Source organism: Streptomyces sp. NPDC101490, from assembly GCF_044767145.1.
GTDB lineage: Bacteria > Actinomycetota > Actinomycetes > Streptomycetales > Streptomycetaceae > Streptomyces.
Genome location: NZ_JBIWNI010000011.1, coordinates 1 through 57671 on the forward strand (window position 1 = coordinate 1; position 57671 = coordinate 57671).

General features: G+C 72.4%; 42 protein-coding genes. 20 read left to right on the top strand and 22 right to left on the bottom strand.

Annotation, left to right across the window (positions count from 1 at the left end):
- Positions 1-2219 precede the first annotated feature (2219 nt).
- Positions 2220-3191: a hypothetical protein gene (locus tag ACIRQY_RS20695; RefSeq protein ID WP_403927731.1), complete on the bottom strand. Its 972-nt coding sequence runs from the start codon at positions 3189-3191 to the stop codon at positions 2220-2222.
- Between the two features lie 1286 nt (positions 3192-4477).
- Between ACIRQY_RS20695 and ACIRQY_RS20700 the strand changes: the two genes are divergently transcribed.
- Complete coding sequence (locus ACIRQY_RS20700; protein WP_403927734.1) at positions 4478-4765, top strand: hypothetical protein; 288 nt, start codon at positions 4478-4480, stop codon at positions 4763-4765.
- A gap of 99 nt (positions 4766-4864) precedes the next feature.
- On the opposite strand, the gene ACIRQY_RS20705 is transcribed toward ACIRQY_RS20700, so the two are convergent.
- The 3 genes from ACIRQY_RS20705 to ACIRQY_RS20715 form a co-directional block, all read right to left on the bottom strand.
- Positions 4865-5017: a hypothetical protein gene (locus ACIRQY_RS20705; RefSeq protein ID WP_403927736.1), complete on the bottom strand. Its 153-nt coding sequence runs from the start codon at positions 5015-5017 to the stop codon at positions 4865-4867.
- A gap of 439 nt (positions 5018-5456) precedes the next feature.
- Positions 5457-6710 (bottom strand): hypothetical protein, encoded by a 1254-nt coding sequence (locus tag ACIRQY_RS20710; protein WP_403927737.1) that lies wholly within the window; start codon positions 6708-6710, stop codon positions 5457-5459.
- Positions 6711-7044: 334 nt separating this feature from the next.
- Complete coding sequence (locus tag ACIRQY_RS20715; protein WP_351796422.1) at positions 7045-7170, bottom strand: hypothetical protein; 126 nt, start codon at positions 7168-7170, stop codon at positions 7045-7047.
- Positions 7171-7395: 225 nt separating this feature from the next.
- On the opposite strand from ACIRQY_RS20715, the gene ACIRQY_RS20720 reads away from it, so the two are divergent.
- Positions 7396-8871: a tetratricopeptide repeat protein gene (locus tag ACIRQY_RS20720; RefSeq protein ID WP_403927739.1), complete on the top strand. Its 1476-nt coding sequence runs from the start codon at positions 7396-7398 to the stop codon at positions 8869-8871.
- A gap of 217 nt (positions 8872-9088) precedes the next feature.
- On the opposite strand, the gene ACIRQY_RS20725 is transcribed toward ACIRQY_RS20720, so the two are convergent.
- The 8 genes from ACIRQY_RS20725 to ACIRQY_RS20760 form a co-directional block, all read right to left on the bottom strand.
- Complete coding sequence (locus ACIRQY_RS20725) at positions 9089-9250, bottom strand: hypothetical protein (RefSeq protein WP_403927742.1); 162 nt, start codon at positions 9248-9250, stop codon at positions 9089-9091.
- A 793-nt stretch (positions 9251-10043) separates the two neighbouring features.
- A complete protein-coding gene (locus ACIRQY_RS20730) occupies positions 10044-10628 on the bottom strand; it encodes a DUF6193 family natural product biosynthesis protein (RefSeq protein WP_403927744.1) in 585 nt (194 codons plus the stop codon).
- Between the two features lie 284 nt (positions 10629-10912).
- Positions 10913-11455, bottom strand: a complete 543-nt coding sequence (locus ACIRQY_RS20735; RefSeq protein WP_403927747.1) for a hypothetical protein — start codon at positions 11453-11455, stop codon at positions 10913-10915.
- A gap of 62 nt (positions 11456-11517) precedes the next feature.
- Positions 11518-13314: a helix-turn-helix domain-containing protein gene (locus ACIRQY_RS20740; RefSeq protein WP_403927750.1), complete on the bottom strand. Its 1797-nt coding sequence runs from the start codon at positions 13312-13314 to the stop codon at positions 11518-11520.
- 202 nt (positions 13315-13516) lie between these two features.
- Positions 13517-14617 (bottom strand): AAA family ATPase, encoded by a 1101-nt coding sequence (locus ACIRQY_RS20745; RefSeq protein WP_403927753.1) that lies wholly within the window; start codon positions 14615-14617, stop codon positions 13517-13519.
- 131 nt (positions 14618-14748) lie between these two features.
- Entirely contained in the window at positions 14749-15492 is a 744-nt protein-coding gene (locus tag ACIRQY_RS20750) for an AAA family ATPase (RefSeq protein WP_403927756.1), read from the bottom strand.
- Positions 15493-15854: 362 nt separating this feature from the next.
- Positions 15855-16169 carry a Mu transposase C-terminal domain-containing protein gene (locus ACIRQY_RS20755; protein ID WP_403927759.1) on the bottom strand — a complete coding sequence of 105 codons (315 nt, stop codon included), beginning with the start codon at positions 16167-16169 and terminating at the stop codon, positions 15855-15857.
- Positions 16166-16603: a hypothetical protein gene (locus ACIRQY_RS20760; RefSeq protein WP_403927762.1), complete on the bottom strand. Its 438-nt coding sequence runs from the start codon at positions 16601-16603 to the stop codon at positions 16166-16168. Before ACIRQY_RS20760 ends, ACIRQY_RS20755 begins: the two co-directional genes overlap by 4 nt.
- A gap of 944 nt (positions 16604-17547) precedes the next feature.
- Between ACIRQY_RS20760 and ACIRQY_RS20765 the strand changes: the two genes are divergently transcribed.
- Positions 17548-18273 carry a dienelactone hydrolase family protein gene (locus ACIRQY_RS20765; RefSeq protein ID WP_403927765.1) on the top strand — a complete coding sequence of 242 codons (726 nt, stop codon included), beginning with the start codon at positions 17548-17550 and terminating at the stop codon, positions 18271-18273.
- A gap of 440 nt (positions 18274-18713) precedes the next feature.
- On the opposite strand, the gene ACIRQY_RS20770 is transcribed toward ACIRQY_RS20765, so the two are convergent.
- On the bottom strand, positions 18714-18848 hold the full coding sequence (locus ACIRQY_RS20770; protein ID WP_403927768.1) for a hypothetical protein: 135 nt from the start codon (positions 18846-18848) through the stop codon (positions 18714-18716).
- Positions 18849-19567: 719 nt separating this feature from the next.
- Positions 19568-20563, bottom strand: coding sequence for a hypothetical protein (locus tag ACIRQY_RS20775; RefSeq protein WP_403927771.1), 996 nt, complete (start codon positions 20561-20563; stop codon positions 19568-19570).
- A gap of 562 nt (positions 20564-21125) precedes the next feature.
- Here ACIRQY_RS20775 and ACIRQY_RS20780 point away from each other — a divergent pair.
- A complete protein-coding gene (locus ACIRQY_RS20780; protein ID WP_403927773.1) occupies positions 21126-21830 on the top strand; it encodes an ABC transporter ATP-binding protein in 705 nt (234 codons plus the stop codon).
- A gap of 92 nt (positions 21831-21922) precedes the next feature.
- Positions 21923-24088 carry an ABC transporter permease gene (locus ACIRQY_RS20785; RefSeq protein ID WP_403927776.1) on the top strand — a complete coding sequence of 722 codons (2166 nt, stop codon included), beginning with the start codon at positions 21923-21925 and terminating at the stop codon, positions 24086-24088.
- A gap of 551 nt (positions 24089-24639) precedes the next feature.
- On the opposite strand, the gene ACIRQY_RS20790 is transcribed toward ACIRQY_RS20785, so the two are convergent.
- Positions 24640-24873, bottom strand: a complete 234-nt coding sequence (locus ACIRQY_RS20790; RefSeq protein ID WP_403927778.1) for a hypothetical protein — start codon at positions 24871-24873, stop codon at positions 24640-24642.
- 1235 nt (positions 24874-26108) lie between these two features.
- Here ACIRQY_RS20790 and ACIRQY_RS20795 point away from each other — a divergent pair.
- Positions 26109-27272: an IS701 family transposase gene (locus tag ACIRQY_RS20795; RefSeq protein WP_403927781.1), complete on the top strand. Its 1164-nt coding sequence runs from the start codon at positions 26109-26111 to the stop codon at positions 27270-27272.
- 31 nt (positions 27273-27303) lie between these two features.
- A complete protein-coding gene (locus ACIRQY_RS20800; protein ID WP_403927784.1) occupies positions 27304-28152 on the top strand; it encodes a BTAD domain-containing putative transcriptional regulator in 849 nt (282 codons plus the stop codon).
- A 14-nt stretch (positions 28153-28166) separates the two neighbouring features.
- Here ACIRQY_RS20800 and ACIRQY_RS20805 read toward each other — a convergent pair whose 3' ends face one another.
- Positions 28167-28844, bottom strand: coding sequence for a ScbR family autoregulator-binding transcription factor (locus ACIRQY_RS20805; RefSeq protein WP_403927787.1), 678 nt, complete (start codon positions 28842-28844; stop codon positions 28167-28169).
- A gap of 110 nt (positions 28845-28954) precedes the next feature.
- Here ACIRQY_RS20805 and ACIRQY_RS20810 point away from each other — a divergent pair, with 110 nt between their 5' ends.
- From ACIRQY_RS20810 to ACIRQY_RS20825, 4 genes are all read left to right on the top strand, one after another.
- Positions 28955-29863, top strand: coding sequence for a ScbA/BarX family gamma-butyrolactone biosynthesis protein (locus tag ACIRQY_RS20810; RefSeq protein ID WP_403927790.1), 909 nt, complete (start codon positions 28955-28957; stop codon positions 29861-29863).
- Between the two features lie 867 nt (positions 29864-30730).
- Positions 30731-32755, top strand: coding sequence for a M4 family metallopeptidase (locus tag ACIRQY_RS20815; protein ID WP_403927792.1), 2025 nt, complete (start codon positions 30731-30733; stop codon positions 32753-32755).
- 87 nt (positions 32756-32842) lie between these two features.
- The gene (locus ACIRQY_RS20820; protein WP_351782224.1) at positions 32843-33499 is read left to right on the top strand and encodes a response regulator transcription factor; all 657 of its coding nucleotides are present in this window, start codon (positions 32843-32845) and stop codon (positions 33497-33499) included.
- Positions 33492-35036: a sensor histidine kinase gene (locus tag ACIRQY_RS20825; protein WP_403927796.1), complete on the top strand. Its 1545-nt coding sequence runs from the start codon at positions 33492-33494 to the stop codon at positions 35034-35036. The genes ACIRQY_RS20820 and ACIRQY_RS20825 overlap by 8 nt, the downstream gene beginning before the upstream one ends.
- A gap of 36 nt (positions 35037-35072) precedes the next feature.
- Here ACIRQY_RS20825 and glgP read toward each other — a convergent pair whose 3' ends face one another.
- Complete coding sequence (glgP, locus tag ACIRQY_RS20830) at positions 35073-37628, bottom strand: alpha-glucan family phosphorylase (protein WP_351782219.1); 2556 nt, start codon at positions 37626-37628, stop codon at positions 35073-35075.
- An 802-nt stretch (positions 37629-38430) separates the two neighbouring features.
- On the opposite strand from glgP, the gene ACIRQY_RS20835 reads away from it, so the two are divergent.
- The 5 genes from ACIRQY_RS20835 to ACIRQY_RS20855 all read left to right on the top strand — a co-directional run bounded on the left by ACIRQY_RS20835 (position 38431) and on the right by ACIRQY_RS20855 (position 47496).
- Positions 38431-40416 carry an alpha-1,4-glucan--maltose-1-phosphate maltosyltransferase gene (locus ACIRQY_RS20835; RefSeq protein ID WP_403927799.1) on the top strand — a complete coding sequence of 662 codons (1986 nt, stop codon included), beginning with the start codon at positions 38431-38433 and terminating at the stop codon, positions 40414-40416.
- Positions 40413-42107, top strand: coding sequence for a maltose alpha-D-glucosyltransferase (treS, locus tag ACIRQY_RS20840; protein ID WP_351782213.1), 1695 nt, complete (start codon positions 40413-40415; stop codon positions 42105-42107). The genes ACIRQY_RS20835 and treS overlap by 4 nt, the downstream gene beginning before the upstream one ends.
- 232 nt (positions 42108-42339) lie before the next feature.
- Positions 42340-43689: a maltokinase N-terminal cap-like domain-containing protein gene (locus ACIRQY_RS20845; protein ID WP_351782210.1), complete on the top strand. Its 1350-nt coding sequence runs from the start codon at positions 42340-42342 to the stop codon at positions 43687-43689.
- A 365-nt stretch (positions 43690-44054) separates the two neighbouring features.
- On the top strand, positions 44055-46316 hold the full coding sequence (gene glgB, locus ACIRQY_RS20850) for a 1,4-alpha-glucan branching enzyme (protein ID WP_403927803.1): 2262 nt from the start codon (positions 44055-44057) through the stop codon (positions 46314-46316).
- Positions 46317-46590: 274 nt separating this feature from the next.
- A complete protein-coding gene (locus tag ACIRQY_RS20855; RefSeq protein WP_403927806.1) occupies positions 46591-47496 on the top strand; it encodes a ScbA/BarX family gamma-butyrolactone biosynthesis protein in 906 nt (301 codons plus the stop codon).
- On the opposite strand, the gene ACIRQY_RS20860 is transcribed toward ACIRQY_RS20855, so the two are convergent.
- The 4 genes from ACIRQY_RS20860 to ACIRQY_RS20875 form a co-directional block, all read right to left on the bottom strand.
- On the bottom strand, positions 47471-49714 hold the full coding sequence (locus ACIRQY_RS20860; protein WP_403927808.1) for a HelD family protein: 2244 nt from the start codon (positions 49712-49714) through the stop codon (positions 47471-47473). The two genes, ACIRQY_RS20855 and ACIRQY_RS20860, sit on opposite strands and share 26 nt — an antisense overlap.
- Before the next feature lie 207 nt (positions 49715-49921).
- Positions 49922-50269 (bottom strand): thioredoxin family protein, encoded by a 348-nt coding sequence (locus tag ACIRQY_RS20865; RefSeq protein WP_403927811.1) that lies wholly within the window; start codon positions 50267-50269, stop codon positions 49922-49924.
- Positions 50266-50703, bottom strand: coding sequence for a MerR family transcriptional regulator (locus tag ACIRQY_RS20870; RefSeq protein WP_403927814.1), 438 nt, complete (start codon positions 50701-50703; stop codon positions 50266-50268). Before ACIRQY_RS20870 ends, ACIRQY_RS20865 begins: the two co-directional genes overlap by 4 nt.
- A gap of 128 nt (positions 50704-50831) precedes the next feature.
- Positions 50832-51359 (bottom strand): Lrp/AsnC family transcriptional regulator, encoded by a 528-nt coding sequence (locus ACIRQY_RS20875; protein WP_403927817.1) that lies wholly within the window; start codon positions 51357-51359, stop codon positions 50832-50834.
- 67 nt (positions 51360-51426) lie between these two features.
- Between ACIRQY_RS20875 and ACIRQY_RS20880 the strand changes: the two genes are divergently transcribed.
- On the top strand, positions 51427-52326 hold the full coding sequence (locus ACIRQY_RS20880; RefSeq protein WP_403927820.1) for an NAD-dependent epimerase/dehydratase family protein: 900 nt from the start codon (positions 51427-51429) through the stop codon (positions 52324-52326).
- On the top strand, positions 52326-53207 hold the full coding sequence (locus ACIRQY_RS20885) for an aldo/keto reductase (RefSeq protein WP_403927823.1): 882 nt from the start codon (positions 52326-52328) through the stop codon (positions 53205-53207). The genes ACIRQY_RS20880 and ACIRQY_RS20885 overlap by 1 nt, the downstream gene beginning before the upstream one ends.
- Before the next feature lie 166 nt (positions 53208-53373).
- Here ACIRQY_RS20885 and ACIRQY_RS20890 read toward each other — a convergent pair whose 3' ends face one another.
- Positions 53374-54726, bottom strand: a complete 1353-nt coding sequence (locus ACIRQY_RS20890; RefSeq protein WP_351782184.1) for a cation:dicarboxylate symporter family transporter — start codon at positions 54724-54726, stop codon at positions 53374-53376.
- A gap of 301 nt (positions 54727-55027) precedes the next feature.
- Between ACIRQY_RS20890 and ACIRQY_RS20895 the strand changes: the two genes are divergently transcribed.
- Positions 55028-56863, top strand: a complete 1836-nt coding sequence (locus ACIRQY_RS20895; protein WP_403927827.1) for an ATP-binding protein — start codon at positions 55028-55030, stop codon at positions 56861-56863.
- Complete coding sequence (locus tag ACIRQY_RS20900; protein WP_366442261.1) at positions 56860-57555, top strand: response regulator; 696 nt, start codon at positions 56860-56862, stop codon at positions 57553-57555. The genes ACIRQY_RS20895 and ACIRQY_RS20900 overlap by 4 nt, the downstream gene beginning before the upstream one ends.
- Positions 57556-57671: the final 116 nt, after the last annotated feature.

Consider the following 57671-nt stretch of genomic DNA (forward strand, 5'->3'; position numbering starts at 1 on the left):
GCCGCGCCACTGCGTGGCGCCGGAGGGTCGGCCCGGAGGGCTGTCACCTTCGGTGACTGCGGGGCGGTGTGGGTTGGTCCGGGGGTGCGGGTGTCGAGTGGGGGCATGTGGGGTGCTCTCCTGGATCTTTGGGGGATGAATTTGCTGGTCAGAGCGGTGCTGGTGGGTTGGTGGTGAGGGTCGGGGGGGGTCCCCTGCGGGGACGGGGTGGAGGGCCGGCGGACGGTGTGATCACGTTGTGCGTTCAGTATGGGGGCCCCAAGGGTGGGCGTCCAGCCCCCGGCTCCCTCTTTTGGGTGATTACTCAGGGGGAGATATCGGCGTTCGCTGATCAGGGGAGAGGTCTAAACCACAAAGACACGGCAACGAGAGGAGGGGGCGGCTTTTTTCCTCGCCTGAAATTCCGTCAGCTGCTTCACGGGAAATCCGGTTCCCGCATAACCGGAAACACGGACGGAACGCATCACGTGATGCGCCTGTGTAACGTCTGGAATTCCCCTTCACCACCACAATTCTGACGGGGAAACAGGGAAGTCCCGGACCCCTGAAAAAGGCCCGGGACTTCCCTGTTTGCGAATACCGAATAACCAGCCCCACCACGCCTTCCGTACCCGCCGCCGGGCACCAGGAGGTGACGGCCGGTCAACCGGTACTGGCAGGGTCCTGGCTCCAGTCGAGCCCCGGGGGCGGGGCGGGGCGGTCAGCTGCGTCGACCAGGGCGAGGAGGACGGGCGGGGGCCGTCTCGCGTGTGCGGGCGTCTGGGCATGTGGGGGCCTGGGCGCCTGGGCGTTGGCAACCCCTCCCGGGCGGTCCCGAGCGGGCGGAGCCGCCTCGTGTGCACGAGGGTGCACGTGCACCTGTGCACACGTAACGCGAGGGCCGGAGGGCGGGCGGCCGAGTGCGCGGGCGTTGGGAGCCCCCTGGAACGCCCCGCAGCGCAGCCCCGGCATCGGGAGACCCCGGGGCGGCGGGAGACCCGCAGACAGGCACCTAGAGCCCCGGAACGTCCCGGCGGCGCCACGGACGGACGACCCCGCCGGGGCGGGCGGCAGGCGGAACCCGGACCGACGCCGGTCCGTCGTGCCCCGGGGCATTCACGGCGGGAAAACACCCGGAGCACCCGGAGCAGACCTTCCCCGGGGAATGCATCACGCGTCGGCCTGTGTACCGACTGGGAATCCAGGCCACCACCCCAGACGGCGGAGAACACCACACCAGAGCCTGCCTCAAAAACGGGGACTGGCCCCACCCTGGAATGGCGACCCGCCTGCCCTGCATCAAACTGATGCAGCATGTAGGAATGGCAGAACCGGGTGACACCCCCTGGGTCACGAGCCCTCCCAGCGGACGCACACACGTCGGGCCCCGGGGGGGGCCGGAGCCGGGGCGAGGACGGCACGGGCCCGGGGGCGCCACACGACAGACACGGAACGGCCCAGCAGCACAGCCGAACCCAACCCGAAACAGGGCCGGAACCCGGCATCACCCCAGCTCAGACACCACCAGAAGAAACCATGCCGCACCACCAGGAGAACCGGCACGGACACCCCGCAGCGCGCCACACAGCGCGGCGCAGCCCGGCCCGGAACACCACCGGACGACGACGGAACCAGCGCGCCAGAACACCACGACCGCAACACGAAAAAGACCCCGAGGCGCGACACACACCCCGGAACCACCCCCGCACGCGCGGGGAGCAGCAAGCCGGACGGTCCGATGTGGGGCATGGACGCGGTTCACCCCCGCTCGCGCGGGGAGCAGTCTTCCTGACCAGCAGTTATACCCCCCACCCGTCCCTCCTGGAACCACTTCCACCGAAACAGACCGGGGGCACCGGGGCGGGACGGCAGCAGCCGGGACCACCACACGGCCGGAGTTCACCGCCTCGCACGCGCACGACACACGCGCGCCTTGACCCCCGCCCCCGGCAGCGGCACGGCCGGTGAAGAAGAACTCCCGGGACCGCGCCCGGAGAACGGAGCCCCGGACGGCCAGGCGCCCCGGCGCGGCGCCGGACGACGGCGGCCGGAACCCGGGGCGCCTCGCACACGCACGCACGGCACGCGTCACTCGCGGCACGCACGGCACGCCTTGACCACCCCTCAGCAGACCGTCGCGGGTGAGCACGGCGAGGCGGTGGACGATCAGGGCGGAGACGAGGTCCGTACCGGCGCGGCGCCGGGCTACGCATGGCCTCGCGCCTGGGTGGTGATCCCGGTCAGTACTGGATGAGGACGGCGCCGTTCCCGCCGTCGGCGCCGGGGTTGCCGGCGCCGACGGCGGACTTCACCGCACCGCCCGCGCCACCGCCGCCGTACGCCTGACCGCCGACATCGACGGCCGCGCCGCCCGCACCGCCCGCGACGACGCCGCTCTCGGCCTCGGTGCCGTCCAGGCCGTTGGCGCCCTCCTCGTCCAGGAGGTCGACCGAGATCCCGGAGCCGATGGCGACGCAGTCGCCGGAGGAGGCGCCCAGCGCGCCGCTGCCCTGCCGGTCGGCCTGAGTGCCGCCGGTGCCTCCGTCGCTGATGCTGTCCCCGCCCAGTCCGCCCGTTCCTCCGAGCGGCACGGTGCCTCCCTGGCCCAGACCTCCTCCGCTGCCTGAGCCGCCGGGGGCGGTGATGACGACGAGGCCGCTGTTGGAGCCCACGGTGGTGGCGCCGCCGCCGCCTCCGCCGCCCGCGGCCGAGGTTTCGCCGCCGAGTCCAGGGGCGCCGTTGAGGAGGAGCCCGCCCGCTCCGCCCGCTCCGCCGGGGTTGATCTGGAGGTTCACGTTGGATGCCTTGGCGCCGCCCTTACCGCCCGCGGCGACGGTGTAGGGGAGGCTGATCGGGTCGGTATGGGCGGGAAGGGCGATGGTGCACGTGGTGACGCTCGCGCTGCTCCCGCCGCCGCCGCTGCCGGCGATGGGGGCGATCGCGTTGTAGCGCGAGCCGGACCCGCCGCCTCCGCCGCCCGCCCCCCACGCGGTGACGGTCACATGGGTGACGCCTCCGGGGATGGAGACGCTGCCCGCGCCGGGTGTCGTCGAGAGGTGGGTGGTGAGGCGGTGCGCCGGGCGGGGCGTCTCGGCGGTGGGGGCGGCCGCGGTCGCCGGGGGCGCGGCGAGGACGGCCGCTCCTCCCAGGGCGAGGGCGCCCGCCAGGGCGGGGAGGCGGTGGCGGGTGGGGGTGTGCTTCACGGGGGACACGTGGGTGCCTTTCGAACGACGGGAGCGGGGGTGCCGACATGGGGACAAATCGGCCACATGCGGTGACGTTACGGGAGCGGAGTGTCACCAGCCAGTCGTCGGTCGCGGGGCGCCCGGATCAGGACGTCGGCCCCGAAGATGCGGCTTCCGAAGGGCGAGGACGCTCCGGGGTTCGCGGCTGCGCCGTACGCGGTTGGGGACTGGGTCGCGTGGGACTCGGCGGACGGTACGCGGATCGTCGGTCAGGTCTGGTCGCTCGCCCCCGGTGACTCCTACTGGGTCACCACGGACCGCTCGGGCGTCACGGGTGAGGCCTTCCTCATGGACCGCTGCAAGGTCGCTGGCAGCGGTAACGGGCAAGGATGCCCGTTACCGCTACTCCGTCGCCGGATGCCCCGTGCGGAGCATGGGGCCTGCGGGTGCCGACGTCAGCATGGAGCGGCTGCCGGACGGGCTGGGTGTGGTGCCGGAGTCGCCCGTGTTGTTCGCGGCCTACGCGCCCCGGGCCCCGTTCCAGTTCTACGTGCCCGCGCCCGTGGTGGCTCCGGCGCCCGTGGTGGTGGATCCGCGTCCGGTGGAGGTGGGCTCCTGCCCCGTCTGCGAGCGGGTTGGAGTGCGGCTGTACGAGGTGCTGGGCCGGTCCGGTGTGGCGCTGTGCGCTGCGGACCCGGCCGAGTGCGCGGGTGTGCCGGTGGAGTCCCTCCCGGTCCTGGAGCTGGACGCCGAGGAACTGCTGGAGGCGTCCGGGATGGTGGAGGACGCTCGAAGGAACCGCGTACGCCAGGGTGCCGAGGAGTGGGCGGTGCGGCAGGAACTGACTGGCCGTTCGGTGCCGGTCGCGTTCGAGCGGTGGGCAGCGGAGAACTGGCGCGGGGACGACTTCGGGGCGGGGTTCGCGGAGTGGCTGCGTGCGACGGACCAGGCGCCTGCGGAGCCGGGGGCCCGCCCGGAGCCGGGGGCCCGCCCGGAGCCGGGGGCCCGCCCGGAGCCGGGGGCCCGCCCGGAGCCGGGGGCCCGCCCGGAGCCGGGGGCCCGCCCGCTGGGCGGGCGGGCTCCCCGGCTCGGTCACATGCGAAAGCCGGGTGGGGGGAGTTTTTGCAGGTCAGGGCCGTGTTACCGGGCCTCGTGTGACTCCTCGTGTGACTGGCTGTGTGACGGAAACAGGCGGTCAGGGGAGGGTGGGAGCGGGTCGAAGTCCCCCGAAAAACAAAGAAGTTACATAAGTTGCTGTAGGTTGGTGCGGGGCCCGCCCGGGGCCCCCGCACCGACCGAAAGGCGACCCACCCATGCCCGCCAGCCCCCGCTCCCCCGAGCGCACACCCAAGACGTACACGTCCGGTACCGGAAGGCCGGCGGTCCGGCCGGTCGACGCCCAGGCGAAGCTCGCGCGGACGGTCAACGTGGTGGGCCTCGTCTGGGAGCAGGGCAAAATTCGCGCGCGGCAGGACCAGGTGTCCCTGTCGCACGCGGTGGAGGTGCTCCTGGAGGCGTACAGCGCGGGCCTGGTCGACATCGGGGCGCTCTCGGCGCAGCTCGATGAACTGGCGGAGGCGCGGCGCGAGGCGTCGTCCTGACCCTGGGCCTGGAGGGCGGCGACGGCTGACGGGTCGCCAGTCCCGGCCCGCGGATGCAGCGGAGCCCCGACCGGTGAACGGTCGGGGCTCCGTGGCGTGTCAGAGGGTTCTGGTGATGATCCATGCCGAGATCAGGGTGATGGGCAGGGCGCCGACGGATTGCATGGCCCCTTGTATCAGCCAGCGTGCGAGCCGTTTCGGCGGCGAATCCGGCCGTCTGGGAGGGGGATCGGTAGCATCGGGCTTGAACACGTCGTTACTCCTTAGGGATGACGTGACGGTCGAGAGCCACCGCCCAACCCTCAGCTGCCAGGCGACAGGGCAGGGCGGTGGCTCCTCGCATTCACCCTACCTCTCCTTTGAAGGTCAAAAAGCACTTCGGCTTGCGACATTCGGATGGGTGTAAGCTTTTTCCTTTGATTCAACGGTCACGACCTGCAGTCTTGCGCGTCGCGCAACTAATACCAATCCGAATTCCCCGCCAAAAGATCTTCACGGAGCCCCGGGCCGTCAGACGGCCCGGGGCTCCGTGGCGGCGCGCGGGACGGCGACGGCTGACGGGTCGCCAGCCCCGGCCCACGGATGCAGCGGAGCCCCGACCGGTGAACGGTCGGGGCTCCGTGGCGTGTCAGGGGTTCCCCCTCGATCTCGGGCCACACTTCGCGGGCGGGCTGCTCGGTCTGGTCCTCGGTCAGATGCGGGTGAGGGTGGAGGGGCGGTTCATGCGGAGCCCGCCTCCACTGCCGATGTAGCGGCGGGCGATGCCCCATCCGGCGGCGGCGAACGCCTCCCAGAACGTGTCCCACAGGGTGGGGGCGACGACCTGCCAGTACGGGGTGCGACCGTCCGCGAGCCGGGCGGTGCAGCCGGTGGCGCTGTAGGTGATGCGGACTTCGAGGGAGGGGACGCCCAGCGCCGCGACGGCGGCGAGGGCGGCGGCGAGCGGGCGGCGGCGTCCTCGATGACGGCGGCCCGGACGGCGGGCACCCCCTGGGCGAGCGGGACGGCGGAGAGGTCGACGGGCACTTCCCCGGTGGCCGGGGCCGGGACGGTGGGAACGGCCGGGGTGGTGGGGACGGCCGGGGTGGTGGGGACGGTGAGCTTGCCGTGGGTGAGGAGCCAGGCGACGGCGGCGCGGTGGGCGTAGGTGGGGCGGGTGGGGGTGCCGCCGACGGCGGGCGGGAAGCCGTCGCGGTGGCGCCAGGAGGCTGCGGTGGTGCGGCGGACGCCCGCGATGAGGGCGACGTCGTCCAGGCCGATGTGGTCGGTGTCCGGGGTGAGCGGGGGCAGGGAGGCGAGGAGGGAGCGGCGGCCGGGCGGGGGTGGCGCGGACGGCGGGCCAGTCGATGTGGAGGCGGACGGTGTCGAGGAGGGCGACGGTCTGGGCGTTGTGGAGGGGGACGGTGGTGGGGCCGCCCTGGGAGGCCGGGTAACGGACCTGGGTGGTGTGGGTGGGGGTGAGGTAGCCGAGGCGGACCAGGTGGTCGAGGTCGGTGCGGCGGACGCCGAGGCGGTGGGCGGCCTGGTCGGGGCCGAGGGGGACGTGGCGGTCGAGGACGGCGGGCAGGTCCCGGCGGCGGGCGAGCTGGGCGACCTGGTCGGCGTGGACGACGGGAAAGTCGGGGTCGTCGCCGAGCTGGACGAGGAGTCCGGCGCGGACGAGGCGTGCGACGGCGGAGACGGTCACCGCGGATCGCCTGGGGGGCAGCGGGTCGCCAAGGGCGGCGGTGAGCTGTTCGGCGGCCTGGTGTGCGCTGCGGACGAGGAGGGCGGCGCGGAGCGCTTCGGGGTCGGTGGCTTCGACGGTGGCGCGGGTCCACTGTCCGGGGCCCGCGTCGGGGGGCGGGACGAGGCCGGTGGCGGCGGCCCACCGCCAGGCGGCCACCGGTAGGTCGAGGCGTCCGGCGGCGCCGTACTCGTCGTAGGTCTCTCGTCGGGTGCTCATGTGGTTCCTTCCGTGGCTGTCGTGTGGGGCGGGCGGGACCTGACGGTGCCTTTCGCCGGAAAGATCCCGGAACGTTCTGTTATGTGTCAAGTGGCCTCCTCCTGCGGTGAGTTGGGGGTTGCTCGTTGCAAGCCGCCCCCGCGTACGTGAGGGCCGGGATTCACCCGGACGGGTGAGCCGGCGGTCCGCCTCCGGGGCGCGGGGCGGGGGTGCACGGCCCGCTGGGGCCGGGAGCGCCTGTTCCTGGGACTCGTGCGACAGCGCCCCGGGGGCCCGGGGCGCTGTCGTTGTTCTGGGGCCCGCCGCGCGAGAGCGGGTGGGGGCGGTCGGTGTGTTACTTCTGCGGGGGTTCGCTGTCCCGGCGGGCTTCGCGGCGGGCGCGGCGCAGTTCCAGGGTGATGCCGAGCAGGGTGCCGAGGACGGTCAGGATGTCGGCGGCGAGTGAGATCGTGTCGTTCATGGTCTGTCCCTTGTGGTGGGTGGGTGGTCACCGGGTGGTGGCCGTGGGGCAGACCCTGGAGGTGAGTGGGTTTGTACGGGGCTCCCGGAGCGGACATCGCAGGTAACTTCCGGATAGACGGGGCCGGGTCCAGGACGGGCCGGACAATCACGGGCGGACAAGCGGGGGTTGGAAGAAGTGGTGGAGCCGAAGAAGCGGGGGCGTGGGTGGGCGCCGGTGCGTCCTGTGAACACCCATGCGGGGGTCCTGGCGGAGTTCTTGCGGCGGCGGGTCGATGAGTCGGGCAAGACCCTCGCGGTGCTGTCGAGGGATGTCGGCTATTCCACGAGCCAGGTCAGCACGCTGTTGAGCGGGCGTATCCCGCCGCGGGCCTTCGTCGTCCGGTTGATCGCCGTGACCGTGCCGCCGGTGCTGCGCGAGCGCCGGGAGTCCGAGGCTCTGCGATATCTGCGGGATGCCGAGCACCCGCCGGGCCCCGCTTCCGGGCCCGCTCCGGTGGCGCCTCAGGTCTCCGCCGTGACCCTGGCGCAGGCGCAGGCCGCCCAGATCCAGGTGTACGAACGTCTGACGCGGGCCCTGGAGCAGGAAGGGGAGCTGCGTCAGGCGGCGGAGAACTCGGCCCGTCTGGTCTGGGTGCTACTGGGCATGGTCAGCACTCTCGAGGACCGTGTGCGCAGGCTGTCCGGCGAGCGGGACCGGCTCGCCGTGCAGGTGACCGAGGGTGAGTTGGAGGCGGCGCGGAGGCGGATCGGGCGTGCGGAGGAGCAGAATGCGACGGCGGAGTCGGAGCTGGCCCGGGCGCGGGAGAAACAGCGCCAGGCCGAGGACCTCGCCGACCGGCTCCGCCGGGAGATTGAGGACCTCGCCGACGAACTCGACCGTCTGCGTGGCGACGGCCCCTCACTCCACGACCACCTCCCCATCCTCGTCACCGCCTCTCGGGACCTGGGCGGCGGGCGTGATGCCGAGGCCGACGACATCGACGCCGCGCTCGCCCGGGCGGCGGCGGTCAACGACCAGGACGCGGACACCATCGACCGCATCAGCACCGAGATCAGCAGCGGGCCCGCACCCGTTCCACAGGTACCGGCACTTGTTCCGGACAACCCTCTGACCAGCCCGGACACGGCGAACAAACCCGCCACCCAGCTCAGGGAAGAGGCCGAAGCAGCCGCAGACCGCGGCGACGCTCCCGAAGCGGCGCGGTTGTACGGCACGCTCGCCACACTCTCGACCGCCTACCTCAGCAAGGACCCCGAGGACTCTTTGGAGAGCCGCAGCCATCACGCGTACTGGGTCAGCAAGGCTGGCGACCCGGCCACCGCACGCGACCTCTACACCAAGCTGGTCGCCGACTCCATCCGCGTCCTCGGCCCCGACCACGAACACACCCTGCACAGCCGCCGTGGACACGCTCACTGCATGTGGCAGGCCGGTGACCCGGCCACCGCACGCGACCTCTACACCGAGGTCATCGCCGACTCCATCCGCGTCCTCGGCCCCGACCACGAACACACCCTGCACAGCCGCTACAGCCACGCCTACTGCGCAGGGCAGGCCGGTGACCCGGCCACCGCACGCGACCTCTACACCAAGCTGGTCGCCGACTACATCCGCGTCCTCGGCCCCGACCACGAACACACCCTGCACAGCCGCGCGCAACGTAGTCGCTGGGCGAAGGAGGCTGCTGGGGCTCAATAGACCTCGCCATGCTGGTATCGGTACGGGTCTGGTGTGTGCGCCTGGCGGTGCAGAGCAGCACGCTGTGTACGGCTTCACGGAGGACTCGCCGCATCGGGCCGGTATCGGGAGCGACTCGGGGCCACCGGCTACGTGAAGGCCGCGGATCACCCGGACGGGCGAGCCGGCGGTCCGTCTACGGGCGGCTGGCGGAAGCGCCGTCGTCCGGGGGGGCGGGTCAGCGGACGGCCAGGAGGAGGGCGATGGCCGCGGCGGCCCAGGTGCCGGTGACGGACAGGGGCTTGTCGAGCTGGGGGTGGCGGTGGACGAGGTAGCCGACGGCGGCGAGGAGCAGGACGAGGGCCAGGAGCACGGCGACGACGAGGGCGAGGAGAGACACGGGCGGGGGCCTTCCGGGCAGGGCGGTGCGCCGGGAATGGGCGCGACGGCGCGCGGGGCGGCGTGCTGGACATCGCGGGGTGTCGGCGTCGGTGCGCGGCGGTCCGGATGGTGCCGGGCGTCGGGGTTAGCCCAGCAAGTCCCGTACTGCGGAAGGCGGGAGGGGTGAAACGGGGCAGGACGGGGGCGGCCGGAGGCGGGGGCTCGACGGCTGCGAGGGGTGGTGACCGGCGCCCGCTGGGGCGTTGGGTGCCGGTCACCGGAGCCCGGGGAGCGATAACCAGTCGGCAGCCCGGCCCGGGAGTCACAGTAGGGCCCGGCGGAGGGGTCTTCCGGCCCCGGTGAGGGGGGAGGTCGAGGCGCTCGACCTGGCGGAGCTCCGCCGCCTGGTCCTGGCCGCCATCGCCCCGTACGTCGAGCAGTCCGTGCTCCGTGAGCGCATCGCGGAGGAGGAGCGGCAGCGCGGGCTGCTGCGGTCCTTCACCGAGGGATGGCCTCCCGGCCGCCCCGGGCGACTCCCCCACCCTCCGGTGCCGGTCGTGCACGGGGGTGGGCGGTTAGCATGCGGGAGCGCCCGTTCCCCGGCACTTTCACTGCCGGGGATGAGCCGAAGCACGATAGTTGTCACCAACGGGACCGGATGAGCTGGCCGACGGGGGCGACCGAGGCAGCCTGGTTGTCACACGCGAGGCATCCGACTTGTCACTGGCGCTCTTTCGGCAGCCTTTCTGTCACCAGCGCCAAGAAGATGCGGGCGGTGGGTGGCACCTACACGGTTCCTCTGTCGGGCAAGGTCATCCGCCAAGCGTGACCGGGCCGAGTCTGGACGGCATATGGCGCATGGCCACCGCCACGGCCTCGTGTGCTGTGGCGAACAGGCCAAGGTTCGGAGTGATGAACCCTGTCCCCACCCCGTACGTGTCGTCGCTGCCCGCGGTCAGGCACGGTCCGACGACGGTCATACGGGGGCGGGTGGTGGTCGAGAAGCGCAATGCCCAGTGGCTCGTGAACGGGTAGAGGGCACGAAGCGCCGGCTCGGCGTGCGCCGCCTCGATCAGGGCTTGGTACGTCTCCTGCCAGACGTAGTCCAGCTCGCCCGCCTCCACGCGCATGCTCTGCCACTCGGATTCCACCAGGCGTGCGGAATCGAGATCGGGCACCTCGAACCGGCCGGTCAGGTGCACGAAGGGCACCGCTTTGCGAATGTCGCTCAGGGCCGCTCCGTCGTGCCAGGCGCGGGCGGCCCTGGCGACCTCCGCCAGGTCGTCCGTACTGCCATCGATGAGGGACAGGCTCTGGAACGGTTCCGTGCCGCAGATGGACCATCGCCGCTCGTGCGACCAGGCGCTGATCTGCAGCGGCTCGCGGTGCGGCAGCATGCTTGTGACGGTCGCGTGGAGCAGCGGATCAGCGCCTGGCGACGTGACGGAAGCACCAGCGAGGCCGGATTCCGCCTCGGCCCGGAGCGCTGTGGCGAGGCTGCCCAAGACCGCTACATCGGGGTACAGAACAGCGGGATCAGGAGGAGTGGGCAAGGCTCCTGATTGTGCCCGAGCCACTGATTTCCGGGACGGGCGGCCCCAACGACCCGAAGCCGCGCCGGTGACAACTACCGTGCTTTGGCTCAACTGCCGGGGAGCGGGCGCTCTCGTGTGCTGCTGGGTCAGGCGTTGATGCCGATGTGGGAGACGTAGGCGTAGGCCTCGTAGTCGGAGTCCAGTTCGGTCAGGACGTCGTCCCAGATTTCGTCGACGCTGTTCTCGTCGCGGGCGGCCCAGGCGTTGGCGAGGTCTTCGCCGACGTATCGGAGGGTGATGGTGCGCTGGGAGATCTCGCGGCGGCGGTATTCGGTGGGGACGGCGGTGTCGTTGACGGGGTGGATCTCCATGCGGCGGCCCTGGCCGTTGTTGTCGAGGTGGCGGCCGAGCCAGCCGGAGCGGGCGACGTTCTCCCGGCGGCGGGTCCAGTACGCGGAGTCGATCTTCGCCAGGTTCCTGGCGGTGGGGGCGGCCTTGCTCTTGCCCGCCATCCAGGAGCGGATGGTGCGGGGGCTGACGCCCTGCTCGCGCAGCGCCTCGCGGCCTTTCTTGCTGTCGAGGTAGCGCAGGCGTGCGGAAAGGCCGCGCTTCGAGGTGACGGGTGAGGAGATTCCCGAGGAGTAGACGATCCGGTTCAGTTCCGCGACGAGGGCCTGACCGCCTTTCATTCCGGTCGCATTGTGCTTTCCGAATTGACCCCACTGGTTCCACAGGTCTGGCGATCCCGCCATTACCGCTTACCTCCGAGGGTGTAGGTGTGCTTTTCCTTGACCTGGTTCAGGTCCCGGCCTTCGGGGAGCACGGAGCGCCAGTCACCGATGATGTGGAGTTCATCGGTTCCGGAGATCTGGACGACCCGGAGTCCGGCTTTCTGCGCCTTGTGGGCTTTCATCCACAGGTTGGCGAATGCCTTGGACCGGATGATGTGCATCCAGTCGGGGCGGCGGAGTTCCCGGTTCATGCTGGATTCCCCGATGGTCGACACGAACTTAGAATACATTGCCTTAACATATTCCACGGTCAGTTCGTCGTTTTCCGCGATGGCATTCTTCCGGGTTTCCGCCATGGCCCGGCGCATTTTCTCCAGCAGGCCCTCCGACGCTCCGGACACGAGGGACTCGTGGATGAGGGGGGCGTCCGCGAGGTCCTGGCGGGCGCAGTCGAGCAGGAGGCGCAGGGTCGACTCCCCCACCCAGACCTGTCCCGGCTCCATGCGGTTGCCCAGCGGGTTGGGCAGGTCCGTGTGATCCCAGGCGGGTGGTGTGATGAGGTGGACGCCGGACTTCTTCGGGTCGTGGACGCCGCTGGTGTCGGACTTGAGCTGTCCGATGGGGAGCCAGCACTTGAGCGCGGAGAGGTAGGCGGCGTTCATGTCGAGCGCCGACACCTGGATCTCCTGGGTGTCTTTCTTCGCCGCCGCGAACAGTGCGGAGTTACGCCATTTCGGGCGGCCTTCCCAGATCTCGTCAGCGCCTTTCTGGGACTTCTTGCTGAGGATGTCGTGAGTGGGCGGGAATTCGGAATGCTCGTACCTGCCGCCGACCCGGGATGCTTTCAGGAGGTCCATCACGTCGGGAATCGCGGATTTGACCAGCAGGTCCCTTGCCGCTGCCAGGTCGCCGCCGCACTCCTCCAGGGCCTCCTCCACACGGCCGGTGATCCGCTCGATGAGCGGCTCCGACGCGTACCGGGGAGCGGAACGCGTCACCGGGCGCGCCTCGGCGGGCGGAGCGGGAGCGGCAGGCGGAGCGGCGGGCGGGGACGGAGCCGGTACGGCGGGAGCGGGAGCGGGCGGAGTCGGGGGAGCGGTGGGTGCGGGCGGGGGTGCGACCGGCCCGGCGGCGGGGACGGGCAGGGACGGCGCTTCGGCGGCCGTCGCAGCCGTCGCGGCCGTCGCCTCGGCGGTCGGCGCGGGCGCCAGCTCGGGCGCGGCCGGAGCCTGTGCGGGCGGAACCGGGGCGGGCGGCGGGGTGCTCGCGGCGGCGGCGACGGCCGCCGCGCACTGCTCGGCCGTCAGGTGCTGGGGGAAGCCGTCGAGTTCCGCGATGCAGGGCTGGCCGCACAGGACGCAGGGCTGCGGGGCTCCCAGCCGCTGGACGGCCGTCTGCGGTCCGGTGTCCTTCTTGAGGGCGGTGCCGTCCTCGTCCAGGGTGCCGTCCAGCGTCAGGACGAGCGGCGCGCCCGGCACCGCGACCGGGGTGAAGGCGGGGACGGAGGAGACGGCGCCCGGGGCCGGAGCTGGGGTGGGGAGGGGCTGGCCGAAGACGTTCCGGAGGCTGGGGGCCGCGCCGTGCAGGACGCCGACCGCGTGGGTCGGGCCGGCCAGCAGGTCCAGGACGTGCAGACCGAAGTGCGCGGCCAGGCCGTCGATGTCCTCCAGCGACCAGTGCTGACGACCCGCCTGCTTACGTGACACCTGCGCCTGCGACAGTCCCAGGGCCTCGGCGACGACGTTCTGGCGTTCACCGGTACGCGCCATCAGCGCAGCGACCGTGAGCCTGAGGAGCGCTTCAGTATCCATCACCATGATGCAACTCTAGGCCAATTGATGCGGAAAACGCATTGAGAATGCGTGATGCGTCACTGTCTCGGGTGATGGTGATCATGGTGGCTCCGCCCCGGCACCGACCGGGACCCGGCTCCCATCACCACGGGCGCGGGTCACGGAGCTCCATGGCGTTCCGGGCGGACTGCTCAGATGCCCCCGAGTCGGCGGCATGCCGCCTCGATCAGGGCGCTGCCGGAGTGCGCGAGGGGGTCTCGGTCAGGACGGCGTCGATGACGTGGGCGGTGATCTGGGCGAAGGCGCGGAAGTTGCCCCGGGCGCAGCGTTCGTCGGCCCGGGCGATGTGCTGGGGTGGCACTTTGCCCCACAGCGGGTGGTAGGCGGGCAGGACGGCCTGGGACTGGGTGGGGGTGAGCGGCGGGATGTGTTGGCGGGTGAGGATGCGGGAGGCGAGCTCCGGTATCCGCTGGAGGATTCGGGTGCTTCCCGTTCCGGTCAGGATGAGGGTGGTGGGTGCGCCGGGGTCGGCTGCCAGGCGGCACAGGTATTCCAGGGCGGGCGGGGACAGCCGCTGGATGTCGTCGTACACGAGCACGTGCGGGCTGCGCAGTGCGGTGGACAGGGCCTGGTCGGTGGTGTTGTAGCGGTTGTCGGGGCGGACCTTGAGTGCGAGTGCTTCGGCGATCGCGTGGCGCAGCTGGGAGACCGTGGCGGCCACGGGTACCGGGACCCTGCGTACGGCCGGGCCGGGTGGCAGGAGGGAGAGGGCGTACTGCAGGGCGACGGTCTTGCCGGCTCCCGGGGCGCCGTCGATGTTCATCACGCCGCCGGCGGCCACGACGTGCCGCAGGGCGGAGGCGGTCTGTTCCAGGGCTTCGGTGACCACCACGTCCGCTTCGGGGACCAGCGTGTCCACGCCCGCTGTGGCGCAGTCGGGGCCGGCCTCGAAGGGGTGGTCGCCTTCGCAGGGGCAACGGCGGGCCCGGTACAGGGGCGTGGACAGGTCCGCGGTCGGGCGGGGACCCGGCTTCCGGCCGCGGGTCAGGTCGTGTTCGGCTGCCAGCAGGGCGTCCATCCGGGCCCACGTCGTCTCGTCCCAGGCGGGGGCCTTCAGCCACCATCCCGCGCGGGCGGGAGTGGTTCGGGGCGGGGGTTCGTCGCGGGCCTGCCACAGCCAGCGTGTCACCGTGTTCACCGGCACGCGGGCGAGGCGCGCCGCGGCGCGCCGGTGCGGGCCCAGCAGCCGGCCTGTCTCGTCGATCGCGAGGAGGCGCTCCACCAGCACCGCGTGGGACAGCATGCCGTTCCGGATCACCTGCGCCATCCGTCAGCCCCTCACCGGACGAAGGAGACCGGCGCCGTCCTGGCGGCCGGGGGCCGGGAGCGTGCGGACTCGCGCACGCTGCCCGCAGTACTCGGTCGATGGCCGGTGAGGCGTGGCCGTGGTGCCGGCGGTCATCCCAGGCGGCTGAAGGTCCACCGCAGAACCTCCCGGTCCACCCGCGCCCGCCCCGTGCGGGCCAGCGCGGTGCGCAGATGGGCGGTCAGTCTCGCCCAGTTGCGGAAGTTGCCGTGGGCGGCGTGTTCGTCGGCGAAGGTGATGTCGCCGGGGTCGGCGTCCTGCCAGACGGGGTGGAACAGAGGGACGACCTCCAGGACCTCGTTCGGGGTGAGGCGGGTGAAGTGCTGCCAGATGAAGATCCGGGAGGACAGCATCGGCTCGCGGCGCAGCACGGTGTGGCAGCCCTCGCCGCCGACGAAGATGATCGCGAGTTGCGTGGCGGGTTCGTCCCACAGGTAGCGGAAGTACTCGAACGCCTCCCCGCTGAGCCACTGGGCCTCGTCGACCAGGAAGGTGCGGGGGCGCTCGGCCAGTGCGGTCTTGAGCAGGCGGTCGAATTCGCTGGGGTGGCGTGGTGGTTCGCCGGGCAGGCCGAGCGCGGTGAACAGCTCGTAGCGCACCGCGCGGGCGGTCGGGCGGGCCCGGAAGGTGATCTTGCGGACGTCCTCGCCGGGTTCGAGCGCGCGCATGCAGGTGTTGACGGCGAGGGTCTTGCCGAAGCCCGCGCCGCCGTGAATGCACATCATCGCGCGGGCGGCGACGGTGTCGGTGATGTTCTCCCGGGCGGTGAGCAGGGCGCGGGTGGCGACCACGTGGGCGTCCGGGAGGTCGACGCACTGGTAGGTCGGGGCGGTCACCGTGGTTCTCCCTCGCCGGTGGATTCGGCATCGGCGGCAGTGCGCGGGCTGTGAGCGTCGGCAGTGCCTGAGCGGGGCTGTTCGTCGGCGGTCGGCATATCCGTAGAGGTGGTGCGGGTGCGGGCTGCGAGGGAAGCTGGTGTGCGCCAGCCGGGCGGCGGCGCGGCCAGCGGGATCAGGTCCGGCAGCGCCAGCCTCGACAGGTCCGTCGTCTTCTCATCGGCGAGCTCCCGGCCTGCTTCCTGTGAGGTGAGTGTCCGCAACCGCTCGGGCCGGCCCGGCCGGGCCTGGGCTCCATAACGCTCGCCCTGGACCGCGGCAAGGTCCTTGCGCAGGCGCCGGCTGCGTGCCGCCCGTGCGGATCAGACCGCGCTGATCTGCTCCGGACTCGCTTGGTCGGCGAGCTCGGCCGGGCCCAGGTATCGGCCCGTGGCGGCGTCGAACACCTCGATCCGGCGGTCGTGGTGCGGCATGAAGCGGACCCGCACCCGCTCGCCTGCCAGGCCCGTCATCCACGCCGCCACGTAGTCGCGGTTCCTGAAACGGATGCCCTTGGTGGAGAGCACCCGGACACGACCGTCGTCCTCCAGGGTGAACGTCCACAACTCGTCCGCGCCGATCTCGCGCAGCGGCGTCGGATCCGCCTCCCACACCTGAAGCGGGGAGCGGCCCTTCAACGGCCCCGGGTTGTGGACGGCTCCTCGCGCACCACCGCGGCGCGCAGCGCGGCCAGGACCGACTCCCGTGACGGATGCCCCGGCGTGACCGCCACACCCATGATCGTGTTCGACGCGCAGTCCACGAACCAGGTGACCCACGGCCGGCGGACGGTGCCCTCGATATCGACCAGGACCGGGGCCTGGACGTGATCGGCCTCCCAGACCTGGTTCCGCCACCCCCGCGGCCGTGCCAGGAACACATCATGCTTGCGGGCCTCACGCTCACCACCGGCAAGTCCCGCCCGCTCCCCCGGCGACAGATCACGCCGGATCGCGCGATGCAGCGTCGGAACCGACGGCGGCGGATCACCCTCGCCCCGGGCCGCGCGGGCGGTCAACTCACGGTGGACAGCAGCGACGTTCCCCTTCCACAGCCCGAGCAGAACCCTCACCTCCGCAGTGACCGTGAACCTTCCCGGATACGGGGCCCGCTCCCCCGGCGCCGCAGCCGCAGCCTCGTCCTCCTCAGCGGCCGCCAGCCACCGCCACACCGCCCGCTCCCGCACACCCAAAGCGTCCGCTACCAAGCGGACATGCCGGGACGTCAGCGTCCGCTCCCGACGCAAGACCAGCAGACGACGCACCGCAGGCCCCCGCAACGCCCGGACCGACACAGCTGGCAAAGCAGCCCCGGCGTCCCCGCCCGGCCCCGCCGACGACTGAGTACTTCCATCCACCCCCTGATCACACCAAGCACCCGCCGGGCGGTGAATCAGAACTCACGAAACTGAGACAGCGTCACACCTGCTGCGATAAAGGTCCCCGATAGCAATCCCCCACGGATCTCTCACCTCCAGGACAGCGCCCTCACCCCCGAAACAGCCCCTGACCAGCATCAACACACTCAGACACACTGTCTCTCACACCACTGTCACCAAACCGAGAAATCGCACCCGGACGCTGCGGGCGGAGCCGGGGCTGCGGGCGCGGCAGGGGCCGGGGCCGGACGCAGCGCGGCGGCGCGGCACGCGGCCACGGACGCCCGGGGCGCCCCGACGGGGGCGGAGCAGGCCGCCGCAGACGCCGGAGGCCGGGCCGGGGCGGGCCCTTGACGGCTCTGCCCCCTCCCCCGCTCCCCGGATGCCGGAGGCGCCAGGGAAGGGCCGCAGGGGGGCGGACGGGGGGCAGGCGGAGGCGGGCAGGACGGGGTGGCCCATGTGGTGGTGCTCGGCGTCGACCGAACGGCCTTTCCGGACTTCGAGAACCCTTCCTCGGGAACGGCGGGGTTTGTTGCGGATCATGAGCCGTCGCCGCATTTCGGAGGAACACCCGCGCTGTTCTGCCGGTGGCGGAACAGCGGCCCGAGCGGACTCGACGATCACTACCGTCCAGTCTCATGACGACGATTACCACGCGCACGGTCGAGTACCCGGCCGACGGTCTGACGATGACCGGGCACCTCGCGCTCCCGGCCGGTGTCGATCGTCGGCCCGCGGTGCTGCTCGGGCCAGAGGGCATGGGGCTCAGCGATGTCGAGCGCCGCCGGGCCGATGCTCTCGCCGAGCTGGGATACGTAGCGCTGGCCTTCGACCTTCACGGCGGGCGCTATCTGGGTGATCCCGAGGAGATGCTGGCCCGTTGCATACCCCTGCTCGCCGACCCCGGCCGGATGCGGGGCATCGGTCATGCGGCGCTCGACGTGCTGCGCGCCGAACCGCGGACCGATCCCGACCGGATCGCCGCCGTCGGCTACGGCACCGGGGGCGCCGTCGGGCTGGAACTCGGGCGCGACGGCGTCGACCTGCGCGCGATCGGGACGGTCAACGCGCTGACCACGGGCCGACCGGGCGAGGCGGCGCGTATCCGCTGCCCCGTGTGGGCCGGGGTCGGGTCGGAAGACCCGATCATGCTGCCCGCGCAACGGGACGCGTTCACCGCCGAGATGCAGGCCGCGGGCGTCGACTGGCGCCTCGTCGTCTACGGCGGCGCCCTGCACGCCTTCCACCACCCGCCGGTCGACCACCCCACGGTCCCCGGCGTCGGCCACCACCCACAGCACGCGCAGCGAGCCTGGCACGACATCGTCGACCTGCTCACCGAGTGCCTGACCGTGACGGAGTGATCGTCCGCGGTCTGCAGAGCCGCCCAGATACGTCCTCCCCGTGATCGGATTCGTGGTGCCCACGGTCGCCGCAGAAGGTGTACGCGCCGATCCGCGCGGTTTCTCAGCGGCCCAGAACCACAGGCCGAAGTCCCCTACCTCCACCGAGGCCGCACGGTTCGACCCGGCATCGACCACACCCAGCCACCGCCACCAGCGGAGCAGACCGAAGGCGTAGCCGCGCATACCGCAGGAGACCGGCTGCACGGCTACCGGACTCCTGCGGCAGCGACCGGGGCCGGGGACTCCGACACGACAGCACGGCCGCTGGGGCGGCGGGCCTGTTCCTGGTGTGTGACGGCGGCGGCGAGGGCCGGATACCCCTGGAAGGGCAGGGCGACCGCGTGGGCGGCGTGTCTCCGCGCCAGCGCAATGGAGGCCCCCGTCAACGCTGGTGTCGGTCAGGCCGGCTGGCAGCAGAAGTCCGCGGCGGCGGGGACCGGTACGGAATCGCAGGCGTGGCTGACGCCCGCCGAACTCATCGAGACCAGGACGGTGAGGGCGAGCGCGGCCAAGGCTCTGCGCAGTGTGGTCATGGAGAAGTGATGTCCGGCAGATGGAGTTCGTGGGCCTCACAGAGCCCGACCGCCTGGTCGTCGTCGAGGGGCCGGGTCCGCCGAGTTCCCCGGCAACGTCGCCGGGGAACTGGCTGCGGGGTCGCTCAGAGCGACGGCCGGGTACGACGCCTGAGGCCGGGGTGAGGCCCCAGGCGTCGGAGAGCAGATTCCGGCTCACATGCGGCTTGGTGGCGGGCGGGAGTCCGGGGTCGGATGGACCTCGGGGGCGAGCATCCGCCAGGCGTTCATGCTGTAGCGGGCGAGGATGCGAGTGGGGGCGGGCTGACGCGGGATTCAGCTGTGGAGCCATCCGTCCCGGTGCTCCAGCTGCTCCTGCTCGGCCGTCAGCTGGGCGGCTGGGCACGGGCTACTCCCCCTAGCCGGCTGCGGATCTCGCCGTTCCGCACCGGACGCTGTGCGCACTGCGGTCCGCCTCCACGCTGGACGAGCCGGTGGGGCAGTGGCTGTCCAACCTGCGCCGTCCGGGGGCGCTGGACGGACACCCGGAATGGGAGACCGCGCTCTTGGCCGAGGGCCCACATTGCGCGGCTGGAGGACGGCACCGAGGTCAAACACGGCGTCTTCCTCAGCAACACCGAAACGCGGTGCGCGAAGCTCACCACGTCCGTGTGCGACGAAGCCCGGTGATACACACCCGGCCAGCCCCAGACAGCGATCCACGTCAGTCTGGTGTCGCCCTACCCGCCGTATTCCCAGGCGTCATCAGCGGCCGGCCCTTCGGCTTGGATCTTCAGCAGCCGAGACGCTACGGCTCCCTCGTTGCGGCCGAATTCCCGCGACAGCTCCGACAGTGGAACACCCTGGGCGCAGCGTTCGGCGAGCCGCTGTTCGTCTTCAGGTTCCCAGGGCTTGTAGGCGTTGGGGTGCAGTTGCCTCTTCGCGTCCACGGTGTACGCCTTGGGAGCTTCCGGCTCAACCGGGAGGCGGGGATCGGGCACAAGGTCACCGGGGTAGGGCGCGAGTTTCAGGCCGTTGAGCTTCCAGCGAATGGATTTCTCACTGCGCCCAAGCTTCTCGGTCAGTTGCTCCAGCCCCATGCCCGCTCGGTAGTGCTCTTCCAGGTAGGAGAGGGCTTCGGCGGTCCAAGCCTGGCCAGGGCGGGTGGCTTTGACAGGGGCTGGAGAAGTGGCAGCGGAAGTGGAGTTCACAGCGGGAGCGAGGGGAGCGGAAGCGATAAGGCGGCCCAGTTCGTTGAGGTCACGGGCGTCTACCTCGCCGGTCAACTCGCCGTGGATGACGCCGTCAGAGGTACGGACGACGACAGTGACTCCGACACGCCCCTCTGCCAGGATGTCGGCCTGCAGGCTGTAGCGACGGTGTGAGCTAGTGATCTCAAGCCTCACTGCCGCTGCATCCGGCGCGGCAGCGGGGGCCGTGAACGCGCGCTGGTAGGCCGGCGACAGTACTTCGTGGACATGCCAGGTAGCAACGAAAGACCGGCCGTCGTCGAGTCGGTAGCTCGTCTGGCTCGCTTCCAGGTCACATGCCGCGTAGAGGACCTCGACTCGCTGGCCGTCAAACAGACCAGGGTCTTCGCCTGCGGCAGTACGCGGGAGGGTCAAGACCCCACGAGCCGGTCGGCCGTCGTGGATAGCCGCGTCAGGATCGCCGTACCAGGCACCACGGGCATCACGGAACGCGTAGATCAGCACAACGGCCAGCCCTTCATTCACATGAGATATCAGCAAATGATCGCGCGATCGACGACCGCATTACCTGTAATCGGCCAAAATCCGCTGGCTCCCGCCCCTCACACACGCCAAGCCGCCCCTTCCCCTGCAGGCCCGGCCCACCAGCCGGCCGGGTCCCTTCAAACCTCGCCGGCCCACCACTCTGACGACCACACCAGATCAGCGGATCAGCAAAACTGCACCACGCTCAATCACCTTGCACGACCTACAAAACCCTAGGTCAGACACGGTCAGACACGCATCACCTGACCCGGACGAACAACCCGGACTCCCTCCCTCACACGGGGCGGTCTGGCGCGGGCGGGTCGGGGTCGGCGCCGAGGGTGCTCGCCGCCCGGCCTCCCTGCCTGGCGGGCCGTCAGCGGACCGGTGACGGCCCGCCAGGGTCCCCTTGGCCCCGGGGTGTGGCCAAGAAAGCCCGGCCGTGGACCGCAAGGTGGTCAAGGGGGCTCGTCGGCGAATCGAGGGCGGGGTCCAGGATGGTCACGCAAGGTCTGTCACACAGAGCGTTACACCCGAGCAGCCAGCACAGTGAGGACAGCAAGTGGGCGCGATATACAACACGGAGATCGCACAACCCGTACTGGAGATCGAGGGGCTGAGGCATTCCCTTGGCGCGCGGTCGCTGTTCGCCGACCTTTCCCTGACGCTGCGGGCCGGTGAGTCCGTCGCGGTGACCGGCCCGAGCGGATCAGGCAAGAGCACGCTGCTGTCCTGCGTCCTGGGTCTGATCAGACCGACAGCGGGGTCGGTGAAGGTGACGGGCACCGACATCGTCGGGCTGCGCCCTGGACGCCTGGCCGTACTGCGGGCCCAGTCGGTCGGCGTGGTCTTCCAGTTCGGCGAACTCCTGCCGGAGCTGAGCCCCTTGGACAACGTGCTGCTCGCGGCGTTACTGGCCCGCACCGACCGCCATGACGCGAGGGACAGGGCTCAAAGGCTCCTCGACGACCTCGGCGTCCCACCGGCGGAGACGAGCGACGAACTCTCCGGTGGAGAGCGGCAGCGCGCCGCGGTGGCTCGTGCTCTGATCAATGAGCCCGCTCTGCTGCTCGCCGATGAACCGACCGGCGCGCTGGACACGGAATCGCGAGATCGTACGGCCGACCTGCTCTTCGGACTGCCCCGGCGCTATGCGTGCGGTCTGCTGGTGGTGACCCATGACCCGGGTATCGCCGCACGAGCGGACCGCACACTGCGTCTTGAGGCAGGCGTGCTGAAGACGATCTCCTCCGGTGCGTCCGCGTGACGGCCACGGCCCCGAGCAGGGACGCGCTGGAGCTCGTACGCCGGCTCCTCGCCATGGGGCGCGTGGCCGGTCGGCGCGCCGAGGCGGGAGGCGTGCGCTTCGTCGCTCTGCTCCTCGCGACGATGGTTCTCGCGCTCGGCCTGGGCAGCCTCGTTGCCGTCCACGCCGTGTACGCGGGCAAGGAGGAGCGCCGAGCAGCCAGGACTCCCGTGGCTCCCGACGGCGCACAGAAACGTGCGGCCGACGCGACAGCATGGCTCGTGGGATCCGACTCGCTCGACAGCGAACGCCGTTTCAGCGTGGTCTACTTGGCTCCCCACAAGGGGGACGCCCCGCTGCCGCCCGGACTGGACGACTGGCCGGAGCCGGGCCAGGCGGTCCTGTCGCCGGCACTGCGGAAGGCGGGTGCCGGCGAGGACATCGATCGCCGATACGGCCGATTGGTCGGCACGATCGGTGAGGAAGGGCTGGATGAGCCTTCCGAATGGCTCGCTTACGTCCGCCCGCGCGACGGACTGAGCGCTGAGCGGCCGAACGCCGTTGTCACCGGATTCGGTCCGGCGGCCGGACAGGTGTCGGCCTCTTTGGAGCCTGGCTCGGGCCGGGCGGACGAGAAGCCCGAGTGGATGTTCCAGGCCGCGGTCATCGGCATGCTCGTCGTACCGGCCGCCGCTCTGCTGTTCGTGGCAGTGCGTACCGGTGCACACACCCGCGACCGGAGGACTGCGCTCGTTGCCGCACTCGGCGGACGACGGCTGGATCGGGCCCTGATCGCCGTCGGCGAGGCCGTGTCTCCGGCTGCCCTCGGAGCCGTCATCGCGACCGCGACGGTTGCCACGGCCGTACTGCACGACATCCGCGTCCCCTACACCGCTTACGTCCTTTCCTCCTCGCACCTCCGCCACTTCGGCTGGGCCGTTGTGCTCGCACCCCTGGCGGCGTTCCTGGTCATCCTGGCGGCCGCGGTCCTCGTGGATCTCACGCCCCGTCGGAACGCACCCGGGAACCGGCCCCGCGGCGCATCCCGTGACAGCTGGCTGCCGCGCCTGGCCGTGCTGTGCCCCATCGCGATCATCCTGGCGGTGCGCGGTCCGGGCCTCTTCGCCGCGGATACGGTACTGCGCACGCTCACCAGTTGGGTGGGCATCGCCATCACGGTCCTGACCCTTCCGGCCGCGATCGCGGCCATCACGGCAAAGGCCGGAAACGTGCTCACCAGCTGGGCGCGCTCGCACGGCCTGCCCGGAACGCTCGTGGCGGGCCGGCGTACCAGCGCATATCCCGGTGGGACGGCCCGGCTCGTGGCGGGCATCTCGATCGCGCTCATCGTGCTCATGCAGGCCATCGCATGGCAAGGACTCTTCGGGGCACAGACCATGGAGGCACGGAAGACCCTCGACCGCGTGGGGCGCAGTCTCGTCACCGTGGGCCCCCGCGGCGACGTGTCCCCCTCCGCCATGGCCGAATTCTTCGCCGGAGCACCGGCGACTGAGGCCGTCCTGCTGACTCCTGCGGACGGCGACAAGGGCAGATCCCTGACGCTGTACGGTGACTGCGCCGCCTTGACCGCCCTCCATGTGCCCTGCCCCGCAGACCAGACACGCGTCGACGGACTCCCGGCGGACCCGAGGCTGCGCGAGCTGATCCGCTGGACCCCCCACATGGATCCGACGCTGGTGATCCGCCGCACCGACGACCGGAGGCTGGCGGAACTCGCCGCCCCCGACGGCACGGGCGCGACCCTCGCCGTTCTACGGCCGGACGGGAAGCCTCTGTCCGTTCCCGCTCTCAAGCAGCTGTCCCACGAGGTGTTCCCGCGCGGCGCAGCCGTCGGAGCGCCGGGCGAGAGCGAGCTCACCGCAGGCGTCCCCAATCGTGACCAGGGCCGCTGGAGCGCGCTGTTCGGCATGGTCGGCATCGCGGTACTCGCCGCGACCGCAGGCCTCAGCGCGATGGCGGAGTTCTTACGACAGGGCCGCGCACTGGCACCACTGTCCGTGCTGACCGGCGGTCTACGCGTCTTCCGCACCAGTGCGGCATGGTCGGTTCTCGCTCCGCTGGCCCTGGCTGGAATCGCGGGCACCGCGGTCGCGGCCGGACTCGCGGCGCCTGTGTCCGCCAGCGGCGAGTCCTACATCACCGGAGGCTTGCTGGTATCGACAGCCGGCGTCGTACTCGTGGTCAGTGTGCTCCTGTGGGTCTGGGCGTCCCAGGTCGCCGTCCGGCAGGCACGGACGTGGCGGCCCAGCGGGGAGTGAATCATGACGCCCGCAGGGAGGTTTGTCGGTGTACAGGGTGTGGGTCGGCCTGGTGTGTTCTGGCCCAGCCCGTCTTCGTCGGAGACTCGGCCCGCGCCATCGACCACTGGCACGGGCAGAAGACGTCATGAACGTCCTCGCCGCCAGAACCTCAAGCCGCCTTCGTCGGCGGCGAAGACAGCCCGCGTGCCCTCGCCCTGGTGTCCTGATCCGGTAGTTGACCGGTAGTTGTCGTGTGACTTCCGCTGCTGTTCCTCGTCCGGGCCCGAAGCTGGAGCCGTTGCTGCTCTCAGGGGATGGGCGGGCGGTGTTGGAGCGGTGGACGCGTCGGGCGACGTCGGCACGGGCTCTGGCCCCGCGTGCACGGATCGTGCCGACGTGGGCGGGGCCGGGGGTGCCGCGGGTGCGCCGGCTCGGGTTGTGGTGGGATTCCTCGGCCGTGGTGCGCGCAGTGCGCGTACCGGCACCTGGCGCGGGTCCCGGCCCCTTCCGGGCCTTCGGTACGTCAGCGGAGACCGCCGCGGGTTACGCGGCGGTCGCGCCGGCGCCGGTCAGACGTCGAGCCCGTTGCCTTGCGAGTCCCATGCCTCCAGCGGTTCGGCCCACGGCGGGCTGAGCACGATGCCCGCAGTCGTGTGGTCGATGCTCCCGAGGTGGTTCTCGTCGTCATGGGCCGGCCATTCCACGACGATGTAGTCGTGCGGGGGAATGTCGACCTCCATGGCAGCGGGCTCGAACATCACGTTGAGCGGCTGGTCGCCACCGTTCCTGAGGGTGATTTTCACTGATTCATCCTACCGATTGTCCAGGTGGTGCCGGATGGCCGCAGAACGGTGCTGGGCGCTCGGGCCCGGGGTTCCGCCCTGCCCGACCGTTTTCCACTGGCAGTCGGTGAACTCCGCCCCGCAGTCCGCGCACACCGGCCGTCGCGCCTGCCGCGCCGCGGCCTCCCGCTCATCACGGCGCCGCTGCTCCTCGCGGGCGGCCTGGCGGGGGCTGAGGGCGACGGCGGCGTCCCCGCGCGGGTTGCCGATCGCGTCCAGCAGCGGCTGGAGCCCCTTGCGGCCGGAACACCGGAAGACGGGCCGGGCGGGCCGTGCCCTCGCAGCTCCTCCGGCGTGGTCGCCACGATCGGGATACAGCCGTCGCAGGAGTGGCGGACGCCCTCGCGCTGTCGGCGTCCCTTCCAGTGGCGGCGGATGAGGCCGACGACCGCCGCCATTCGATTCTCCGCGGAGCGTCTGCCGACTTCGCCGAAGACGAGGAGGACCGGTGGGTGCGGCGGGCCGGTCCGTTCGGGGCGTAGCGGCCAGCCGCCGGCGCTCGTTCGGGGAGGCCGTCGCCGAGGGGTGCTCGCCGCCGGGGGGGTGCTCGCCGGGTCGTCTCCGCCGGGGGCGGGCCGGACGGCGGCGGGCGGGGCCGGGCCGGGGTCGTGTGGCGGGGCGTGCTGTCCGTCTCGTGCGGGCGCGGGGAGCGCGCCCTCGGCTCGTCCCGTGTGTGGTGGCCGGCTGTCCGGGGGGGTGTGCCCGGACGGGCTTCCAGGCGCCCTGCCTCGTGGGGGGCCGAGTGGTTTTCCGGCTTCCGTGTGGGGCGGTGGCGGGGCGTCCAGGTGTTCGGCCCCGGGGTTTCGGCGTCAGGTGGCGGTGCGGGGGTGCCGTCGTGGTGGCGGTGCGGGGTGTGCGGCCGCAGGTGGTCCGTGGGGCGGCGGCGGCCCGGAGTCGTGGGTTCCTTTTCGGTGTCGCGGGCCCGTGAGCTGCGCGTACTTCCGGGTGCGTGCGCCGGTGGGTCGTGTGCCGGTCCCGCCCGCGGGGCTTCCCGGTCCGGCCCGGGCTACGGCCGCCGCGGGCAAGGGATGTGACGCCCTCTCAGATCTCGTCGGAGCGGTGCGGCACGAGACTCACACAACAAACCGGGTGTGTGGTTTCATTTGGGGGTGGCTCGCCCGCGGAACCTCGCTCGGCGCGGCTCTTCTTCGGCGTGCCACGGCCGGACACAGGACCTCAGGGATTCGCAGGGAGTTATGGACATGTACTCGCCCTCGCTCCAGCGGACGGTCGCCGAGATACCTCTCGACCTGTTCGACTCCTTACCGAGGAACGACCAGCGCTCGAAGGCCGGGGAATACGTGGCCGGGCTGCTGGCGGCCCGGGGGCGCAAAACGCTGCGCAACGTGGCCGAGCAGCTGGGCGGGCAGGGCGCGCGCAAGCAGAGCGTGCACCACTTCATCAGCGAGTCCTCGTGGGAGTGGGAACCGGTGCGGCGCGCGCTCGCCCTGCGGACGGACGAACTGCTCGGGCCCCGGGCCCTGGTGGTGCGTCCCAGCGTCGTGCCCAAGGCGGGCGGGTACTCGGTCGGGGTGGCGGAGTACTTCGCGCCGCAGCTCGGACGGACCGTCACCGGGCAGCAGTCCTACGGTGCCTGGCTGGCCGCGCCCGCCGCGGCGGTGCCCGTCAACTGGCAGCTCGTCCTGTCCGCCGAGTGGATCGAGGACCTCTCCCGGCGCCGGCGCGCGCCCGTCCCGGAGACCGGCCGGGCGCTGAGCCCGGAGGAGAACGCCGGTGACGTGGCCCTGCGGGCCGCGCGCGCGCTCACCACGGCCCTTCCCGTGGTGCTCGACGCGCCGGGGCTCGATCCGCTGCCGCTGGGACGGCGCTTCGGACCGGCCGGTGTGCCGCTGGTCCAGCGGGTCGAGGGGTGCTTCCGGCTGCGGGTCGATCCGCTGGCGTTACCGGGCCACGGCGAGCTGCCCCTGACCGCGGGCCGGCTCGTCGGGGCGCTGCGGCAGCTGTGGCGGCCCCGGGCCCCGCTCGCCTCCGGTGCCCGGAGTCTGTCGATGGCCGTGCCCGTGATGCTGCCGGGTGTCCACGGGCCGGGCGGGCGGCGGCTCCTGGTGGCCCAGTGGCCCGCGTCCGACCTGTCTGCGGCGCGGCTGTGGCTGGCGGACGCGGCGATGCGTCCCGCCGAGGTGCTGCGGCTGGCCCGGCTGGCGGAGGTCGTGGACCGCGACGACCGTCTGGTGGCCGCGCCGGTGGGGCTGCGGGACTTCGCGGGGCGGTCCTTCCAGGGCTGGCACCGGCACATCACGCTGGCCTCCGTGGCCCATCTCGCCCATGTACGGGCGGCTCTGGGGACGGGGGCGCCGCGCCGGACGGCCCTGGCGCCGCTGCTGCTCGGGGCCGGCTGATCCGTCTTCCCTCGCCGTAGGAGAGTGCGTCATGCGATTCAACCTCATCGGACCGTTCCAGATCATCGCCTGCGACGGCGGGGTCCTGCCGGTGGGCACCCCAAAGGTCTCCCAGATCCTGGCTGTGCTGCTCACGCATTCCAACGACCTCGTGACGCCGGACACCTTCATCCAGGAGCTGTGGCAGCACAGTCCGCCGCGCTCGGCGCTCAACACGGTGCAGACCTATGTGCACCACGCGCGCAGACTGCTGATGGACGAAGCCCGTCCGGACACCGAGCACTCGCTGCTGACCACCCGGTTCGGCGGGTACACGATGCACGTCGACGACTCGGCGATCGACATCAAGGTCTTCGAACGGCTGGTGACCCGGGGCAAGGACGAGCTGCGGGCGGGCCGGTACGAGGCGGCGGCCGACGCCCTCGGCACGGCGCTGGACCTGTGGCGCGGCCCCGCGCTGTCCAACGTGCCGACGGGCGATGTCCTGGCGGGGCGGATCGTCCATCTGGAGGAGTTACGGATCAGGGCGCTCGAACTGCGCATCGAGGCGATGCGGTTGCTGGGGCGGCTGCGTGAACTCGTCCCCGAGCTGCGGACGCTGGTGCACGACTATCCGCTCAACGAGTGGTTCCACGGCCAGCTCATCGCCGCGCTGCACCAGGCGGGGCGGCGCGCCGAGGCGCTGGACGCGTACCAGAAGGTCCGGCGCATCCTGCGGGAGGAGCTGGGTCTCGAGCCGTCGCCGGACATCCAGTGGCTGCACGAGCGGGTGCTCAGCCCGGTCCGGGCCTCCCCGGCGCCCGCGGCGCCCGTGGTACCCGTGGCGCCGCGCGGCGGTGGCGTCGTGGTGCCGCTGTGGGAGTCGGTCGGGTCCGGGTGAGCACCCGTCCGGGGTCAGGGGGCGAGGCCGACGATCTCGGCCTCCCTCGTCTCGGCGCGCCAGGCGGGCATGTCGTCGTGGAGGAGGGCGGCCCGTTCGGCCGAGATCTCCAGGCGGGGCAGGATGTCGGGCCGGGCGATGGCGGGCAGGATGAGCCGGAAGAGCAGGGTGATCTCGCTCGGCAGGTCGTAGTCGCCGGGAAGGCCTTCGGTGACCACCCGGACGCCGGTCCAGCAGGACACGAGCATGCGGGCGGTCTGTGCCTCGTCGATGTCGGGGCGGGTCTCTCCCCGGTCGTTGGCCTCCTTGAGGAACCCGGTGAGCAGTTCGGTCCAGTCGGGCCAGCGGGTGCCGAACTGGCGGCGTGACTGGAGGTCGACGGCCATGCGCAGGGCGGCGCTGAGCATCGGTTCGCGCGGCAGCCGGTGGGCCAGGAGCAGCACGATGTCGACGAGTTCCTGCAGTTTGAGGGTCTGAGGGCGGACGCCGTCGGTGGTCACGGCGGCGGCCAGGACCCCGCGGGCGAGGTCTCCTTTGGACCGGAAGTGGAAGTAGAGGGCCCCCTTGGTCACGTCGGCCCGCTCCAGGACCTCGGCGATGGTCGTGGCCTCGTAGCCGCGTTCGTCGAAGATCTCGGCGGCGGCCTCCAGGATGGCCTTTCGGGTCCGGATCGCTCGCTCCTGCTGCGCCACAGTCACCCCTAGTACTTGTGTTCTTACTCTCGAAAAAAGGACCGCTTGCGCGGTATATTATCTCGCGCCGGAACCCGGCACCTCATCTCGGCCTGACCCAGGGGGGGATCATGCCTAAAACTTTGCTGTCGGATCGTCAGAGGCACAGCCATGTCGTCCGCCGCATCGCGGCGCCCGTTCAGCGTCTTCCGAAGGAGTTCGTGCATCTGCACAGGACGGAAGCCGTCCTCCTCACGAACTGGTCCAGTCTCGGCTCCGGGCGCTACGCGGTGAGCGCGCGCTGGCCCCGGGGCGGTCTCTTCGGCGACTCGGTGCAGTTGCTGCTCGCCCAGACGATCCGGCAGAGCTGCCTGCTCATCGGGCACGCCGAACTCTCGGTTCCGCTGTCCCACCAGACCCTGATGGAGTGGATGGACTTCAGCGTCGCCAGCGATTTTTACGACCCGAAAAATAAACCGGACAACCTGTTCATTCTCTTGACGTTCAGACCGAACAACCCCAGGTCCTTACGGGTCGATCTGTCGATCCTGTCGGAGGGACGGCTGGTCGCGGAGTCGCTCCTCGACTTCAGCTGGATCGCCCCCGGCGCCTACCGCAGACTGCGCGGGGCGCACGCCGAGGTCCCGTGGGGAGGGGCGCCCGTGCCCTCCCCCGTCCCCGCGCACACCGTGGGCCGCTCCCACGCCGACGAGGTCCTGCTCGCCCCCGTCCGGGTCCCGGGCCGCTGGGAACTGCGCATGGACGTCTCCAACCCCGCGCTGTACGACCACCGGGTCGACCACGTCCCCGGCCTGGTCCTGATAGAGGCGGCCTACCAGGCCGCCCACGCGGTCACCGGACCCGGGCGCGGCCCCGTCCGGGTCATGAGCACCTTCGACTCCTTCGTCGAGTTCGACGCGCCCTGCCTGATGGAGGCCGTGGTCCTGCCGTCGAAGGAGGAGGGCACCGTCCGCCTGGAGGTCACCGGCACGCAGAACGGCGAGCGGACCTTCTCCGTCACCATGGACTGCCCGAAGTAACCTCCGGCCGTGACACGGGGGCGGGGGGGGGGGGGGGGGGGGGGGGCCCCCCCCCCCCCCCCCCCCCCCCCCCGCCTCCCGCCCCCGCTCCCCTCCCCCCGGGCGTCCAACAGTCCCCGTTCCTCCAGGGGTTGGCCGACGGAGGGGCTGGCTCCCGGGCCCGCTCTTTGCCAGAATGGGGTCTGCCCTTTGCCAGATCCCGGTCCGTCCTTTGCCGGAACGGGGGCGCCGGCCCCGCCGCGCGGGTCTCCGGCCGCCCACGAGCTCGGACCGTCCGCCCCGGACCGGGGCCCCGAACCCTTACGGACGGCGCCCGGAACCGTACGGACGAGGCCCGGACCGCGTACGGGCGGGGCCGGAGACCCGGCCGTACCGCGCCCGCGCCGCAGGACCGCCGATGGCCGGGGAGGACCGCCCACGGCCGGATCGGCGCGGGCGGTATTCGGGCATCCCCGACGCCGGGCCGGGCGAAAAGAACCGGCCAGCGGGCGACGCGAACCCATCGGGTCGCCCCCTCCCCGGAGCGGGTCCCCCGAGGGGTGGCCGACGCCCCCGTCTCGCTCTGCGGACAGGCCCCACGCACCAGCACCGGCCAACGCCCGACGGTAGCGCGTCCATGATCGACGAAACGTCCGGTTAATGAACACAGCCGTACGGGCAGCGAACGATTTCCGGTCAAGTTACCGACGCGGTCATGACAGGTCCCCGTCATTCCTGACACTCTCTCCCCGGCTCACCTCGCACCACCGTTCGCAGCTTCACCCGAACGGGTTCCACGTCACAGGAACGTGCTCCACAGCTCTGCTTGCTCCGCCCGGACGGGCGCAACCCAGTCCGCCGGTACCCCCCTCGCAAGAAGGAGTCTGCGTGAGATCCACGCCCAGCCGTCGCGCCACCGCGACCGGCGCCCTGATCGCCGCCGCCGCCATGCTCTCCATGGGCTTCCAGACGGGCGCCGCCACCGCGGCGGACACCCCCCTGGGCATCGCGCCCAAGGCCCAGCAGGGCGGCCAGGCCGATCCCGGCAAGCTCCCCGCCGACCTCTCCCCCGCCCAGCGCACCGCGCTCATCAAGGCGGCGGACGCGGACAAGGCCGCCAAGGCCAAGGAGATCGGCCTCGGCGCCCAGGAGAAGCTGGTCGTCCGGGACGTCGTCCAGGACAGGGACGGCACCACCCACACCCGCTACGAGCGGACCTACGCGGGACTGCCCGTCCTCGGCGGTGACCTGGTCGTCGCCGAGTCCAAGGCAGGTGCCACCACCGGTGTCACCAAGTCCTCCCGCGCGGAGCTGAAGAACATCGCCACCACGGCCACGCTCGCCCCGGCCGCCGCCGAGAAGCAGGCCGTCGGCCTCGCCAAGGCGGACGGTGCCGACAAGGCCGCCGCCGCCACCCCGCGCAAGGTCGTCTGGGCCGCCCAGGGCACCCCCGTCCTCGCGTACGAGACCGTCGTCGGCGGCTTCCAGCCCGACGGCACCCCGAACGAGCTGCACGTGGTGACCGACGCCAAGACCGGCGCCAAGCTCTTCGAGTGGCAGGGCGTCGAGAACGGCACCGGCAACACGCAGTACAGCGGCACCGTCACCCTCGGCACCGCGCCCTCGTACTCGCTGACCGACACCGGTCGCGGCAACCACAAGACGTACAACCTCAACGGTGGTTCGTCCGGCACCGGGACGCTCTTCACCAACACCACCGACACCTGGGGCAACGGTCTCCCCGCCAACAAGGAGACCGCGGGCGCCGACGCCCACTACGGCGCTGCGCTCACCTGGGACTACTACAAGAACGTGCAGGGCCGCACCGGCATCCGCGGTGACGGCGTCGGCGCGTACTCCCGGGTCCACTACGGCAACGCGTACATCAACGCGTTCTGGCAGGACAGCTGCTTCTGCATGACGTACGGCGACGGCGCGGGCAACGCCAAGCCGCTCACGTCCATCGACGTGGCCGCCCACGAGATGACCCACGGCGTCACCGCCGCCACCGCCAACCTCACCTACAGCGGCGAGTCCGGCGGCCTCAACGAGGCCACCTCCGACATCTTCGCCGCGGCCGTCGAGTTCTACGCCAACAACGCGCAGGACCAGGGCGACTACCTCGTCGGCGAGAAGATCGACATCAACGGCAACGGGACCCCGCTGCGGTACATGGACAAGCCGAGCAAGGACGGCGCGTCCAAGGACGCGTGGTACTCCGGCATCGGCTCGATCGACGTCCACTACTCCTCGGGCCCGGCGAACCACTTCTACTACCTGCTCTCCGAGGGCAGCGGCACCAAGACCATCAACGGCGTCACCTACAACTCGCCGACCTCCGACGGCCTGCCCGTCACCGGCATCGGCCGGGACAAGGCCTCGCTGATCTGGTTCAAGGCGCTCACCACCAAGTTCGGCTCCTCGACCAACTACGCCGGAGCCCGCACGGGCACCGTCGCGGTGGCCACCGAGCTGTACGGCGCCGGCAGCCCCGAGGTCACGGCCGTCGAGAACGCCTGGGCCGGGATCAACGTCGGTCCGCGCCCCGGCGGCAACCCGCCCACCGGCAAGGTCTTCGAGAACGCCGCCGACGTGTCCATCCCGGACAACGGCGCCGCGGTGACCTCCTCCGTGACCGTCTCCGGCGTCACGGGCAACGCCCCCAGCACCCTCGCCGTCGGCGTGGACATCGTCCACACCTGGCGCGGTGACCTGATCGTCGACCTGATCGCCCCCGACGGCACGGTCTACAACCTGGCCAACCGGACCGGCGGCAGCGCCGACAACATCCAGGAGACCTTCACCGTCGACGCCTCCTCCGAGGTCGCCAACGGTGTCTGGAAGCTCCGCGCCCAGGACAAGGCGGCGGCCGACACCGGCTACATCAACGCCTTCAAGCTGACCTTCCCGTAAGCCCGGGAACGACGCCTGAGACCAGCTGACGGACGCCCCGGGGGCTCGATCCCCCGGGGCGTCCGCCCGTCTGCGTAGGGTTGCCGCATGATCAAGGTGCTGCTTGCCGACGACGAGACGATGATCAGAGCCGGTGTCCGGGCCATCCTCGCCACCGACCCCGGGATCGAGGTGGTCGCCGAGGCGGGGGACGGCCGCGAGGCCGTCGAGCTGGCCCGCGAGCACCGGCCCGACGTCGCCCTCCTCGACATCCGGATGCCCCGGCTCGACGGACTCGACGCCGCCGAGGAACTCCGCCGGGCCGTACCGGAGACCGCCGTCGTCATGCTCACCACCTTCTCCGAGGACGCCTTCGTCGCCCGCGCCCTCGGCTGCGGGGTCAGCGGCTTCCTGCTCAAGTCCGGCGACCCGCGCGAGCTCATCGCCGGGGTCCGCGCCGTGGCCGGGGGCGGCGCCGCCCTCTCCCCCAGCGTCGCCCGCCGGGTCATCGACACCCTCGGCGGCGAACGGTTCACCCGGGCCGCGCGGGCCCGGGCCCGCCTCGAACCGCTCACCGGCCGGGAGCGCGAGGTCGTCGCGCTGGTCGGCGCCGGACTGTCCAACCAGGAGATCGCCGAACGCCTGTACGTCGTCGAAGGCACCGTCAAGGCCCATGTCAGCGCCGTCCTCGGACGGCTCGGCCTGCGCAACCGGGTCCAGCTCGCGGTCCTCGCCCACGAGGCCGGACTGGTGCCCGATGCCTGACGACCGGCCCGAACGCCTCCGGGAACACCTCTTCGACCTGCTCCTGTGGCTGCTGCTCTGCGTACCGGTCCTGCTGAAGTCGGACCCGGACGACGGCGGGAGCTGGACGCTCGTCGCCGTCGGCGTGGCCGTCCTCGGCGGCTGTGTCGCGGTCAGCCGCCGGTGGCCGCTGCTCGCGCTCGCCGTCGTCGTCGCGGCCAGCCTCCCGGCCTCCCTGGAGCTGTTCACCCCCTCGTACAGCCTGGCCCTGATCGCCTTCGGCTACCTCGCCGGACGACGGCAGGAACACACCCGGACCGCACTGTGGCTGTTCGGCGCGGTCGCGGCCGTCGGACTGCTCCTCACCCGGCTCACCCACACCTCCCTCGGGCAGTGGTTCACCCTGCTGCTCGCCCTGGCGCTCGCCGTCGTCGCGCCCTGGCTGATCGGCCGGTACGTCCGCCAGTACGACCGGCTGGTCCGCAGCGGCTGGGAGCTCGCGGACCGGATGGAACGGGAACAGGCGGCCGTCGCCGACCGCGAGCGGCTGCGCGAAAGGTCCCGGATCGCCGGTGACATGCACGACTCCCTCGGCCACGACCTGGCCCTGATCGCGATCCGCGCGGGCGCCCTGGAGGTCTCCCCCGAACTGGGGCCCGACCAGCAGCGGGCCGCGGGCGAACTGCGGCGGGCGGCGGCGGACGCCACGGCCCGGCTGCGGGACATCATCGGGGTGCTCCGCGAGGAGGACCCCACCGCCCCCACCACCAGCCCGCCGGGCGAGACCGTCGAGGAACTGGCCGCCCGCGCCCGCGCCTCCGGGCTCGCCGTCACCGTCGACGCCACCCCCCTGCCCACCCTGCCGGGGATGTCCGGCCTCGCCCTGCACCGGGTGGTGCAGGAGGGGCTGACCAACGCGGCCAAGCACGCGCCGGGCGCGCCCGTCACGGTCTCTGTGACCCAGGACCCGGCGAACGTCCGGGTCCGGGTGGTCAGCGGCCCGGGCCCGGACGGCGGCGGCCCCGGCGGGCGGAACGCGTCCGGCGGTACGGGCCTGGTCGGCCTCGACGAACGGGTCCGGCTGGCGGGCGGCAGGCTCGCCCACCGGGCCACCGAGGACGGCGGTTTCCTCCTTGAGGCCGTACTGCCCCGGCGTCCTCCCGCGCCGCTGCCCGCCGCGCCGACCTCGGCGCGGGAGCTGGACCGGGCCCGCCGCGAGGTCCGCAGGGGCCTGGTGCGGGCGGTGTGGATCCCGCTGGCCCTGCTCGCCGCCCTCGGCCTGCTGATGGCGGGGGTCGCCCTGTGGACGCAGGCCCAGTCCTATCTGGAGCCCGAGGACTACGCGCGGATGCGGATCGGGATGTCCCCGGCGCAGCTCGCCGAGGTCTCCGACGACCTGCCCGAACACCCGCTGGACAAGCCGCCGCGGGGCGTCCCGCCGGAGCCCCCCGGCATGCACGAGTGCCGGTACTACCGGGCCACGATGCTCGCCGCGATCCCGGTGTACCGCCTGTGCTTCGTCGACGGCCACCTCGCCACCAAGGCCGAACTCCCCTGACTCCGATGCCCGGATCCCCCGGGCGGGTGGTCCGGTCTACCGCAGCAGCACCCCCGCCCCCTCGACCGGGGGTTCCTCCGGGAGGGCCGTCAGGCCCAGTTCGGCGGGGTGGGCGAGGAGGGGGTGGGAGGGGCGGACACGGACCGTGCAGCCGAAGGTGCCGGTGCGGTCCAGTTCCAGGGTGCCCGCGTAGGGGCGGCCGCCGTCCAGGTCCGGGCCGCCCGCCGGTTTCAGCGGAACCGTACGGGGCTCGGTGAGGGTGTCGTCGGCGTCGACGCGGCCGGTGACGGCCCGCACCTCGACGTCGTCCGGGCCGAGGTCGCCGAGGCGCACCCGGGCCCGGACGACCGGGGTGGCGCCCAGCTCCGCGTCCGTCGGCTCGTCGTCGAGCCCGTCGCCGACCTCGACGTGGTCGACGCCCACCCCCGGCCAGCCCGCCCTGACCCGCGCCTTCCAGGCCGCGAGGTCCCGCGCCCGGTCCGGGGTGAGCGCCCGGCGGGCGGCGGCGGCGGGCGCGTAGAGCCGCTCGACGTACTCGGTGACCATCCGGTCGGCGAGCACCTTCGGGCCGAGGTCCGTGAGGGTGCGGCGGACCATCGCCGTCCAGCCGGCCGGGACGCCGTCGGGGCCCCGGTCGTAGAAGCGGGGGGCGACCCGGCGCTCGATCAGCTCGTAGAGCGCGGCGGCCTCCAGGTCGTCGCGGCGCTCCTCGTCGTCGGCGGCGGCGCCGTCGGCGGTGGGGATGGCCCAGCCGAAGTCCGGCTCGAACCACTCGTCCCACCAGCCGTCCAGGACGGACAGGTTGAGGCAGCCGTTGAGGGCGGCCTTCATGCCGCTGGTGCCGCAGGCCTCCAGCGGGCGCAGCGGGTTGTTCAGCCAGACGTCGCAGCCGGGGTAGAGGCCCCGGGCCATCGCGATGCCGTAGTCGGGCAGGAAGACGATCCGGTGCCGCACCCGGGGGTCGTCGGCGAACCGGACGAGTTCCCGCACGAGCCGCTTCCCGCCGTCGTCGGCGGGGTGCGCCTTGCCCGCGACGACGAGCTGCACGGGCCGCTCGGGGTGCAGGAGCAGGGCCCGCAGCCGGTCGGGGTCGCGGAGCATCAGGGTGAGCCGTTTGTACGAGGGGACGCGGCGGGCGAAGCCGATGGTGAGGACGCCGGGGTCCAGGACGGACTCGGTCCAGCCGAGTTCGGCGGCGGCGGCGCCGCGCTGCCGCCAGGAGGCCCGCAGCCGTTCCCGTACGTCGGTGACGAGCCGTTCGCGCAGGGTGCGGCGGAGTTCCCACAGGGCCTGGTCGGTGGGGTCGGGGCCGAGGCGGCCGACCTCGGGGGCGACCCAGGTGGGGGCGTGGACGCCGTTGGTGACGGAGGTGATCGGCACCTCGTCGGTGTCGAAGCCGGGCCAGAGTCCGGCGAACATGTCCCGGCTGACGGCGCCGTGGAGGGTGGAGACGCCGTTGGCGCGCTGGGCGAGGCGCAGGCCCATGGCGGCCATGTTGAAGACGCCGGGGTCGCCGCCGAGGGGGGTCTCGTCGCCGAGGGCGAGGACCCGGGCGGTGTCGACGCCGGGCAGCGCGCCGTCCTCGCCGAGGTGGCGGGCGACGAGGGAGCGGTCGAAGCGGTCGATGCCCGCCGGGACGGGGGTGTGGGTGGTGAAGACGGTTCCGGCCCGGACGGTCTCCAGGGCGGCGTCGAAGTCGAGCCCCTCGCCGTGGAGTTCACGGATGCGTTCGAGTCCGAGGAAGCCCGCGTGGCCCTCGTTGGTGTGGAAGACCTCGGGGGCGGGGGTGCCGGTGAGGCGGCAGTACGTCCGGACGGCGCGGACCCCGCCGATGCCGAGGAGCATCTCCTGGAGCAGCCGGTGTTCGCTGCCGCCGCCGTACAGCCGGTCGGTGACGCCGCGTTCGCCGGGGGCGTTCTCCTCGACGTCGGAGTCGAGCATGAGGAGCGGGACGCGGCCGACCCGGGCGATCCAGAGGTGGGCGTGCAGGCTGCGTCCGCCGGGCAGGGCGAGGGTGGTCCTGGCGGGGGTGCCGTCGGTCTCGCGGAGCAGGGCGACGGGCAGTTCGCCGGGGTCGAGGACCGGGTAGTGCTCCTGCTGCCAGCCGTCGCGGCCGAGGGACTGGCGGAAGTAGCCGTGGCGGTAGAGCAGTCCGACGCCGATCAGCGGGACACCGAGGTCGCTGGCTGCCTTGAGGTGGTCGCCCGCGAGGATGCCGAGGCCGCCGGAGTACTGGGGCAGGGCGGCGGCGACGCCGAACTCGGGTGAGAAGTAGGCGACGGAGGCGGGCCCCTCCCCGGTCCTGCGCTGGTACCAGCGGGGGGCTTCCAGATAGACCGCGAGGTCGTCGGCGGCGGCCCGCAGCCGGGCCAGGAAGTCCCGGTCGGCGGCGAGGGCGGCGAGCCGGGGGGCTTCGAGGGCCCCGAGGATCCGGACGGGATCGGCGCCCGGGACGCCGTCGGGGGCGAGGGAGTCGAAGAGGGAGCGGGTGGGTTCGTGCCAGGACCAGCGCAGGTTGTGCGCGAGGTCCGTGAGGGGTCGGAGGGTGTCGGGGAGGACGGGACGCACGGTGAATCGACGGATTGCCTTCACGGTTCCACCTTTACAGGCGACCACGGAGCGGAGTGGCCGCACCACGCTGTGCGTCCACGGTTCGTGCCGGGCCGCCGTCGGCGGGGGTTGGACTGCTGGGTGGGACGGCGGGGTGGGGCGGCTGCGGACGCCTCGCGGCGGACGCCGGGCGGGGGCTCGGTCGTGGGGTGCGGTGCGAGGAGCCGGATCCGGCCGTCTTCGAGCGGGGTCCGGTCCGGCCGCCCGGCCGGGAGGCGGCGGCGAGGATGGCCGGGATCCGCCGCCGCACGACGGGCGGCACCGGTCCGCTGCCGTCGGCGGACGACGACGGGCTGTCGGCGCGGGCCCCGCGCCTCGGACCCGCGCCGGTCGGGGAGCGGAGGGCCCGTACGGCCCCGGCGGCCCCGGCGCATACGGCCGCCGGACGCGGGCGAGCCGGACGAGCAGGACCGGCCGGACGAGCCGCCGCGCCGTCGAGTACGGCGGTCCCGTCCGGCTTGGACGGGACCCGCCGGTACGGGCGGCGCCTTCTCCCCTCTCCCGGGGGCGGATTCTTTGTCCGGGTCGCGCCCTTGTCGTCCCGGCTACGTACCCGTAGTTAACAAAGCTCCCGGATTGCCCTTGCGCGTTCCGGGGGAAGGCTCCTCTGCGAACCCCTCATCCACCCTCCCCGTGATCTCCGTTCATCCCTCTGAACAAGCCGTCCGAGTGAACGCGGACGGGAGCGGCCATGCCCTCGACCCGGCGGCCGTATACGGAGCTAGAAAGAGCGCACCACCACCCGCACCCCCGTAAACCGTCAGGTGATGCTGTGAATCCGCTCATGGGACGCATTCCCGTACTGGACGTACGCCCCCTGGTCGACTGTGGCCGGCGACCCGCGAAGGCGGTGGCCGGAGAGACCTTCGAAGTGACGGCGACCGTCTTCCGCGAGGGCCACGACGCGGTCGCCGCCAATGTCGTGCTGCGCGGCCCCTCGGGCCGGCCCGGCCCCTGGACGCCGATGCGCGAGCTGGCCGAGGGCACCGACCGGTGGGGGGCGGAGGTCACCCCGGACGCCGAGGGCGCCTGGACGTACACGGTCGAGGCCTGGAGCGATCCGGTGGCGACCTGGCGGCACACGGCGGGGATCAAGATCCCGGCCGGGATCGACTCCGAGCTGGTCCTCGCCGAGGGTGCCGAGCTGCACGAGCGGGCCGCGAAGGGCGTCCCGAAGAAGGGCGGCGGGCGGGAGGCGGTGCTGGCGGCGGCGGACGCGCTGCGGGACCCGGCCCGGCCCGCGGCGGCCCGGCTCGCGGCGGCCCTCGCACCCCGGGTGACCGAGGTCCTCGACCGGCATCCGCTGCGCGAACTGCTCTCCTGCTCACCGGCGTTGCCGCTCCGGGTGGAGCGCGAGCGGGCGCTGTTCGGCTCCTGGTACGAGTTCTTCCCGCGCTCGGAGGGGGTGCGCCAGGTCCGGGGCCGTACGGTGCCGGGGAACTTCCGCACGGCGGCGGAGCGGCTTCCGGCGGTGGCCGCGATGGGCTTCGACGTGGTGTACCTGCCGCCGGTGCACCCGATCGGCGAGACCCACCGCAAGGGCCCGAACAACTCCCTCTCGGCGGCGCCGCACGACGTGGGGGTGCCGTGGGCGATCGGTTCGCCGGAGGGCGGGCACGACGCGCTCCACCCGGACCTGGGGACCTTCGAGGACTTCGACGCCTTCGTGGCGCGGGCGCGGGAGCTGCGGCTGGAGATCGCGCTGGACTTCGCGCTCCAGTGCTCGCCGGACCACCCGTGGGTGGAGAAGCACCCGGAGTGGTTCCACCACCGGCCGGACGGTTCGATCGCGTACGCGGAGAACCCGCCGAAGAAGTACCAGGACATCTATCCGATCGCGTTCGACAAGGACATGGACGGGATCGTCGCGGAGACCGTGCGGGTGCTGCGGTTCTGGATGGACCGGGGCATCCGGATCTTCCGGGTGGACAATCCGCACACCAAGCCGGTGGTGTTCTGGGAGCGGGTGATCGGCGAGGTCAACGGGGCGGACCCGGACGTGATCTTCCTGGCGGAGGCGTTCACCCGGCCCGCGATGATGAGGGCGCTCGGCGCGGTCGGCTTCCAGCAGTCGTACACCTACTTCACCTGGCGCGACACCAAGGAGGAGCTGACGGAGTACCTGACGGAGCTGTCCGGGGAGACGGCGGCGCTGATGCGGCCGAACTTCTTCGTGAACACCCCGGACATCCTGCCGTCCGGTCTCCGGGGGGCCGGGCGGCCCGCGTTCGAGGCCCGGGCGGTGCTCGCGGCGACGCTCTCGCCCTCGTGGGGCATGTACGCCGGGTACGAGCTGTGCGAGAACACCGCGCTGCGGGACGGCAGTGAGGAGTACCTGGACTCGGAGAAGTACCAACTGAGGCCACGCGACTGGGAGTCGGCGGAACGGGCGGGGGCGACGATCACCCCGCTCATCACGGCTCTCAACCGGATCAGACGTCGGCACCCGGCGCTGCGCAGGCTGCGGAACCTGTCGTTCCATGACACGGACAACCCGCTGGTGATCGCGTACAGCAAGCGTTCGGGTTCGAACATCGTTCTGGTGGTCGTCAACCTCGACCCTCACCACACCCAGGAGGCGACGCTCTCGTTGGACATGCCGGTGCTCGGCCTCGACTGGCACGAGACCGTGCCGGTGCGCGACGAGCTCACCGGCGAGACCTATCACTGGGGCAGGGCCAGCTACGTGCGCCTGCAACCGGGCGTCACGCCCGCGCACGTCCTCGTCCTGCGACCGTCCCCGCAGACCGGAGGGTCACCCACATCATGACTGTCAACGAGCCCGTCCCCGACACCTTCGAGGACACCCCCGCCAAGGACCGCGATCCCGACTGGTTCAAGCGGGCCGTCTTCTACGAGGTCCTCGTCCGCTCCTTCCAGGACAGCAACGGGGACGGTGTCGGAGATCTGAAGGGCATCACGTCCCGGCTGGACTACCTCCAGTGGCTGGGCGTGGACTGCCTCTGGCTGCCGCCGTTCTTCAAGTCCCCCCTGAGGGACGGTGGTTACGACGTCGCCGACCACACCTCGGTGCTGCCCGAGTTCGGCGACCTGGCGGACTTCGTGGAGTTCGTCGACGCGGCGCACCAGCGCGGGATGCGCGTGGTCATCGACTTCGTCATGAACCACACGAGCGACCAGCACGAGTGGTTCCAGGAGTCGCGGAGCGACCCGGACGGCCCGTACGGCGACTACTACGTCTGGGCGGACGACGACAAGCGGTATCCGGACGCCCGGATCATCTTCGTCGACACCGAGACGTCCAACTGGACCTTCGACCCGGTCCGCAAGCAGTACTACTGGCACCGGTTCTTCTCGCACCAGCCCGACCTCAACTACGAGAACCCGGCGGTGCAGGAGGAGATCCTGTCGGCGCTCAAGTTCTGGCTGGACCTGGGGATCGACGGCTTCCGGCTGGACGCGGTGCCGTACCTGTACCAGCAGGAGGGCACCAACTGCGAGAACCTCCCCGCCACCCACGCCTTCCTCAAGCGGGTGCGCAAGGAGATCGACGACCACTACCCCGACACGGTGCTGCTCGCCGAGGCCAACCAGTGGCCCGAGGACGTCGTCGACTACTTCGGCGACTTCCGCTCGGGCGGCGACGAGTGCCACATGGCCTTCCACTTCCCGGTCATGCCGAGGATCTTCATGGCCGTGCGGCGCGAGTCGCGCCATCCGGTCTCCGAGATCCTGGCGAAGACCCCGGAGATCCCCTCCGGCTGCCAGTGGGGCATCTTCCTGCGCAACCACGACGAGCTGACCCTCGAAATGGTCACCGACGAAGAGCGCGACTACATGTACGCCGAGTACGCCAAGGACCCGAGGATGCGGGCCAACATCGGCATCCGGCGGCGGCTCGCCCCGCTCCTCGACAACGACCGCAAGCAGATGGAGCTGTTCACCGCGCTGCTCTTCTCGCTGCCGGGCTCGCCTGTGCTCTACTACGGCGACGAGATCGGCATGGGCGACAACATCTGGCTGGGCGACCGGGACGGGGTGCGGACCCCGATGCAGTGGACCCCCGACCGGAACGCGGGCTTCTCCTCCTGCGACCCCGGGCGCCTCTACCTTCCGGCCATCATGGACCCGGTCCACGGCTACCAGGTGACCAATGTCGAGGCGGGCACGGCGTCGCCGTCCTCGCTGCTCCACTGGACGAAGCGGATGATCGAGGTCCGCAAGCAGAACCGGGCCTTCGGCACCGGCGCGTACACCGAACTCCCGGCCTCCAACCCCGCGGTGCTGGCCTTCCTGCGCGAGGAGGGCGACGATCTCGTCCTCTGCGTGAACAACTTCTCGCGGTCCGCGCAGCCCACCGAGCTGGACCTGAGCCGCTTCGACGGCGCCCAGCCGGTGGAGCTGATCGGCGGGGTGACGTTCCCGGCCATCGGCCGCCTGCCGTACCTGCTGACCCTTGCGGGGCACGGCTTCTACTGGTTCCGTCTCAAGAGGGGCTGACCGCCCGTCCGTTCGGATTCCTCCGGGTGGGACGGTTTTCCCCGTCCCACTCCGGGCACTGTGAAACACACACGATCCGGGTCCATCCGGGCCTTCCCGCCGGACCCGTACGGATCTTCCCCTTCCGACACGTCCCGCACATCCGGACAGCCCCAGCCGCCATCCGGGACAATCTGCGCATTTGAACCCATATGACAGTCATCTGCGCGCCCCGGGGAAAGGACGCGATGCCATGCCGGAGACCGCATCCACCACCCGGGCCCCGGACGCCCTCCTTCCCTCCCTCACCCCCCTGCTCCATGAATGGCTGCCCCGGCAGCGCTGGTTCGCGGGCAAGGGCCGCCGGGTCACCGGATTCGGCCTGGAAGCCGCCACCGAGCTGCTGCCCCTGGACGGCCCGGGCCCCGGGCTCCTCCATCTGCTCCTCCGGGTCGAACAGCCGGGCCGCCCCGCCGGATCGCCCGCCGACTGCTACCAACTCCTCCTGGGCACAAGGCCCCAGCTACCGCCCCGGCTCGCCCCCGCCCTGATCGGACGGCTCCGGCAGGGCCCGCTCGCCGGACGCGCGGTCTACGAGGGGCTGCGCGACCCGCGCCTCGCCGGACTCCTCTACGAGCGGCTGCGCACCCCGGGCCGGACCGGCCCCCTGCGGTTCCACGCCACCACCGCGCTGCCGCCCGCGCCCGCCCCCCGGATGCTCGACGCCGAGCAGTCCAACTCCTCCCTGGTGTACGGGGACGCGTACATCCTGAAGATCTTCCGCCGGGTCAGCCCGGGGGCCAATCCCGACCTGGAGCTGCCGCTCGCCCTCGCCGGGGCGGGCTGCGCCCGGGTCCCGGCGCCGGTCGCCTGGTTCGAGACGGGGGCCGCGACCCTCGGGGTGCTCCAGCCCTATCTGCGCGACTCCCGCGACGGCTGGCGGCTCGCCCTCGACGCGCTCGCCGACGGCCGCGCGTTCACCGCCGAGGCGCGGGCCCTGGGCCGGGCCACCGCCGAGGTCCACCTCGCCCTCGCGGACGCGCTGCCCACCCGGCCGCTCCAGCGGGCCGAGACCGAGCAACTGGCCGCCGCCATGGACCGCAGGCTGCACACGGCGGCGCAGGCGGTGCCGGCGCTCCTGCCGTACGTACCGGCCCTGCGGGCGGTCTTCGCGGCGGCGGGCGGCGCCCACGGCGGCGGCACGCTCCAGCGCGTCCACGGCGACCTGCACCTGGGCCAGACCCTGCGGGGCTCCGACGGCGGCTGGGCCGTCATCGACTTCGAGGGCGAGCCCGCGAAGCCGCTGGACGAGCGGCGCAGCCCCCAGCCCACGGTCCGCGACATCGCCGGGATGCTCCGCTCCTTCGACTACGCGGCCCGCACCCACCGGCCCTGGCGGGCCGACTGGGCGACCCGCTGCCGGGCGGCCTTCTGCACCGGCTACGCAGAGGCGGCGGGCGTCGACCCGCGCGCCGAGCCCGCGCTGCTGCGCGCCTACGAGACGGACAAGGCGGTGTACGAGGTGGTCTACGAGGCCCGGCACCGCCCGGACTGGCTCCCGGTCCCGATGTCCGCGATCGAGCGCCTCGCGGCCCCCCGGTGATCTGCGCGGACCCGGCCCGGTGCCCCACCCCGTTCGGCGCAGCACCGGCCCGGCGGGGCGCCCCGTTCGGACCAGCGTTCGGGGCCGCCGTACGGCTCCCGCCTGCGGAAACCGCGCCCGCCCCCGTTCGGCGGAGTGTCCCGCCCGTGCCGGGCACCGTTGCCGGTCCGTACCCCGAGCCCCATGGGCATCCCCTGCCCCACCTCCCTCACCTACCTCTTCCCCTCGGTCCATCACACCCGTCACATCTCCACCCCGTACCCCGAGCCCCATGGGCATCCCCTGCCCCACCTCCCTCACCCACCCCTTCCCCTCTGTCCATCACACCCGTCACATCTCCACCCCGTATCCCAGGAGGCATCCCGGTGACCGCCCGCCCCGCAGGCAAGACGGCCCGCAGCACCACGTCCCCCGCCGCTCCCCCGGCGCCCCGGCCCGCGCCGCCGCTCGACCCGGGCGACCGGGCGCGGCTGCTCGCGGGTGAGCACCACGACCCGCACGGGCTGCTGGGCGCCCACCAGGTCCGGGGCGGGGTGGTGGTCCGGGTGCTCCGCCCGTGGGCGAAGGAGGTGACCGTCCTCACCAAGGGCAGGCGGATCCCGCTCGCGGACGAGGGCGACGGGCTCTTCTCCGGGGTGCTGCCGCTGCTGCGCAAGGTGCCCGCGTACGAACTGCGGGTCCGGTACGACGGGCCGGAGGAGCTGGCCGCGGACGACCCGTACCGCTTCCTGCCCTCGCTGGGCGAGCTCGACCTGCACCTGATCGGGGAGGGGCGGCACGAGGAGCTGTGGACGGCGCTGGGCTCCCGGGTCATGACCCACGGCGGGGTGACCGGGACCCGGTTCGCGGTGTGGGCGCCGAACGCGCGGGGGGTGCGCGTCACGGGTGACTTCACGCACTGGGACGGCACGGCCCTGCCGATGCGCTCGCTGGGTTCGACGGGGGTGTGGGAGCTGTTCGTGCCGGGGGTCGGCGAGGGCGCGCTCTACAAGTACGACATCACCCGGCCGGACGGGACGCACACCGTACGGGCGGACCCGATGGCCCGGTGCACCGAGTGCCCGCCGAACACGGCGTCGATCGTCACCGCCTCCCACTACGTCTGGGAGGACGCGGAGTGGATGGCGCGGCGCGGGGCGCGCCCGCACCACGAGGCGCCGCTGTCGGTGTACGAGGTGCACCTGCCGTCCTGGCGGCCGGGCCTCAGCTACCGGCAGCTCGCCGAGCAGCTGCCCGCGTACGTGAAGGACCTGGGCTTCACGCACGTGGAGCTGATGCCGGTGACCGAGCACCCGTTCGGCGGTTCGTGGGGCTACCAGGTCACCGGTTTCTACGCGCCGACGGCCCGCATGGGCACCCCGGACGACTTCAGGTTCCTGGTGGACGCGCTGCACCGGGCGGGCATCGGGGTCCTGATGGACTGGGTCCCCGCGCACTTCCCGAAGGACGACTGGGCCCTCGCGGAGTTCGACGGGCGCCCGCTGTACGAGCACCCGGACCCGCGCCGTTCCCACCATCCGGACTGGGGGACCCTGGAGTTCGACTACGGCCGCAAGGAGGTGCGGAACTTCCTGGTGGCCAACGCGGTGTACTGGTGCCAGGAGTTCCACATCGACGGGCTGCGGGTGGACGCGGTGGCGTCGATGCTCTACCTGGACTACTCGCGGGAGTACGGCGAGTGGCTGCCCAACGAGCACGGCGGGCGGGAGAACCCGGACGCGGTGGCGTTCCTCCAGGAGATGAACGCGACCGTGTACCGGCGCTGCCCGGGGATCGTGACGTTCGCTGAGGAGTCCACCGCCTGGGACGGGGTGACCCGGGCGACGGACCAGGTGGGTCCCGGCGGCTTCGGCGGTCTGGGCTTCGGCATGAAGTGGAACATGGGGTGGATGCACGACTCGCTGGAGTACGTGCGGAAGGAGCCGGTGCACCGGAAGTACCACCACCACGAGATGACCTTCTCGATGGTGTACGCGTACAGCGAGAACTACATCCTGCCGATCTCGCACGACGAGGTGGTGCACGGCAAGCGGTCCCTGGTGTCGAAGATGCCGGGCGACTGGTGGCAGCAGCGCGCCGACCTCCGCGCCTACCTGGGCTTCATGTGGGCCCACCCCGGCAAGCAACTCCTCTACATGGGGCAGGAGTTCGCGCAGGGCTCGGAGTGGTCGGCGGACCACGGCCCCGACTGGTGGCTGCTCGATCCGGCGTACGGGGCGGAGCCCGACCACCGGGGGGTGCGGGACCTGGTCCGGGACCTGAACACGGTGTACGCGGCGACCCCGGCGCTCTGGGAGCGGGACACCGTCCCGGAGGGCTTCCGGTGGGTGGTGGGGGACGCGGCGGAGGACAACGTCTTCGCGTTCCTGCGCTTCGACGGCTCCGGGCTGCCGCTGCTCGCGGTGTCGAACTTCTCGCCGGTGGTGCGGCACGGGTACCGGCTCGGGGTGCCGGAGTCCGTGGTCGCCTGGTCGGAGGTGCTGAACACGGACGACGCCCGGTACGGCGGGAGCGACGTGGTGGGGCGGGACCCGCTGAAGGCGGAGTCCGTGCCGCACCACGGGTGGACCACCAGCATCCGGACGACGCTGCCCCCGCTCGCGACGGTGTGGCTGCGGCCGGCCTGAGGAGGACGGGCCCCGGGGCCGGGGTGGGCGGATCCCGGTGCCGGGGCGGGCGGCCCGGCGGAGGGTCCGGGCCGGGACCGTCTCCGGCCCGGTCTTCGGCCGGTCTTCGGCCGGTCTTCGGCCGGTCTTCGGCCGGCCCCCGGACCGGCCCCGCGTGAGCAAGGGCGTCCGAACGTCCGGTAGTTGACGTTCGGCCAGTTGATCGTTCATCCGTTCGGACGCCAAGGGCTCCGTTCGGCTATCTTCACTCATCGGATCTTGTCGACGGATCCAGATGAGCGGGGACACCATGCGGAAGACCGTGGAGCGGCCCCTGTCGCCGCAGTTATGCCACCGGGTGCGCCCCGAGGACACCTTCCCGGTCGAGTGGCGCCCGCTCGCCGGGGAGGCGCGCTTCGCGGTCCGGGCCGTCTGGCCCGACGACCACCCGTTCTTCGCCCCGCTGGACCGGGCCGGGCGCCGGTGCCACGACCCTCTGCTCGTCGCCGAGACCCTGCGGCAGGCCACGATGGCCCTGCTGCACGCGGCCCACGGGATGCCGCCGTCCCGCCACATCCTGCTCAGCGAACTGTCCCTGACCTGCGACCCGGCGGGCCTCGCCGTCACCGGCGGGGCCGCCGACATGGAGATCAGGTTCGCCGAACTCCTGCGGCGCGGCGGCGAACTGGCCGTGATGCGGGCGGAGTGGACCGTACGGCGGACGGCCCGGCTGGTGGCGACCGGCAGCGCCCACGCCCGGTTCGCCGGGCCCGCCGCCTACCGCAGACTGCGCGGCGGGCGCGTCGAACCCGGCGTGGCGCGCCCCGGCCCGGAGAGCCGCCGGGCACCGGCCGCCCGCACCGGCCGGACCAGGACGGAGGACGTGCTCCTCGCCCCCTGGAGCCGGGACGGGACGTGGCGGCTCGTCGTCGACACCGGCCACCCCACCCTCTTCCAACGGCCCAACGACCACATACCGGGGATGCTCGTCCTCGAAGCCGCGCGGCAGGCCGCCGCCGCCACCGTCTGGCCCCGCCCCTTCCTGCCCGCCGCCCTGCGGATGGTCTTCCACCGGTACGCCGAGTTCCAGGGCGGCCCCTGTCTCCTCGGGACGGAGCCCGGCAGGACACCGGGGACGGTCCGGGTCACCGGTCACCAGGACGGGGAGCCGCTGTTCAGCTGTGCGCTGCGCGACGGATGACCCCGAGGCGCTGGGTCGCCCGGGTCAGCGCCACGTACAGGTCGTTGGCGCCGTGCGCGGCGCCCGCGACGATCCCCTCCGGGTCCACCACCAGGACCGTGTCGAACTCCAGGCCCTTCGCCTGCCGGGGGTCGAGCAGGACGACCGGCCGGGTGAGGTCGGGGGCCGGACCGTGCGCCGCGTCCGGCACCGCGGCGGCCAGCGCGGGGAGCAGTTCCGGCGGGGCGACGACCGCGATCCGGCCCTCGTCGTGCCGCTCGGCCGCCACCGCGGCGGCGGTCTCCGCGACCGGGTCGGCCGCCGTACGGTCCCAGGGCTCGACGCCGGTCGACCGTACCGAGCGGGGAGGTTCGAAACCGGGGTCTGCGGCCCGCCGCGCCTCGGCGGCGACCGCCATGATCTCGGCGGGGGTGCGGTAGTTGACCCCGAGGCGCACCAGTTCCCAGCGGTCCTCCACGTAGGGGGCGAGGATGTCCTCCCAGCTCCCGACGCCCGCCGGGTCGCCGGTCTGGGCGGGGTCGCCGACCAGGGTCATGGAGCGGCTGGGGCTGCGGCGCATCAGCAGGCGCCAGGCCATCGCGGAGAGCTCCTGGGCCTCGTCGACGATGATGTGGCCGAAGGCCCAGGTCCGGTCGGCGGCGGCGCGTTCGGCGGCGGTGCGGTGGTCGGCCTCCTCGTGCCGCTCCGCGAACCGCTCGGCGTCGATGACGTCGTGCGCGGAGAGCACCTCGGAGGCGTCCTTGTCCAGTTCCTCCTTGTCCTCGAACTCATAGGTCCGGGAGGCGTAGGAGACGTCGAGGACGCCCTGCGCGTACTGGATCCGCTTCTGCCGTTCGGCCTCCCCGGCGGCGCGGACGGCCGCGTCGTCCTCGCCGAGGAGTTCGGCCGCCTCGTCGAGCAGCGGCACGTCGGCGGGGGTCCAGGGGCCGCCGTCGCGCCGGATCGCCCCGGCGTCCGCCCCGGGCAGATGGGTGGGCCCGGCCAGGTAGCCGGTGAGGAACTCCTCCGGGGTGAGCGCGGGCCACAGCTCCTCGATCGCCGCGTGGACCTCGGGGTTGGCGGCGATGCCCTTGGCGAGCAGCGCGATGTCGTCGGGGCCGAGGAAGTTGGGGCCGCCGTAGGGATCGGCGCCGATGCGGTCGGCGAGCTGCGCGGCGAGCGCGTCCAGGACGCGGAAGACGAAGTAGGGGCGGGCCAGGTTGTGCGGGAGGGCCGTCTCGCGGGCCTTGTGGCGGGCTTCCAGGGCCGTGTCCCAGTCGATGACGAGGTCGCCGTCCTCGTGCGGGACGACGAGGGGCGCCCCGCGCTCGGGGACCCGCTGGTGGTCGCGTACGGCCCGGGCGAGCGCCCCGGCCATGGCGGCGGAGCCCTTCACGGCGGCGGCGCGGGGGGTGTCGGTGCCGGTGGCGCGAACGCCGGGGAAGAGTTCGGCGGGGGTGGCGAGGAGGACGCCGGTCTCGCCGAGGGAGGGCAGCACGTTGCCGATGTAGCCGAGGAAGGCGGGGTTGGGCCCGACGATGAGGACGGCCCGGCGGGCGAGCTGCTCCCGGTGGGCGTAGAGGAGGTACGCGGCCCGGTGCAGCGCCACGGCGGTCTTGCCGGTGCCGGGGCCGCCCTCGACGACGAGGACGCCCCGGTGCGGGGAGCGGATGATGGCGTCCTGTTCGGCCTGGACGGTCTGCACGATGTCGTGCATCCGTCCGGTGCGGGCCGCGTCGAGCGCGGCGAGCAGCACCTCGTCGGCGTCCCGGCTCTCGTGCCCGGTGCGGGTGGCGTCGGCGAGGTCGAGGACCTCGTCGTGGAGGGTGGTGACGGTACGGCCCCGGGTGCCGATGTGGCGGCGGCGGGACAGGCCCATCGGCTCGTACCCGGTGGCGAGGTAGAAGGGGCGGGCGGCCTCGGCGCGCCAGTCGACCACGAGCGGGGTGCGCTCGGGGTCGTCCTCGCGGATGCCGAGGCGGCCGATGTGGTGGTCACGGCCGTCCCGGAAGACGAGGCGGCCGAAGCAGAGCCCGCTCTCGCCCGCGTCGAACGCGGCGAGGAGCCCCGACTGCTCGGCGACGAGCACGTCCCGTTCCAGCCTGCCCTGGCTGCTGCCGGACCCGGGGGTGCGCAGGGCGCGGGCGACGGCGGTCTCGGCCTCGTCCCGCAGGACGTCGAGCCGTGTGTAGAGATCGGTGATGAATTGCTGCTCTTTCCGAAATTCCTCGGTTGACAATTCGACTCCCGGCGCGATACGGTGTGTTTATTGAACTTCTCCGTGCTTTCGGTGTGTCCGGACACGGAATCCATTAATATACGCGAAGAAATACCCCGACCGCCATTCCGGTCGGGGTATTTCCGTATGTACCGAGAAAAGCACGCGGCGCACTGCCGGGGAGCGCACCGCCCGAGGGCCCGCCGGGTGCGGGCGCTCCGGCCCGGGTCAGCCGAGCACGTCCGCCAGTTCTTCCAGGAGACGGCGCTTCGGCCGGGCCCCCACGAGGGACTTCACGGGCTCGCCCGCCCGGAACAGCAGCATCGTGGGGGTGGCGAGCACCCCGTACCGCAGGGTGGTCTCCGGGTTGCGGTCCACGTCGATCTCCACGATCCGCAGCCGGTCCGCCTCCTCCGCCGCGATCGCGCGCAGCACCGGCTTGAGCTGCCGGCAGGGGCCGCACCACCCGGCGGTGAACTTCACCAGGACCGGCCGCCCGGACTCCAGCACCTCCGCCCCGAAGTCCGTGTCGGTGACCTCGGCCACGCCCTCCGCGCCCTCGGCACATGTCGTCATCGCCGTTCTCCCTCCGTCGCCGGGGCCCGTCGCGGGCCCTCCTCCACCGTCAGTTCGCACCGGGGCTCCGGACCGTGCGGCAGTTCCGCCTCGGCCCGCAGCAGCTGGGCGCCCACCTCCGCGCGCACCGCGAGGAGCCGTCCGACCAGTCCGTCCAGCTCGGCGATCTTGCGCCGGTAGACGGCGATCGACGCCGGGCAGGAGTCGCCCGCCGGATGGCCCGCGCGCAGGCAGTCCACGAACGGCCGGGTCTCCTCCAGGTCGAACCCGAAGGCCCGCAGGGTCCTGATCTCCCGCAGCAGCCGCAGGTCGGCCTCGTCGTACGTGCGGTGGCCCCGCTCCGTGCGCCGGGCGGTCAGGAGCCCCCGGGACTCGTAGTACCGCAGGGTCCGCGTGGTCGTCCCGGCCCGCTCGGCCAGCTCTCCGATGCGCATGTCCCCGACGGTATGCCTTGACGTCGACGTCAGGGCAAGCCCGTACCGGCCCGGGACACCGGGCGCCGCCCGGGAGCCGGCCCGGTCGGCGGCGGGTTCCGCGCGCGCGGCCGGTTCCGTACCGGTGGTCAGTTGCGCGCGGGCGGCGGGAGGAGCGGCTTGCGGACCACCGGGGAGGACAGGACGATCGAGGTGGTCGTCCGGCCGAGCGCCGAGGTCTGCTCCAGCACGTCCTCCAGGTGGACCGTGTCGGTGACGGCGACCTTGATGATCCAGCAGTCCTCGCCCACCACGTGGTGCACCTCCAGGACCTCGGGCCGCGCGGTCAGTTCCAGGGTCCTCGGGTGCTTCAGGGTGTAGCCGCCGTGCGGATCGACCCGGATGAACGCCTGGATGCCGTAGCCGAGCCGGGCCGGGGAGACATGGGCGCCGTAGCCGGTGACCGCGCCGCTCGCCTCCAGGCGCCGGACGCGCTCGGTGACGGCGGCGGGGCTGAGCCTGACCCGCCGTCCCAGCTCGCTCAGTTTGATCCGGCCGTCGCTCTGGAGGACGTCCAGGATCTGCCGGTCGACGGCGTCGAAGGAGGCCGCCGAGGTTTCGTCGGCGAGAAGGCGTGAAGGCCGTGGTTCCTTCGGTACGGCGGCCTGGACTCCCATGTCTCCCCCTTCAGACGGCGGAGAATCAACGTAACACTTGTCCTGCGAGACAAGGGAGTTGGTATTCATGGACATTCTGATCATCGGCGGGAACCGCTATTTCGGAAAGCGGCTCATCGCCCTGCTGCGGGACTCCGGACACCGGATCACCGTGCTCAACCGGGGCTCCTCGGGCACCCCCGGGGAGGTCGAACACCTCATCGCCGACCGCGACGACGAGAAGGCGCTGGAGACCGCGCTCGCGGGCCGCTTCTTCGACGTCGTCGTGGACCAGGTCTGCTACACCCCGCGCCAGGCGGAGATCGCCCGGCGGGTCTTCGCGGACCGCACCCGGCGCTACGTCATGACCTCCACGGTGATGGTGTACGAGTACGAGGACTCCGCCGACCCGGTCCCCGAGGACGCCCTCGACCTGTCCGCCGTCACCGTGGACAGCGGACTGCCCTGGCACGACGAGGAGTTCCGGGACGCCCACTACGGAGAGGGCAAGCGGCAGTCCGAGGCGGTCTTCGCGGCGGACCCGCCGTTCGCCTGGGCCTCGGTACGGGTGGCCCACGTCCTCGGCGGTGACGACGACTTCACCGGCCGCCTCGACCACTACGTGCGACGGGTCCGGGCGGGCGAGCCGATCACCGTCCCGGCGGTCAACCACCCGGCGACCTACGTGTACGTCGAGGAGATCGCCGACTTCCTCGCCTGGACCGTCACCGGCGACTTCACCGGACCGGTCAACGCCCGCTCCCACGGCCCGCTCACCACCGCCGACCTCTGCGCGGAGATAGAGAGGCAGGTCGGCGGCCGGACCGTCTTCCACGAGGTGGAGGTCGGCGAGGTCTCGCCGTTCTCCTTCGACCGCGCATACAGCATGGACAACTCCCGGGCCACCGCGCTCGGTTACTCCTTCTCCCACTCCTCCGACTGGCTCGCGGCGGCCGTCGCCGAGACCCTCGGGGCGCAGGCCCGCTGATGCGCTACCGACTGCTGGGGGACGTCCGGGTCGGCGCGGTCGGACTCGGCACCATGCCGCTCTCCATCGAGGGCAGACCCGACGAGGCGCGGGCCCTGGCCACCGTGCACGCCGCTCTCGACGCCGGGGTGACCCTGCTCGACACGGCCGACTCCTACCATCCGCCGGGCGGTGCGCCCGGCGAGGGCGAACTGCTCGTGGCCCGCGCCCTCGCCTCGTACGGCGGCCGGACCGACGACGTCCTCGTCGCCACCAAGGGCGGCCGGGGCCGTACCCCCGACGGCGGCTGGAGCGTCGACGGCCGCCCCGCGCACCTGCGCCGGGCGGCCGAGGCCTCGGCCCGGCGGCTCGGCCGCACCCCCCTCGGCCTCTACCAGCTGCACAGACCCGACCCCGCCGTCCCGTACGCCGAATCGCTCGGCGCGCTCCGGGAACTCCTCGACGCGGGCACGGTCCGGCTCGCGGGCGTCTCGAACGTGGACACCGCGCAGATCCTGCTCGCCCGCGAGATCCTCGGCGACCGGCTGGTCTCCGTGCAGAACCGCTACTCCCCCGAGGCCCGCACCGGCGGCGCCGAGCTGCGGCTCTGCGCGGAACTCGGTCTCGCGTACCTGCCGTGGAGCCCGCTGGGCGGCATCTCCCGCAGCTCCCTCGACGGGACGTCCGCGCGGGAGGAGGACCCCCGTTCCGGCGCCTTCCACCGGGTGGCCCGGGAGCGCGGGACCAGCCCGCAGCGGGTGGCCCTCGCCTGGCTGCTGACCCGCCCGGGGACGGTCCTGCCGATCCCCGGCGCGAGCCGCCCGGAATCGGTCCGCGACTCCGCCGCGGCGGCGGACCTCCTGCTGACCCGGGAGGAGGTCACAGCCCTGGACGGCCCGTGAGGCGCCCGCACGGGGGTCGGGCGCCGACCGGGGGTTTGCAGTACGCGGTGAGCGGAGGACCACCGGAGACCGCACGCAGTGAGGCCGCCGGAGCCGTACGCGGTGAGGGGCGGCCCGTTCCCGGGGCCGCCCCTCACCGATCGTCACGCCGGTCCGTCGTCCCGGATCAGACGCCCGCCCGGGCCTTCTCCTCGCCCTCCTCGGCGCGCTGGTCCGGGACCGGGGACGGCCCGTGGTCGTCGACGAGGGTCTTCTCGTCGAACGGGACGTGCCCGGCGAGCACCTCGGAGACCCGTGCCTTGTCGATCTCCTTGGTCCAGGTGCCGACGAGCACCGTCGCCACGGCGTTGCCCGCGAAGTTGGTGAGGGCGCGCGCCTCGCTCATGAAGCGGTCGATGCCCACGATCAGGCCCACCCCGTCGACCAGTTCGGGCCGGTGCGACTGGAGGCCGCCCGCGAGGGTGGCGAGACCGGCGCCGGTGACGCCCGCCGCCCCCTTCGAGGCGATGATCATGAAGATCAGGAGGGAGACCTGCTCACCGAAGGAGAGGGGGTCGCCCATCGCCTCGGCGACGAAGAGCGAGGCCATCGTCAGATAGATCGCGGTGCCGTCCAGGTTGAACGAGTAGCCGGTCGGCACCGTGATGCCGACGACCGGCTTGGAGACGCCCAGGTGCTCCATCTTCGCGATGAGCCGGGGCAGCGCCGACTCGGACGAGGAGGTGGAGAGGATCAGCAGGAACTCGCGGCCCAGGTACTTCAGGAGGGTCCAGATGTTGATCCCCGCGACCAGCCTCAGCAGCGCGCCGAGGACCACGAAGACAAAGATCGCACAGGTCAGATAGAAGCCGATCATGATGACGGCCAGGGACTTCAGGGCGTCGATCCCGGTCGCGCCGACGACCGCGGCGATCGCGCCGAACGCGCCGACCGGCGCGGCCCACATGATCATGCCGAGGATGCGGAAGACCAGCCGCTGGATGTGCCCGATCCCGCGCAGGACCGGCTCGCCCGCCGCCCCCATCGCCTGGAGCGCGAAGCCCGCGAGCAGCGCGACGAGCAGGGTCTGGAGGACCTCGCCCTCGGTGAAGGCGGACACCATCGTGGTGGGGATGATCCCGAGCAGGAAGTCGGGGGTGGACTCGCTCGCCCCCTGGGCCTGCTTGGCGCCCGCCTCGGCCAGCTCCTTGGTGAGGTGCAGACCGGAGCCGGGCTCCAGGAGGTTGCCGACGAGCAGACCGATCGCGAGGGCGACCGTGGACATCACCATGAAGTAGCCGAGGGCGAGCCCGCCGACGGCGCCGACCTTCGCCGCCTTCCGGACCGAACCGACGCCCAGCACGATCGTGCAGAAGATGATCGGCGAGATCATCATCTTGATCAGATTGACGAAGCCGGTGCCCAGCGGCTTCAGCTCGACGGCGACGCCAGGCGCCACGAAGCCGACCGCGATGCCGAGCAGGACGGCGGCGATGACGGCCAGATACAGATAGTGGGTACGGTCCCGGCGTGCGGCCACGGGTCCTCCTCGTGCTGATGGGGGGGGGTCCACGTCCCGGTGGACTCCGGCGACTATCCACCAGCCTGTGATCCGGGTCACTGTTGCGTACGTTTCGTTCACGGCCGAACTGTCGGAAGGCTCCGGCGGCGGCCCGCGCGGACCCCGCGCGCCGGTCCCGTACGACCCCCACCCGACCCTCCCCGCCGGTCCCGTACGGCCTCGACCGGCCTCGCGCGCGGATCCCACGCGACCGTACGGAAAGGGAACGATTCGGGAACGCGACGCCCCGGAGCAAATCCCGGCGTGCACACTTACCCGCATGCGTCTCCCCCTCCCCCACCCGCGCAGCCTGGCCGGACAGCTCTTCGCGATGCAGGTCGCGGTCGTGGCCGTCATCGTGGCGGGGTGCGCGGTCTTCGCGTACGTCACGGACCGCGGGCAGGCCGAGGAGACCGCGCGGCGACAGGCCACGGCGACCGCCGCCGCCGTCGCCGACTCCCCGTCCGTGGTCGCCGCGGCCCGCACCGCGGACCCGTCGGCGGTGCTCCAGCCGTACACGGAGGCGCTCCGCCGCCACGCGGGCGTCGCCTTCGTCGTCGTCATGTCCCCGGAGGGCACCCGCTGGACGCACCCCGAGCCCGACCAGATCGGCCGCGCCTACCTCGGTCACATCGAGGAGGCACGGGCCGGCCGGCTCTACTCCGAGACCCATCTCGGCGTCCTCGGCCCCTCGGTGCGGACCGTGGCGCCCGTCATGTCCGGAGACCGGGTCGTCGCCCTGGTCAGCGCGGGCATCACGATCGAGAAGATCAGCGAGCAGATACGGGAGCAGGTCACCGCGCTGCTCTTCATGGCGGGCGCGGCCCTCGCGCTCGGCGGGGCGGGCACCTACGTCGTCAACGCCCGGCTGCGCCGCCACACCCACGGCATGAACGCGACCGCGCTGAGCCGGATGTACGACTACCACGAGGCCGCCCTGCACGCGGTCCGCGAAGGACTCGTGATGCTGGACGGACAGCGGCGGATCGCCCTCATCAACGACGGAGCACGCGAACTGCTCGGCCTGGACGAGGGGTCCGTCGGCCGCCCGGCGACCGGACTCGGCCTGCCCGCGTCGCTGACCGGCGCCCTGCTCTCCTCCGAGCCGCGCGTCGACGAGACGCATCTGACGGCCGACCGGCTGCTCGTCGTCAACACCCGCCCGGTGGTGGGCGGCAAGCGGCGCGGCACCGTCGTCACCCTCCGGGACCGCACCGAACTCCAGGCGCTGTCGGGCGAGTTGGACTCGGAGCGGGGCTTCACCGAGGCCCTCCGTTCCCAGGCCCACGAGGCGGCCAACCGGCTGCACACCGTGGTGTCGCTCATCGAACTGGGCCGGGTGGACGAGGCGGTGGAGTTCGCCACGGCGGAACTGGAACTCGCCCAGGCGCTCACCGACCGGGTCGTCGACGCCGTCGGGGAGCCGGTCCTCGCGGCGCTGCTGCTCGGCAAGGCGGCCCAGGCCCACGAGCGGGGCGTGGAGCTGACGCTCACCGAGGACAGCCGCATCGACGACGGACTGCTGCCCCCCGCCCTGCCCGCCCGTGACCTGGTGACGATCCTCGGCAACCTCGTCGACAACGCGGTGGAGGCGGTCGGCGGCACCCCGCACGCCCGGGTGACGGTCACCGTCGCGGCCCGCACCGGCGACGGGGAACTGCTGCTGCGGGTCGGCGACAGCGGCCCCGGGGTGCGCCCCGCCGACCGCGACGCCGTCCTGGGCCGGGGCTGGTCCACCCGGGGCCCCGGCAGGGGCCTCGGCCTGGCCCTGGTCGGCCAGGCGGTCGGCCGCGCCCGGGGCACCCTGACCGTGACGGACGCGGAGGAGGGCGGCGCGGAGTTCACCGTACGGCTGCCCCTGCCGACGGGCCCGGACGGGGACGGGGAGACGGACGGGGACGGGAGTACGGGGACGGGCAGGGGTCCGGCTCCGCGACCCGCGCCCACACCCGCGCCCGCGCCCGCGCCTGTGCCGTCTCAGCGGTCGGGCACGGGCGGAACCGGCCCGGCCGACCCCGGCCGTCCAGGTCCCGGACAGCTCGGTCCCGGACAGCCCGGCGCCGGTGCCGGTCCCGCCGTCGGCGGTCCGGGCTCCCCCTCGGGTGTGGCCGGATGAGCGCCGTGGACCTGCGGGTGCTGGTCGTCGAGGACGACCCCGTCGCCGCCGATGCGCACGCCCTGTACGCCGGGCGCGTCGAGGGCTTCACCGTCGTCGGGGTCGCGCACTCCCGCGCCGCCGCCGTCCGGCTCCTCGACCGGACCCCCGTCGATCTGATCCTGCTCGACCTCTACCTCCCCGACGGCCACGGTCTCCAGTTGCTGCGGGCGCTGCGCGCCGCCGGGCACTCCGCCGACGTCATCGCCGTCACCTCCGCCCGCGACCTGGCCGTGGTCAGGGAGGGCGTCTCGCTGGGCGTCGTCCAGTACGTCCTGAAGCCGTTCGCCTTCGCGACCCTCCGGGACCGGCTCGCGCGGTACGCCGAGTTCCGGGCGTCGGCGGGCGAGGCCTCCGGGCAGGACGAGGTCGACCGGGCCCTCGCCACTCTCCGTGCCCCGCACCCCGCCGCCCTCCCCAAGGGGCTGAGCGCGCCCACCCTGGAGGCCGTCACCCGGGGGCTGCGGGCCGCCCCGGCCGGGCTCACCGCGGCCGAGGCGGGGGCGGCGGTCGGGATCTCCCGGATCACCGCGCGCCGCTATCTGGAACACCTGGTCACCGGGGGCCGGGCGGTACGGGCCCCGCAGTACGGCCAGATCGGACGGCCGGAACTCCAGTACCGCTGGCTCGAAGGACCCGCCCGGGGTTACTGAGCGGTTCCCACGTTCCTACGACCGCGCACGTTGGCGGAACACACCGTATCCAGCCATCACCCTCCGCATCTAGCGTGGGCGGGGTGCACCGACCCACCCCTCCCTTCGACGCCCTG

Bases quoted from the DNA above. Each gene is read 5' to 3' on its own strand.
- ACIRQY_RS20700 (WP_403927734.1), top strand. From the start codon at position 4,478: ATGCCCGCCAGCCCCCGCTCCCCCGAGCGCACACCCAAGACGTACACG.
- ACIRQY_RS20710 (WP_403927737.1), bottom strand. From the start codon at position 6,710: ATGAGCACCCGACGAGAGACCTACGACGAGTACGGCGCCGCCGGACGC.
- ACIRQY_RS20715 (WP_351796422.1), bottom strand. From the start codon at position 7,170: ATGAACGACACGATCTCACTCGCCGCCGACATCCTGACCGTCCTCGGC.
- ACIRQY_RS20730 (WP_403927744.1), bottom strand. From the start codon at position 10,628: ATGCTGCCGCACCGCGAGCCGCTGCAGATCAGCGCCTGGTCGCACGAG.
- ACIRQY_RS20735 (WP_403927747.1), bottom strand. From the start codon at position 11,455: ATGAAAGGCGGTCAGGCCCTCGTCGCGGAACTGAACCGGATCGTCTAC.
- ACIRQY_RS20740 (WP_403927750.1), bottom strand. From the start codon at position 13,314: ATGGTGATGGATACTGAAGCGCTCCTCAGGCTCACGGTCGCTGCGCTG.
- ACIRQY_RS20745 (WP_403927753.1), bottom strand. From the start codon at position 14,617: ATGGCGCAGGTGATCCGGAACGGCATGCTGTCCCACGCGGTGCTGGTG.
- ACIRQY_RS20765 (WP_403927765.1), top strand. From the start codon at position 17,548: ATGACGACGATTACCACGCGCACGGTCGAGTACCCGGCCGACGGTCTG.
- ACIRQY_RS20770 (WP_403927768.1), bottom strand. From the start codon at position 18,848: ATGACCACACTGCGCAGAGCCTTGGCCGCGCTCGCCCTCACCGTCCTG.
- ACIRQY_RS20795 (WP_403927781.1), top strand. From the start codon at position 26,109: ATGGACATGTACTCGCCCTCGCTCCAGCGGACGGTCGCCGAGATACCT.
- ACIRQY_RS20800 (WP_403927784.1), top strand. From the start codon at position 27,304: ATGCGATTCAACCTCATCGGACCGTTCCAGATCATCGCCTGCGACGGC.
- ACIRQY_RS20810 (WP_403927790.1), top strand. From the start codon at position 28,955: ATGCCTAAAACTTTGCTGTCGGATCGTCAGAGGCACAGCCATGTCGTC.
- ACIRQY_RS20820 (WP_351782224.1), top strand. From the start codon at position 32,843: ATGATCAAGGTGCTGCTTGCCGACGACGAGACGATGATCAGAGCCGGT.
- ACIRQY_RS20825 (WP_403927796.1), top strand. From the start codon at position 33,492: ATGCCTGACGACCGGCCCGAACGCCTCCGGGAACACCTCTTCGACCTG.
- ACIRQY_RS20835 (WP_403927799.1), top strand. From the start codon at position 38,431: ATGGGACGCATTCCCGTACTGGACGTACGCCCCCTGGTCGACTGTGGC.
- treS (WP_351782213.1), top strand. From the start codon at position 40,413: ATGACTGTCAACGAGCCCGTCCCCGACACCTTCGAGGACACCCCCGCC.
- ACIRQY_RS20845 (WP_351782210.1), top strand. From the start codon at position 42,340: ATGCCGGAGACCGCATCCACCACCCGGGCCCCGGACGCCCTCCTTCCC.
- ACIRQY_RS20855 (WP_403927806.1), top strand. From the start codon at position 46,591: ATGAGCGGGGACACCATGCGGAAGACCGTGGAGCGGCCCCTGTCGCCG.
- ACIRQY_RS20865 (WP_403927811.1), bottom strand. From the start codon at position 50,269: ATGACGACATGTGCCGAGGGCGCGGAGGGCGTGGCCGAGGTCACCGAC.
- ACIRQY_RS20870 (WP_403927814.1), bottom strand. From the start codon at position 50,703: ATGCGCATCGGAGAGCTGGCCGAGCGGGCCGGGACGACCACGCGGACC.
- ACIRQY_RS20875 (WP_403927817.1), bottom strand. From the start codon at position 51,359: ATGGGAGTCCAGGCCGCCGTACCGAAGGAACCACGGCCTTCACGCCTT.
- ACIRQY_RS20880 (WP_403927820.1), top strand. From the start codon at position 51,427: ATGGACATTCTGATCATCGGCGGGAACCGCTATTTCGGAAAGCGGCTC.
- ACIRQY_RS20885 (WP_403927823.1), top strand. From the start codon at position 52,326: ATGCGCTACCGACTGCTGGGGGACGTCCGGGTCGGCGCGGTCGGACTC.
- ACIRQY_RS20895 (WP_403927827.1), top strand. From the start codon at position 55,028: ATGCGTCTCCCCCTCCCCCACCCGCGCAGCCTGGCCGGACAGCTCTTC.
- ACIRQY_RS20900 (WP_366442261.1), top strand. From the start codon at position 56,860: ATGAGCGCCGTGGACCTGCGGGTGCTGGTCGTCGAGGACGACCCCGTC.